Source organism: Pradoshia sp. Z5_111, from assembly GCF_058267535.1.
In genome coordinates, this window is the sequence record NZ_JBZCPQ010000004.1 from 1 (window position 1) to 57,671 (window position 57,671).

At 35.6% G+C, this 57,671-nt stretch carries 57 protein-coding genes (1 of these 57 running past the window's edge); 17 read left to right on the top strand and 40 right to left on the bottom strand.

Annotated elements, in window-relative coordinates:
- Positions 1 to 181 (bottom strand): multidrug resistance efflux transporter family protein (locus tag AC4D4A_RS09525; RefSeq protein ID WP_490995686.1); only part of this gene is annotated, 181 nt, incomplete at its 3' end.
- Between the two features lie 313 nt (positions 182 to 494).
- Entirely contained in the window at positions 495 to 917 is a 423-nt protein-coding gene (fosB, locus tag AC4D4A_RS09530) for a metallothiol transferase FosB (RefSeq protein ID WP_490995687.1), read from the bottom strand.
- Positions 918 to 1,095: 178 nt separating this feature from the next.
- Between fosB and AC4D4A_RS09535 the strand changes: the two genes are divergently transcribed.
- The gene (locus tag AC4D4A_RS09535; protein ID WP_490995688.1) at positions 1,096 to 2,469 is read left to right on the top strand and encodes an MATE family efflux transporter; all 1,374 of its coding nucleotides are present in this window, start codon (positions 1,096 to 1,098) and stop codon (positions 2,467 to 2,469) included.
- A gap of 62 nt (positions 2,470 to 2,531) precedes the next feature.
- Here the strand turns inward: AC4D4A_RS09535 and AC4D4A_RS09540 are convergent, their stop codons facing one another.
- The 10 genes from AC4D4A_RS09540 to coaA all read right to left on the bottom strand — a co-directional run bounded on the left by AC4D4A_RS09540 (position 2,532) and on the right by coaA (position 13,187).
- The gene (locus tag AC4D4A_RS09540) at positions 2,532 to 4,601 is read right to left on the bottom strand and encodes a catalase (RefSeq protein ID WP_490996016.1); all 2,070 of its coding nucleotides are present in this window, start codon (positions 4,599 to 4,601) and stop codon (positions 2,532 to 2,534) included.
- A 329-nt stretch (positions 4,602 to 4,930) separates the two neighbouring features.
- Complete coding sequence (locus AC4D4A_RS09545) at positions 4,931 to 5,536, bottom strand: hypothetical protein (RefSeq protein WP_490995689.1); 606 nt, start codon at positions 5,534 to 5,536, stop codon at positions 4,931 to 4,933.
- A gap of 190 nt (positions 5,537 to 5,726) precedes the next feature.
- Positions 5,727 to 5,876, bottom strand: a complete 150-nt coding sequence (locus tag AC4D4A_RS09550) for a YvrJ family protein (RefSeq protein ID WP_066099896.1) — start codon at positions 5,874 to 5,876, stop codon at positions 5,727 to 5,729.
- A gap of 75 nt (positions 5,877 to 5,951) precedes the next feature.
- Positions 5,952 to 6,170 carry a DUF2922 domain-containing protein gene (locus AC4D4A_RS09555; RefSeq protein ID WP_490995690.1) on the bottom strand — a complete coding sequence of 73 codons (219 nt, stop codon included), beginning with the start codon at positions 6,168 to 6,170 and terminating at the stop codon, positions 5,952 to 5,954.
- A gap of 42 nt (positions 6,171 to 6,212) precedes the next feature.
- Complete coding sequence (locus tag AC4D4A_RS09560; protein ID WP_490995691.1) at positions 6,213 to 6,425, bottom strand: DUF1659 domain-containing protein; 213 nt, start codon at positions 6,423 to 6,425, stop codon at positions 6,213 to 6,215.
- A 335-nt stretch (positions 6,426 to 6,760) separates the two neighbouring features.
- Entirely contained in the window at positions 6,761 to 8,536 is a 1,776-nt protein-coding gene (locus tag AC4D4A_RS09565; protein ID WP_490996017.1) for an ABC transporter ATP-binding protein, read from the bottom strand.
- Positions 8,537 to 8,571: 35 nt separating this feature from the next.
- On the bottom strand, positions 8,572 to 10,308 hold the full coding sequence (locus tag AC4D4A_RS09570; protein WP_490995692.1) for an ABC transporter ATP-binding protein: 1,737 nt from the start codon (positions 10,306 to 10,308) through the stop codon (positions 8,572 to 8,574).
- Positions 10,309 to 10,722: 414 nt separating this feature from the next.
- Positions 10,723 to 11,472, bottom strand: coding sequence for a CDP-diacylglycerol--serine O-phosphatidyltransferase (gene pssA, locus AC4D4A_RS09575; protein WP_490995693.1), 750 nt, complete (start codon positions 11,470 to 11,472; stop codon positions 10,723 to 10,725).
- A 185-nt stretch (positions 11,473 to 11,657) separates the two neighbouring features.
- Positions 11,658 to 12,221 (bottom strand): maltose O-acetyltransferase, encoded by a 564-nt coding sequence (maa, locus tag AC4D4A_RS09580; RefSeq protein ID WP_490995694.1) that lies wholly within the window; start codon positions 12,219 to 12,221, stop codon positions 11,658 to 11,660.
- 30 nt (positions 12,222 to 12,251) lie between these two features.
- Positions 12,252 to 13,187, bottom strand: a complete 936-nt coding sequence (gene coaA, locus AC4D4A_RS09585; RefSeq protein ID WP_490995695.1) for a type I pantothenate kinase — start codon at positions 13,185 to 13,187, stop codon at positions 12,252 to 12,254.
- A gap of 161 nt (positions 13,188 to 13,348) precedes the next feature.
- Here coaA and AC4D4A_RS09590 point away from each other — a divergent pair, with 161 nt between their 5' ends.
- Together AC4D4A_RS09590 and AC4D4A_RS09595 are read left to right on the top strand one after the other, a co-directional pair.
- Positions 13,349 to 14,293 (top strand): ATP-grasp domain-containing protein, encoded by a 945-nt coding sequence (locus tag AC4D4A_RS09590; protein ID WP_490995696.1) that lies wholly within the window; start codon positions 13,349 to 13,351, stop codon positions 14,291 to 14,293.
- 361 nt (positions 14,294 to 14,654) lie between these two features.
- Positions 14,655 to 14,912: a hypothetical protein gene (locus tag AC4D4A_RS09595; RefSeq protein ID WP_490995697.1), complete on the top strand. Its 258-nt coding sequence runs from the start codon at positions 14,655 to 14,657 to the stop codon at positions 14,910 to 14,912.
- Positions 14,913 to 15,025: 113 nt separating this feature from the next.
- On the opposite strand, the gene AC4D4A_RS09600 is transcribed toward AC4D4A_RS09595, so the two are convergent.
- The 14 genes from AC4D4A_RS09600 to AC4D4A_RS09665 all read right to left on the bottom strand — a co-directional run bounded on the left by AC4D4A_RS09600 (position 15,026) and on the right by AC4D4A_RS09665 (position 29,565).
- Complete coding sequence (locus AC4D4A_RS09600) at positions 15,026 to 16,300, bottom strand: ADP-ribosylglycohydrolase family protein (RefSeq protein ID WP_490995698.1); 1,275 nt, start codon at positions 16,298 to 16,300, stop codon at positions 15,026 to 15,028.
- A 530-nt stretch (positions 16,301 to 16,830) separates the two neighbouring features.
- Positions 16,831 to 17,685 carry a malate synthase gene (locus AC4D4A_RS09605; protein ID WP_490995699.1) on the bottom strand — a complete coding sequence of 285 codons (855 nt, stop codon included), beginning with the start codon at positions 17,683 to 17,685 and terminating at the stop codon, positions 16,831 to 16,833.
- A 758-nt stretch (positions 17,686 to 18,443) separates the two neighbouring features.
- Complete coding sequence (locus AC4D4A_RS09610) at positions 18,444 to 19,634, bottom strand: NRAMP family divalent metal transporter (protein ID WP_490995700.1); 1,191 nt, start codon at positions 19,632 to 19,634, stop codon at positions 18,444 to 18,446.
- Positions 19,635 to 19,707: 73 nt separating this feature from the next.
- Positions 19,708 to 20,490: a LamB/YcsF family protein gene (locus AC4D4A_RS09615; RefSeq protein WP_490995701.1), complete on the bottom strand. Its 783-nt coding sequence runs from the start codon at positions 20,488 to 20,490 to the stop codon at positions 19,708 to 19,710.
- Entirely contained in the window at positions 20,483 to 21,460 is a 978-nt protein-coding gene (locus AC4D4A_RS09620; protein WP_490995702.1) for a 5-oxoprolinase subunit C family protein, read from the bottom strand. Before AC4D4A_RS09620 ends, AC4D4A_RS09615 begins: the two co-directional genes overlap by 8 nt.
- Positions 21,447 to 22,169: a 5-oxoprolinase subunit PxpB gene (gene pxpB / locus AC4D4A_RS09625; RefSeq protein WP_490995703.1), complete on the bottom strand. Its 723-nt coding sequence runs from the start codon at positions 22,167 to 22,169 to the stop codon at positions 21,447 to 21,449. Before pxpB ends, AC4D4A_RS09620 begins: the two co-directional genes overlap by 14 nt.
- 429 nt (positions 22,170 to 22,598) lie before the next feature.
- Positions 22,599 to 22,901, bottom strand: coding sequence for a DUF2087 domain-containing protein (locus AC4D4A_RS09630; RefSeq protein ID WP_490995704.1), 303 nt, complete (start codon positions 22,899 to 22,901; stop codon positions 22,599 to 22,601).
- A gap of 129 nt (positions 22,902 to 23,030) precedes the next feature.
- Entirely contained in the window at positions 23,031 to 23,591 is a 561-nt protein-coding gene (locus tag AC4D4A_RS09635) for a thioredoxin family protein (RefSeq protein ID WP_490995705.1), read from the bottom strand.
- 132 nt (positions 23,592 to 23,723) lie between these two features.
- Entirely contained in the window at positions 23,724 to 25,109 is a 1,386-nt protein-coding gene (locus tag AC4D4A_RS09640; protein WP_490995706.1) for an FAD-binding oxidoreductase, read from the bottom strand.
- A gap of 380 nt (positions 25,110 to 25,489) precedes the next feature.
- Complete coding sequence (locus AC4D4A_RS09645; protein ID WP_490995707.1) at positions 25,490 to 26,344, bottom strand: ABC transporter permease; 855 nt, start codon at positions 26,342 to 26,344, stop codon at positions 25,490 to 25,492.
- The gene (locus AC4D4A_RS09650; protein WP_490995708.1) at positions 26,337 to 27,257 is read right to left on the bottom strand and encodes an ABC transporter ATP-binding protein; all 921 of its coding nucleotides are present in this window, start codon (positions 27,255 to 27,257) and stop codon (positions 26,337 to 26,339) included. Before AC4D4A_RS09650 ends, AC4D4A_RS09645 begins: the two co-directional genes overlap by 8 nt.
- 497 nt (positions 27,258 to 27,754) lie before the next feature.
- On the bottom strand, positions 27,755 to 28,378 hold the full coding sequence (locus AC4D4A_RS09655) for a pyridoxamine 5'-phosphate oxidase family protein (RefSeq protein WP_490995709.1): 624 nt from the start codon (positions 28,376 to 28,378) through the stop codon (positions 27,755 to 27,757).
- A gap of 282 nt (positions 28,379 to 28,660) precedes the next feature.
- Positions 28,661 to 28,822: a hypothetical protein gene (locus AC4D4A_RS09660; protein WP_490995710.1), complete on the bottom strand. Its 162-nt coding sequence runs from the start codon at positions 28,820 to 28,822 to the stop codon at positions 28,661 to 28,663.
- Between the two features lie 83 nt (positions 28,823 to 28,905).
- The gene (locus tag AC4D4A_RS09665) at positions 28,906 to 29,565 is read right to left on the bottom strand and encodes an NUDIX hydrolase (RefSeq protein WP_490995711.1); all 660 of its coding nucleotides are present in this window, start codon (positions 29,563 to 29,565) and stop codon (positions 28,906 to 28,908) included.
- A gap of 177 nt (positions 29,566 to 29,742) precedes the next feature.
- Here AC4D4A_RS09665 and AC4D4A_RS09670 point away from each other — a divergent pair, with 177 nt between their 5' ends.
- Positions 29,743 to 30,159, top strand: a complete 417-nt coding sequence (locus AC4D4A_RS09670) for an organic hydroperoxide resistance protein (protein ID WP_140461321.1) — start codon at positions 29,743 to 29,745, stop codon at positions 30,157 to 30,159.
- A 98-nt stretch (positions 30,160 to 30,257) separates the two neighbouring features.
- On the opposite strand, the gene AC4D4A_RS09675 is transcribed toward AC4D4A_RS09670, so the two are convergent.
- On the bottom strand, positions 30,258 to 30,578 hold the full coding sequence (locus AC4D4A_RS09675; protein ID WP_490995712.1) for a DNA-binding protein: 321 nt from the start codon (positions 30,576 to 30,578) through the stop codon (positions 30,258 to 30,260).
- A 355-nt stretch (positions 30,579 to 30,933) separates the two neighbouring features.
- Here AC4D4A_RS09675 and AC4D4A_RS09680 point away from each other — a divergent pair, with 355 nt between their 5' ends.
- Together AC4D4A_RS09680 and yidC are read left to right on the top strand one after the other, a co-directional pair.
- On the top strand, positions 30,934 to 31,224 hold the full coding sequence (locus AC4D4A_RS09680; RefSeq protein WP_490995713.1) for a hypothetical protein: 291 nt from the start codon (positions 30,934 to 30,936) through the stop codon (positions 31,222 to 31,224).
- Between the two features lie 22 nt (positions 31,225 to 31,246).
- Positions 31,247 to 32,029, top strand: coding sequence for a membrane protein insertase YidC (yidC, locus tag AC4D4A_RS09685; RefSeq protein ID WP_490995714.1), 783 nt, complete (start codon positions 31,247 to 31,249; stop codon positions 32,027 to 32,029).
- Positions 32,030 to 32,188: 159 nt separating this feature from the next.
- Here the strand turns inward: yidC and AC4D4A_RS09690 are convergent, their stop codons facing one another.
- Positions 32,189 to 33,676 carry an aldehyde dehydrogenase family protein gene (locus tag AC4D4A_RS09690; RefSeq protein WP_490995715.1) on the bottom strand — a complete coding sequence of 496 codons (1,488 nt, stop codon included), beginning with the start codon at positions 33,674 to 33,676 and terminating at the stop codon, positions 32,189 to 32,191.
- A gap of 357 nt (positions 33,677 to 34,033) precedes the next feature.
- Between AC4D4A_RS09690 and AC4D4A_RS09695 the strand changes: the two genes are divergently transcribed.
- Complete coding sequence (locus tag AC4D4A_RS09695) at positions 34,034 to 34,450, top strand: hypothetical protein (RefSeq protein WP_490995716.1); 417 nt, start codon at positions 34,034 to 34,036, stop codon at positions 34,448 to 34,450.
- 63 nt (positions 34,451 to 34,513) lie between these two features.
- Here the strand turns inward: AC4D4A_RS09695 and AC4D4A_RS09700 are convergent, their stop codons facing one another.
- Positions 34,514 to 35,437, bottom strand: coding sequence for an aromatic acid exporter family protein (locus tag AC4D4A_RS09700; RefSeq protein ID WP_490995717.1), 924 nt, complete (start codon positions 35,435 to 35,437; stop codon positions 34,514 to 34,516).
- A gap of 163 nt (positions 35,438 to 35,600) precedes the next feature.
- Between AC4D4A_RS09700 and pepT the strand changes: the two genes are divergently transcribed.
- Complete coding sequence (gene pepT, locus AC4D4A_RS09705; RefSeq protein ID WP_490995718.1) at positions 35,601 to 36,833, top strand: peptidase T; 1,233 nt, start codon at positions 35,601 to 35,603, stop codon at positions 36,831 to 36,833.
- 428 nt (positions 36,834 to 37,261) lie between these two features.
- Here the strand turns inward: pepT and AC4D4A_RS09710 are convergent, their stop codons facing one another.
- Entirely contained in the window at positions 37,262 to 37,636 is a 375-nt protein-coding gene (locus tag AC4D4A_RS09710) for a DUF2750 domain-containing protein (protein WP_490995719.1), read from the bottom strand.
- A gap of 157 nt (positions 37,637 to 37,793) precedes the next feature.
- Positions 37,794 to 38,261, bottom strand: a complete 468-nt coding sequence (locus tag AC4D4A_RS09715) for a hypothetical protein (RefSeq protein ID WP_490995720.1) — start codon at positions 38,259 to 38,261, stop codon at positions 37,794 to 37,796.
- A 507-nt stretch (positions 38,262 to 38,768) separates the two neighbouring features.
- Here AC4D4A_RS09715 and AC4D4A_RS09720 point away from each other — a divergent pair.
- Positions 38,769 to 39,299, top strand: a complete 531-nt coding sequence (locus AC4D4A_RS09720; RefSeq protein ID WP_490995721.1) for a hypothetical protein — start codon at positions 38,769 to 38,771, stop codon at positions 39,297 to 39,299.
- A complete protein-coding gene (locus AC4D4A_RS09725; RefSeq protein WP_490995722.1) occupies positions 39,292 to 40,266 on the top strand; it encodes an ABC transporter permease in 975 nt (324 codons plus the stop codon). Before AC4D4A_RS09720 ends, AC4D4A_RS09725 begins: the two co-directional genes overlap by 8 nt.
- A 176-nt stretch (positions 40,267 to 40,442) precedes the next feature.
- On the opposite strand, the gene AC4D4A_RS09730 is transcribed toward AC4D4A_RS09725, so the two are convergent.
- The 4 genes from AC4D4A_RS09730 to AC4D4A_RS09745 all read right to left on the bottom strand — a co-directional run bounded on the left by AC4D4A_RS09730 (position 40,443) and on the right by AC4D4A_RS09745 (position 44,411).
- Entirely contained in the window at positions 40,443 to 40,919 is a 477-nt protein-coding gene (locus tag AC4D4A_RS09730; RefSeq protein ID WP_490995723.1) for a BsuPI-related putative proteinase inhibitor, read from the bottom strand.
- A gap of 62 nt (positions 40,920 to 40,981) precedes the next feature.
- A complete protein-coding gene (locus AC4D4A_RS09735) occupies positions 40,982 to 42,403 on the bottom strand; it encodes a hypothetical protein (RefSeq protein ID WP_490995724.1) in 1,422 nt (473 codons plus the stop codon).
- A 334-nt stretch (positions 42,404 to 42,737) separates the two neighbouring features.
- On the bottom strand, positions 42,738 to 43,505 hold the full coding sequence (locus AC4D4A_RS09740) for an alpha/beta fold hydrolase (RefSeq protein ID WP_490995725.1): 768 nt from the start codon (positions 43,503 to 43,505) through the stop codon (positions 42,738 to 42,740).
- Positions 43,506 to 44,015: 510 nt separating this feature from the next.
- Complete coding sequence (locus AC4D4A_RS09745; protein WP_066099998.1) at positions 44,016 to 44,411, bottom strand: hypothetical protein; 396 nt, start codon at positions 44,409 to 44,411, stop codon at positions 44,016 to 44,018.
- A 417-nt stretch (positions 44,412 to 44,828) separates the two neighbouring features.
- On the opposite strand from AC4D4A_RS09745, the gene AC4D4A_RS09750 reads away from it, so the two are divergent.
- The 3 genes from AC4D4A_RS09750 to AC4D4A_RS09760 all read left to right on the top strand — a co-directional run bounded on the left by AC4D4A_RS09750 (position 44,829) and on the right by AC4D4A_RS09760 (position 47,506).
- Entirely contained in the window at positions 44,829 to 45,866 is a 1,038-nt protein-coding gene (locus tag AC4D4A_RS09750; protein ID WP_490995726.1) for an endonuclease I family protein, read from the top strand.
- A 98-nt stretch (positions 45,867 to 45,964) separates the two neighbouring features.
- Positions 45,965 to 46,450 carry a DUF4306 domain-containing protein gene (locus AC4D4A_RS09755; protein WP_490995727.1) on the top strand — a complete coding sequence of 162 codons (486 nt, stop codon included), beginning with the start codon at positions 45,965 to 45,967 and terminating at the stop codon, positions 46,448 to 46,450.
- An 828-nt stretch (positions 46,451 to 47,278) separates the two neighbouring features.
- Entirely contained in the window at positions 47,279 to 47,506 is a 228-nt protein-coding gene (locus tag AC4D4A_RS09760) for a hypothetical protein (RefSeq protein WP_490995728.1), read from the top strand.
- Between the two features lie 113 nt (positions 47,507 to 47,619).
- On the opposite strand, the gene dacB is transcribed toward AC4D4A_RS09760, so the two are convergent.
- Together dacB and AC4D4A_RS09770 are read right to left on the bottom strand one after the other, a co-directional pair.
- Positions 47,620 to 49,101, bottom strand: coding sequence for a D-alanyl-D-alanine carboxypeptidase/D-alanyl-D-alanine endopeptidase (dacB, locus tag AC4D4A_RS09765; RefSeq protein WP_490995729.1), 1,482 nt, complete (start codon positions 49,099 to 49,101; stop codon positions 47,620 to 47,622).
- Between the two features lie 838 nt (positions 49,102 to 49,939).
- Positions 49,940 to 50,104: a hypothetical protein gene (locus AC4D4A_RS09770; RefSeq protein ID WP_490995730.1), complete on the bottom strand. Its 165-nt coding sequence runs from the start codon at positions 50,102 to 50,104 to the stop codon at positions 49,940 to 49,942.
- A 274-nt stretch (positions 50,105 to 50,378) separates the two neighbouring features.
- Between AC4D4A_RS09770 and AC4D4A_RS09775 the strand changes: the two genes are divergently transcribed.
- From AC4D4A_RS09775 to AC4D4A_RS09790, 4 genes are all read left to right on the top strand, one after another.
- Complete coding sequence (locus tag AC4D4A_RS09775; protein ID WP_490995731.1) at positions 50,379 to 50,822, top strand: hypothetical protein; 444 nt, start codon at positions 50,379 to 50,381, stop codon at positions 50,820 to 50,822.
- 312 nt (positions 50,823 to 51,134) lie between these two features.
- Positions 51,135 to 51,596 (top strand): hypothetical protein, encoded by a 462-nt coding sequence (locus AC4D4A_RS09780; RefSeq protein ID WP_490995732.1) that lies wholly within the window; start codon positions 51,135 to 51,137, stop codon positions 51,594 to 51,596.
- A gap of 200 nt (positions 51,597 to 51,796) precedes the next feature.
- Positions 51,797 to 52,867, top strand: coding sequence for a DUF3900 domain-containing protein (locus AC4D4A_RS09785; protein ID WP_490995733.1), 1,071 nt, complete (start codon positions 51,797 to 51,799; stop codon positions 52,865 to 52,867).
- A 706-nt stretch (positions 52,868 to 53,573) separates the two neighbouring features.
- Positions 53,574 to 54,464, top strand: a complete 891-nt coding sequence (locus tag AC4D4A_RS09790) for a DUF6612 family protein (protein WP_490995734.1) — start codon at positions 53,574 to 53,576, stop codon at positions 54,462 to 54,464.
- 56 nt (positions 54,465 to 54,520) lie between these two features.
- Here AC4D4A_RS09790 and AC4D4A_RS09795 read toward each other — a convergent pair whose 3' ends face one another.
- From AC4D4A_RS09795 to AC4D4A_RS09805, 3 genes are all read right to left on the bottom strand, one after another.
- On the bottom strand, positions 54,521 to 55,375 hold the full coding sequence (locus tag AC4D4A_RS09795; protein WP_490995735.1) for a DegV family protein: 855 nt from the start codon (positions 55,373 to 55,375) through the stop codon (positions 54,521 to 54,523).
- Between the two features lie 167 nt (positions 55,376 to 55,542).
- Positions 55,543 to 56,985 carry a UDP-N-acetylmuramoyl-L-alanyl-D-glutamate--2,6-diaminopimelate ligase gene (locus AC4D4A_RS09800; protein ID WP_490995736.1) on the bottom strand — a complete coding sequence of 481 codons (1,443 nt, stop codon included), beginning with the start codon at positions 56,983 to 56,985 and terminating at the stop codon, positions 55,543 to 55,545.
- A 291-nt stretch (positions 56,986 to 57,276) separates the two neighbouring features.
- Positions 57,277 to 57,671: the 3' portion of a DHA2 family efflux MFS transporter permease subunit gene (locus AC4D4A_RS09805; protein WP_490996018.1), read on the bottom strand. Its footprint extends 988 nt past the window's final position; 395 of the gene's 1,383 nt are visible here — the last part of the coding sequence; its start codon lies beyond the right edge, outside the window — the gene reads right to left on this strand; its stop codon occupies positions 57,277 to 57,279.

Below are 57,671 nucleotides of genomic sequence, written 5' to 3' on the forward strand. Positions count from 1 at the left end.
CAAACAATTGCCATAAATTCTTTCGGAAATAAACAATTGCCATTAAAAATGGAATCATATAAATATAGCGCAATGACGCACTCCAAAGCCAGCTACCTCCCGAAAGCTCCATTGACCTGTTTAGTATAAATGTCACCGCAAAGAAAAAAGATGCCAATATGCCTAACAATATAAATTGCACCCACATCAACTCCCTATATTGGAATTCTTTTCAAAATTACTATCTCTTCCTCTTAATTCATCTATTATAAAAGGTATATCAAAGGGAAAGATGTGTTTGTTAAATGTTTGTGGAGTTATTAACCACTTTATAATAAATAGCAAATTATTCCTTTCCTAAAATGTTTATTTATTCAATGTGTAATATACAGAACGAAAAATAAGTTGGAACTTCACATTAATCAGTCAGCTTTTATCGAATACAGCCTGTATCTTTATCACCGGTATCCAAACTGTATACATAATGAATAATGATTACTTTAAGCCCTTTTCCCTCAACTAAAAAACTCCATATGCGTTTTCAATTCTTTATAATAAGAAAGCCGATCTTCTAAATTCCCGGTATGAAACTCAAATTTATGTCCATCAGGATCAGTAAAATAAACAGATTGCTTATCTTTTAGATCTCTTCTTCTTCCCGGAAGAATATTTACGTTTAACTTTTTTAATTGATTTATACATTCATCGAAATCTGCTTTTTCTACGGAAAAAGCTATGTGGGTATATGAATGTTCTATGTCCCTCCGAGGTATGGTTGTTTCTTCATTCAACGCTAACCATAAACCATTTAAATTAAAATATGCGGTTGTTTTTCCTTTAACAAGTAATTTTGCTTCAAACACTTGTTCATAAAATAAAATGGATTGGTCCAGATTGGATACAGAAAATAACAAATGATTAATTCCTTTTATATTCATCCTTTATTCACCCTTTGTTTTTGCTTCATTATACTTGAAAACAGATCAAATTCCCCGGATAAAAGATACTTCCAAAATATTAAACTCATGTTTTCATACTCTCTTCTATACATATAATGGTAAAGTATTATAGAATGATTTATTAGGTGTTTAATTTAAACTAAAGGAGTCAGATGGATTGGTAAATACAGAAGATTTAAAAAATCAATCGCTATTTTCTATATCATGGCCATTATTTATAGAGCTTAGCTTACATATAGCAATGGGGTTACTGGCTACATTGATGCTTGGACATTATTCTGACCTAGCTGCCGCAGGTGTAGGTGTCGCCAACCAATTAATGAGTATTTTTATCTTAGTTTTTAATGTTTCTTCTATTGGTGCAATGATCTTAATTGGACAGAGAATCGGAGCACAGCGTCTTGATAAAGCAAGACAATTATCAAGATCTGCGTTTAGTATAAATGTATGGTTCGGTATTCTTATATCTCTTATTGTCGTTATTTTCGGACCGAGTTTATTAGGTTTATTTGACATTAGCGGAGAGGTTTATGACTATGCCCTTCTATTCATAAGAATTGTAGGATTTTCTTTATTCCTGGAGTCAATTTCACTTGTTCTTAGCGCTATTCTCAGGAGCCACGGGAGAACAAAGGAACCTATGTATGTTTCACTCTTCATGAATATTATCAGTACAATAGGTTATGTCATTAGTATTTATGGAGTATTCAATCTTCCGATAACCGGTGTAACTGGTGTTTCATGGACAATGGTTATTGCTCGAATTTTTGCAGTGGTCGCTTTATTAATGATCGTCGCCAAAGAGCTTGCATTACGATTCCGATTAATTGATTTATTTCATATTAACATTGAAGACATGAAAAATCTGTTTCAAATAGGTATTCCCTCTGCCGGTGAAAATTTATCCTATCATTTTTCACAGCTGTTGGTAACTGCCTTCGTAGCCACCCTTGGTGATGCCTCGTTAGTTGCACGCGTTTATTTAACGAATATTACAATGCTCTGTTATTTATTCAGCGTTGCGATTGGCGAGGGAACACAGCTGTTGGTTGCAAGATATATAGGGGGCGGTCACTTTGATCAGGCTTTAAAAAGAGGATTGAAAACCGTTAAAATTGCTGTATTTGCCTCTACAGCTGTGTCACTGACACTTGCATTAATGGGAAATACATTGATTGAGTTATTTACCTCTGATGCGGCCATCTTAGCGATTGCTTTGCCTGTCCTCTGGGGAATTGCCTTTGTTGAACCTGGCAGAGCTGTCAACATTGTTTTAATGAGCTCATTGAAATCAGCGGGTGATGTTCGTTTCCCGGTCATAATTGGTATATTATCCATGTGGATATTCAATGTAGGCTTCGGCTATTTGTTTGGCATTACATTCGGGCTTGGTTTACTCGGAATTTGGATTGCTCAGGGAATCGACGAATGGTTCCGTGCAATCTTTGCAGTCAAACGCTGGCTCAGCCGTCCATGGGAGAAAAAATTTGCTCATCAAACAAAAAAACAAAATCCTATTCATATATCTTAACTGACAAAAAGCCTCTAAATCCATTGTTGTGGATTAGAGGCTTTTTCAATATTTGAGTCTTCTTATTGAATTCGATCCCAGTGGCGATGCTTAGCTACCGCTTCAATAAACTGCTCAACCGACTTATTAATTGATTCGTCAGAAGCCGAGGTAATAATACCGGCAGCTCCATTAGATGTCCGGATAAAAGGAGCAACCAAATCTGCAGCTTCTTTTGGGGCACCTATTGCTTTAAAGTGATTAAATGCATCCATTATAAACTCATTCACTTTGTTGATCGTTTTTAGAGCATCTACACTATGTTGGCCTGAAGCAAGATAGATAGCATCATATAAAACTGAATCTGCTGTCAAAAACGTCTGATCTACCTTTAACTCAGCTCCATTAGCACTGGTTATTTTTCCTTGGTTCTCAGAAACAATTTCCGCTGTTAAACCGGCTTCCTCAAAGGCTACCAACGCCTGTTTTAAATCAATCCCATCAAATCCATTATGGACAAGTACAGCAACCTTTCTTGTCGCGGCACCCATGGTTGTATTCAGTTGACTGAGTGCAGGTGATGAATCAGTTACTTTTGATTCTTTAACTTCTGTATTTGATGGTACCTCAAGACCTAACCCAATCGCAATTTGTTCAGCCAAATAATGATCCACATTCGCGTACATATTAACAACTTGTTGTTGGATATCCTTACTTAGACATTTACCAAGCTCAAAGCGGAATGCATCGATGATATGTTGTTTTTCTACTGAAGACATACTGTTCCAAAATAACTTAGCTTGGCTGTAATGATCCTTAAAACTTTCACTTCTCTTACGAACTTTAGATCCATCTACCTTTTCCTGATAATGCTCGAAACCGCCTTCTTCAGGAGATGCCGGTGATGGAGAATTATGGGCTAACCCATTTTTATTGTAGCTAACCTGTCCTTTATCGATACGCATTTGATGATATCCGTCACGTTGGTGATTGTGCACGGGTGAAATCGGGCGGTTAATCGGAATTTGTTGAAAGTTAGGTCCCCCCAGTCTTAGCAGCTGTGTATCCGTATAAGAGAACAGACGCCCCTGTAATAATGGATCATTGGTAAAATCAATTCCCGGTACGATATGACCAATATGGAAAGCTGCCTGTTCCGTTTCCGCAAATACATTATCTACATTTTTATTAAGCGTCATTTTACCTATTTTTTGTACAGGTATCAGTTCTTCAGGCCAAACTTTAGTTGGATCCAATATATCGAAATCAAACTTAAATTCATCTTCTTCCTTAATTACCTGAATACCAAACTCATATTCTGGATAATTCCCCATTTCAATCGCTTCATATAAATCTCGGCGGTGAAAATCGGGATCTTTACCTGCGATTTTTTGCGCTTCATCCCAAACAAGAGAATGGACCCCAAGGACTGGTTTCCAATGGAATTTAACAAAATGGGCTTCTCCTTGTTCATTTACAAGTCTAAATGTATGAACACCAAACCCTTCCATCATCCGATAGCTTCGAGGTATACCCCTGTCAGAGTTTGTCCAAAGAACCATATGTGCAGATTCGGTATTATTTACAACAAAATCATAAAAAGTATCGTGGGCTGTTGCTGCTTGAGGCATCTCGTTGTGTGGCTCAGGCTTAAAGGAATGAACTAAATCTGGAAACTTAATTGCATCCTGAATGAAAAATACAGGAATATTATTTCCTACGAGATCAAAATTACCTTCATCCGTATAAAATTTGGTTGCAAACCCACGGGCATCCCTTACAGAATCAGCAGATCCCCTGGAGCCTGCCACAGTGGAAAATCGTACAAATACTGGTGTTTTTTTAGATGGATCCTGCAAAAAACTTGCTTTGGTCAGCTTCGTCATTGGTTCATACACCTGAAAATATCCATGTGCACCAAAACCACGAGCATGGACGATTCGCTCTGGAATTCTCTCATGGTCAAAATGGGTCATTTTTTCCCGAAAATGAAAATCCTCCATGAGAGTCGGTCCACGGTCACCCGCTTTTAAAGAATGTTCATCCTCAGAAACTCGTACACCATGATTGGTTGTTAATTTTTTTTCGCTATTATCTACTCTGAAATCATCCAATTGCTTGTCTTTTTCGTTTTGAATATGGTTATCAGCCATTATCTCTACCCCATCTCTTTGTTCTAATGGTTTCATATATATGTATACCTATGTAAAAATACACATTTTCCATTCTTTCTCAAAAGGTACCACCGATTCATTGTTCTTAAACCTTGATAGAGACAATTAATATAGAAAAGTTAATTAAAGGATAATAGAATGAATTTGCTGGTATAGGCTAACTGGGAAAGCCAAAGCCAGAGAGCATTTCTATTGTAGTTGTTATGGAGTAATAGATTATAAATCACCAACCTACGGATTAATTAACCAAAACAAATAAGAGGAATGTATGCTTCTTCCTCATGCATTCCTCTTATTTTCACTATATATTATCCTATTCTCGTAACCGATAAAGCCGGAAATTCATACGTATCACTTGCACTTACTACACTGGCACTTCGTATTCGCAATATGATAACATCATTTGCCGATAAAGTTCTTTGTATCGTTTTTGATATATTAAATCGCATTGTCAGACCTATAGTTAGTGTCCCAGACATCCCGCTGGTCCCTATACTTAGGTTTTCCTCAGGCCCATTAATAAAGACCGAAATAGATGCTAGCTCGTTAGAAATTAATGCGCCCAATGCTAAATTGACACTAATGCTATAAGTAATTATATATACTCCGGCAACCGTTACTGTGATAGTATCATTAGCCGTGTTGAGAATAGTTAATAAACTGGGACCGCTTTGGTTAAAATCCACTATTGCCCCTGGTGTGAGGGTAATTGTCCCGTTGGGTCGATATAAAGATCCATAGCCTAATGCTGTCCCAGCGGTACCAGTAGCTCCGGTCGCACCCGTCGGACCGGTTGGTCCAATCTCTCCTTGAATCCCTGTTGCTCCGGTTGGTCCCGTTGGTCCCTCTATTTTCATCGGTCCAATCGGACCATTGTAAAATGGCGATGAGACCGCCTGAATAAAGGATTGCATATTTATTAATTCTCTTTGAAACCCTATCGGTGAGATATATTGGTTTCCTCGTTTGCTCTCATCGAACGAGTCATTAGTTATCTTTACCAACCCTTTCGAAAAAAAGAGTTTTAATGTAAATTATGCATAAATTTCCGTTTACATTCCATTTAAAAAAGCTTGCCATTCTTACTGATGGCAAGCCTTAGAATTATTTTTTAATCAGTTCACTAAGCATTAAAGGCAATGATTGTATGGAATTATTCAGCATCTCCAGCTTTCCTTCAATACGGTATAAAAGATAAACGGTTACCACAATAGGAAAACCCACATCTTTAATTAACGGAATTAAATCGTTCATGGAATGCCACCTCCTCGCTCAATCCTTTTAAAAATGGCTAATCCAGCTTATTTGGATTAGCCATCTGTTCATCAATTATACAAATGAATATTCAGTTTTTGCTGTTTCAACTAACTGTGCTTCTTCTTTACTAGCGTAAAAGCCTGTTTTTGTTAAGAATACTTTTGATTCAATAATGGTATCCATTGCCTGTCTAACTGCTTCTTGATCAACTGGCATTTTCGGATTATCAATTGATAGTTTCGCAGTTTTACCTTCTTCTGTCAGAAAATATAGTTCAAGAACATTTTCCATCTGTAGCCCCTCCTTTCTATCCAATATTCCCTTCTACCGATACTAGATTTGCCAAGTATCCAAGCGCCTTACTCCTGCTACATCATGGACTTGAAGTGAGATAATAGCATTCGCACATTTTTTTAATGCTTCACCATCCGCCCCATTATTAATATTGGATAGTGTTCTTTTTTGGGTGATTGGTTCACCTTGTGCATCGACCCCAACAACAAATTCAATTTGCAGCTTTGTTAACTCTAAAAATTGATTTTCCATGTTCTCACCTCCTTTTCATCTCTTATATATAAATAAAGAAGCTAAAAAGGAGCATCTATAAAAATATTATTTCTCATTTCTTCAATAGATAGTCTTTTTGTCTAATGTAGTGTAAGACCGAAGGCAAGATAGCATACATAAAGTGATGCTTTTCTAGGTAGGGTTATTTAGAATCAGTTGTAACAACCGGGATCTTCCTGGCACTTAACTCCCCACTAACCGTTATCACTTCTCATCCGTTTTAGGTGAGAATCTTTGGCTCCAATTTGAACAAAAAAGAGCAAAGGAAAATAATCCATTGCTCTTCTTCTAAAAAGGGATACGATATAGTGAACTTAAGTCGTAAATTGACTTTCATAAAGTCTGTAATAATACCCTTTATTTTGAATAAGCTCTTCGTGGGTTCCATGTTCCACAATCACCCCTTCATCGATCACATATATACAATCAGCATTCTCGATTGTCTTTAAGCGGTGAGCAATTACAAAGGTTGTACGCCCCTTAGTCAAGTTCTTCATTCCATTTTGAATGGCTATTTCTGTGCGTGTATCAATACTTGAAGTGGCTTCATCTAATATTAAAATATCTGAATCTGCTAAAACAGCTCGGGCAATCGAGATTAATTGCCTTTGACCCTGGCTTAAGTTGATGCCACCCGATGTGATGACTGTATTATATTGATTTGGCAAATGTTTAATAAACTGGTGTGCAGCAGCAATCTTGGCAGCTCGAACAACCTCCTCATCAGAGGCATCCAGTTTGCCATAACGGATATTCTCCATTATTGTTCCAGAAAATAAATACGTTTCCTGAAGAACAGTCCCTATCCTTTTTCTTAAATCTTCAACTAAATAATCCTCTATCAATCTGTCATCTATCCATATTTCACCGCTCAATCGATCATAGAATCTTGATAGCAGATTAATAATTGTCGTTTTTCCTGATCCAGTTTTACCTACCAATGCTATGGTTTGTCCGCTTTTAGCTTCTAAGGAAATACCTTTTATAATTTCCTTCTCTTTCTCATAGCCAAATCGAACACCTTTAAATCGGACATTCCCTTTTAAAGAAGTCGCTGGTATAGCTCCCCTTTTATTCTTTAAATCAGGTACTTCATCCATTATCTCAAACACACGCTCAGCTCCTGCTATAGCGGATTGAATCGTATTCATCAAATTGGATAACTGATTGATCGGTCTGAAAAATAATCTTGAGTACGTAACAAAAGCAGCAATTACACCTATTGTTGTCAGCCCATGCACCGACATGATGGCCCCAGTGCCAATAATCAAGCTAAGGCCGAGATTATTGATAAAGTTATTGACAGGGCCGAGAAAACCACCATATGTATCAGCCAGTATAGCCGATTCACGCAAGTCCTCATTGATCTTTTTAAACTCCTTGATGGTCTCCTGCTCTCGTCCAAAAAGAGTGATGACCTCTTTGCCGCTTATTGCTTCTTCTACATACCCATTCAGGTTACCTAAATTTTGCTGCCTCTTGGCATAATTACGGCTGCTCACTTGGATAATCTTTTTAGATGTAAAAATCATAAGGGGTATCACCAGAAATGAGACAATTGCCAACACCCAATTTAATGCAAACATGGCGATTGAGACACCAATGATTGTCAGTAAGGAAGAAAAAATCTGAACTACACTTTGGCTTAATGCATTATTTAAATTATCAATATCGTTGGTTACCCGGCTCATTAAATCACCGGATGAGCGTTTATCAAAAAATCGGAGGCTTAATGTATGCAGAGTTGAAAATAATTCTTCTCTAATTGTCCGAATCGTTTTTAATGAAATATGTATCATCAAGTTTTGCTGGAGCCAGGTAAGAATCGCACCTGCTATATAGATAACGGCTAATAAGAACGTCATTCGAATAGAACCATCTACATCTTTAACAAGTACATATTCATCAATTGTGATTCCAATATAATAAGGACCAAGTAAACTGAATACAGTCGAAAATAGCACGCATATGATGGACGCTAGCAGAGTTAATTTTCGCCTTTTAAGATACGACCATATTCTTAGAACCGTTTCCTTTTGATGTTTTGCCTTGCTTTTAGGCCCAAATGAATGTCTGTGACCCGGTCTCATATTCACTTGTTTTTGCGCTTGTGTTTGCTGGCTCATTAATGGCTCACCCCCTGCCCACTCTGTATAGAGCATAATTCACGATAGAGTTCATTTTTTTGGTAAAGGTCATTATGACTGCCAATTCCAGTTACTTTACCATCCTCAAGAACCAAAATTTGATCCGCATGTTTTAATGATGAAAGCTTTGATGAAATAATAATTTTAGTTGAATCCGGATATTTATTCATCAATACTTTTCGGATACGGCTTTCCGATATCGCATCCACCGCTGAGGTAGAATCATCCAATATAATAATGGATGGCTTCCGGATAAAAGCCCGAGCAATGGATATTCTTTGTCTTTGGCCACCTGACAGGTTAGTTGCCCCCTGAGTGAGTTCATAAGCATAATCCGGGTCTAACTGTTCTACAAATTGTAGGGCTTCAGCATTTTGAAGAGCTTCTGTCATGTCGTCCTTTGTTGCATTTTCATTACCCTGAGTTAAATTCTGACTAATTGAACCAGAGAACAACAATGCTTTCTGCGGTACAAATCCGATGGACTGTCGTAATTCCTGTATATCCATCTCTTTGATATCTATTCCGTTTAATAGGATTTGTCCTTCATCCACGTCATAAAGTCTCGGCAATAATTTGACCAGTGTTGTCTTTCCGCTACCTGTTGCTCCAATGATTCCAAGTGTTTGTCTACTCGGTACACTAAAAGAAACATTAGAAAGAACTCTCTCCCCATTTTTGCTGTAACTAAAGCTCACATTTTTGAATTCCAAAGTACCTTTATCCGGTACAGGAACAAGAGGTTGTTCAGATTGTTTAATGTCTTGCTCTGTATTCAATACATCAACAATTCGCCCAGCAGATGGAAAGGCTCTAGTGATTTGCATGAGAACATTACTGCTTGTCATAAGGGAGTTCAAAATGATAGTTAAATAGTTAATAAATGCGACAATAACTCCCACATTCAAGCTTCCGTTATCAACCTTAATCGCACCCATCCAAATAGCCGCAACTATTCCCATGTTAACGATAAACAATAGTATAGGCATTAAACCCATAATGACTTGGTCCGCACGGATATTGACCGCTGTTAATTTCTTATTAACAATCTGAAATTGTTTCATTTCATGGTTCTGTGTGCCGAACGCTTTAATTACCCGGATTCCGGCAAGGTTTTCCTGTAATTTCGTATTGACACGATCAATTGACTTCTGTACCAATTGAAAAAGATGACCAGCCTTCCATGTAAATAAAACGATTAATATTGTTAACAAAGGTACAACTGCCAGAAGAATTGGAAAAAGTTCTCTGGCAGTGAAAAATACAATAATAATACTGCCAATGAACATAATGGGGCCACGGACAAATATACGTAAGGTCATCATGACAGCCTGCTGTACGGCTGTTATATCATTCGTCATAATGGTAATCAGTTTTCCAGCACCGAATTTATCCGCATTTTCTCCAGAAAAGTAACCAATTTTTTCGAAAACATCTCTGCGGAGGTCAGTTGAAAAATGAATCGCTGAGCGCGTACTGAATATCGTACTGCCCATCCCACCAAACAGCCCTACAATTGCAGAGAACAGCATAAGTACACTCATTGTTACTACATAACGACTATCACTCGAAGCAATCCCTTTATCAATAATATTTTGCATGATTGTCGGCTGAATCAAGTCCATAGTTACTTCCACAATCATACATAAGGGTCCAAGCAATACAATTAACTTGTATGACTTTAAATATTTGATCAATGCTAAAAATGAATTCATAAAAATACCCACCTTCGCTTATGCTGTCAAACAATCGATTTCATTTATTTAAGCTAATAGATAGAAATAGTTACAGGATTTTTTCCAGACCTATTCATTTTCAGGCTTTTATATCTCACCATTACACGCTCTACTCAACCTAAAGTTTAAATTTTTCTTTCAGATTGTTGAATAGGATTTTCTTTTGGCTAGCTATTTCTTTTAAAATTAACCATAAATAAACACCCCAAAAGTCAGATCGAAATCCAACATTTGGGGTGTGAAAAAACTCAGAGAACCATAAAACGTTTGAATCAATCCACATGTACTCTTAAACATATGAGTTCTCTTAGTTGTGGAATACCTGAATGCCTTTTCACTTTCCCTGTCATAGAAACCAAAAAGGAATAAAGGCGCAGTAGACTCAATAGGTCATTATTTCTTTTTCATTCCTTTATTAATTTTCTTTTTTCTGACCCGGATCGTTCTCATTTTTTTAAGGCGGAACTTAGGTGTCTTACCTTTAATGTATCGGGCAACGATAAAGATAATATAAATAGCAATGGCAACATAGAAAAATTCAGGAACACTTTTAAATCCTGACTTTGCAATAAGATAAAACATATATAATAGGAATAAAGTTATAATGACCGTATAATAATTTAATTTTACCTTTTTGAAGCTTGGGATTTTAATGGTACTGACCATCAAGATTGCCAAACTAAAGAATATAATGACAAATATGCTGACATGGATCCAGTTTTCAAATAGTACTAAAAAGGCAACAAGTCCCCCTGCAAATGTAATTGGGATTCCTTTAAAATGCTTTAATGATTCCTCAGTAGGTGTAATATTAAATCTTGCTAGTCGATAACATCCAAAAAGCGGGAACAAACCGGCAATCAAAAGACCATATTGTTCAAAATCGTATAAATATGTATAAGATGCCAAAAAGGCAGGTGCGACCCCAAATGATACAATATCAGCCAACGAATCAAGCTGTTTTCCCATATCATCGGCTACCCTTAAAATTCTTGCCATTCTCCCATCCAGCGCATCAAGCATCAATGCAATAAAAATGAGAATAGTCGCATTTCGCACATCCCCGCTGATAATATAAGAAATGGATAGATAACCACAGTAAAGGTTTCCTAAGGTCAATAGATTTGGTATATGTTTCTTCATTCTTCACATCCTCAATTTTGTTCGTACTTCATTTGAAGTTAATTGTTATTATAAGGGCTATTATATCTTAAACTATTAATTAAATTTTATCAAAAGTATCCATATAATGTAATCAAAATAATCTCATTTTAACAATAAGTTCATTTATCAATGGAATAACATCACTATGTATATGGAATAAAATCTTATTCTTTATCGATTCGTTTTATAATGCGGGCTGGATTACCGCCAACAACTACATTATCAGGAATACCTTTCGTTACAATAGCTCCTGAGGCTACTACTACATTGTTTCCAATTGTCACCCCTGGATTAATAACCGCTCGGCCGCCAATCCAGACATTGTCACCGATTGTGACCGGCTTTCCATATTCTTTTCCTGAATTTCGTTCATCTGGGTTGAGCGGGTGTGTGGCAGTATAAATATGAACACCAGGTGCAAGCATACAATTTTGACCAATTCGAACTTCGCATGTATCTAAGATAACACAATCAAAATTAGCATAAAAGTTTTCACCAACATGAATATTGTACCCATAATCGCACCGAAAAGTCGGTTCAATATAGTAATTTTTTGCGGTTGAACCAAGTAACTTTTTTAATAAAGCGGTCCGTTCTGCATAATCAGTTTCCATCGTCTGATTATATAGTCTCATAAGCTTCCTGGCACGGAGACGGTCATTGACAAGTTCATCATCTAGTGGCCTATATAATTCTCCATTAATCATTTTCTGTTTCTCAGTTGCCATCGTTCAACCGCCCCCTATGAAAACTTCCTTTTAAATCTTCCTCAATTTCACCGAAGAAATAGAATGATCTGAGTCCTTCTTAAGAATAATGTTCGCTCTCGTTTTAGTTGGAGCAATATTTAAATCCAAGTTGATTTTATTAATGGTATTCCAAATATTTGTTGCAATTTCGTCTGCTTCTTCATCCGTCAAATCGGCATAACGATGGAAATAAGACTCCGGATTGGCGAAAGCGGTTTTACGAAGCGTTTTAAAACGTTCAACATACCAATTATAAATATTATTTTCAGTGGCATCGACATAGATGGAGATGTCGAAGAAGTCTGATACGTAAACACTTGGAAAATGATCATCCTGTTTAGGAGTTTGCAGAACATTAATTCCTTCCACGATGACGATATCCGGTTGTTGGATGACGGTATATTGGTTAGGCATTATATCATAATATAGATGCGAATATATAGGTGCCTTCACTTTTGGATGGCCAGCTTTAATTCTAGATAAAACCTTGATTAATTCCTTCGTATTATAACTCTCAGGAAAGCCCTTTTTGTCCATTATTCCTCGTTCCTCCAGCACAGCATTAGGATAGAGGAATCCATCGGTTGTGATAATTTCTACCTGTGGAGTATTTGGCCATCGGGATAAAAGAGCCTGAATAATACGGGCTGTTGTACTTTTCCCTACAGCTACACTTCCTGCTACACCGATTACATATGGCACTTTTCTTGTGGTATTCCCAAAGAAAGTGTCCGTGACCGTGTGCAGCATTTGTGATGAGTTCACATATAAATTTAATAAACGGGTTAACGGCAAATAAATCGTCGTAATTTCCTCAACAGAAAGTTTTTCATTAACACCCTGTAGTTCTTCTATTTCCGTTTGAGTCAATGTCATTGGCGTATTAAATCGCAAGTTAGCCCAGTCTTTTTTTGAAAAATATCTGTATGGCGAAAAATTTGGCATGGTATCTCCCTTTTATCTCTTTCTCAATCAACAGTATAAACTTTGCCAAACGGTTTTTCCACTGCAACAATTATTTTTCCTAAATTTCAACATTTGACCCAATTCCAAGTTAAATGGTATGATTTACATAAATTGACGAAAACTAGAGGGAGATTTTCCTAATGACAAACATACATATCATTCATGAAAATGATGACTGGACCAATCATTTAATTAATAGATTGGAAGAATTAAACCTTCCATATAAAAACTGGCATTTAGCTGAAGGCTTAGTCGATTTGACAGATACTCCGCCAGAAGGTATTTTTTACAACCGTATGAGTGCGTCTTCCCATACACGCGGCCACCGTTATGCACCTGAACTTGCTAGTGGAGTAATCAACTGGCTCGAACGTCATAACCGAAAAGTATTTAATGGCTCAAAAGCTTTAGGAATGGAAATCAGCAAAATTAATCAATACACTGCTCTTCAGGCTGCGGGTATCAAAACTCCTGCCACGATTGCTGCTGTCGGTCGGGAGAATATCATAACTGCCGCTAAAAGGCTTGGAATGACTCCTTTTATCACTAAACATAACAGGGCTGGAAAAGGTCTTGGCGTGCAGCTGTTTCAATCTATAGAGGCCCTGGAGGAGTACGTAAACAGCCCTCTTTTTGAAGAGCCGGTAGATGGGATCACACTTATACAGCAATATATCCTCTCCCCTGATTCTTCAATAACACGCTGTGAATTTATTGGAGGAAAATTTCTCTATGCTGTTCGTGTTGATACATCAAAAGGTTTTGAATTATGTCCTGCCGATGCCTGCCAAATAGATGATTTATTCTGCCCAGTTGGAGAACAAGAGGAAATATCGCCACAATTTAAAATTATTAAGGATTTTAATGATCCTATTATTTCAAAATACGAAGAATTCCTTACCTCATCAAGTATTGACATTGCCGGAATTGAGTTTATCCGTGATCAGGATGGAACGATTTACACATATGATATCAATACAAATACAAACTATAATTCCGATGCCGAAGCTGAGGCCGGCCTATACGGAATGCTGGAGCTCGCAAAATTTTTGGGATCTGAATTAAATAAAGTAAATAGGTCTTAACCTATCACAAATATAGGTAAATCCTTTATACACTATAAAGAAACTGCCCCTCCTAATTCTTGCATTTAAAGGGGCAGTTTCTTTATGGCTGCTTGACTATATCCTTATCAATACCCATCACTAATTTCTTAGTTATGCAGCTATAGAGACCAGATGCGCTATGATTTTATAACGAGTAGGTTTTAAGTAACACGGAGGTTTAAAGCTGAAAATTGAAGATTTATTTTTATTTCATTTACTGGATCTTTAGAGAAAGGCTAATCATTCCATAGAGATTACCTAGTACAGGTCCATGGAATTTGTTAATTCCCAGAACACCCCTTATAATAATTTGATAATGCGCTGAGAAGGAGACTAAATCATGATTGAATTTTACAGCTGGCCCCTATTAAAAAATTATTTAATAACAGAATACGATTTTCAGGAGCACGGACTTGAAGAAGCATTCAGTACATTCGAAAGAAAGGTAATTTTAAAGCATGGATTAACAACCAGTGCTCAGCCCGCGACTTTTCCCTTTAATTGGTTAACAGAGGATGGAGTAGATGTGACACTTAACTTTGCCTTTATCTTTGATGATGAAGAAGAAGAAAAAAAGTATGCGATTGTTATGTATTGATACATATACGTGAGGATTACGCCCAGATAATTATTTAAAATACTCTGGATGTAATCCTTCATTAATTACAGAATATTGATACTTAACATTCTTCTTTCCGAACACTCACCAGATTAACAAATTCCCTTACTGCCAGTAGAATTATTCTCATCAATCTTTTTCAACCTTTTTAGCCACTTCACAATGGATCCATCCTCAAAGAAGCTTAGCAGAGCTCCCTCGCTGAATCGCTCTGCTCTAATGGCACCCATAATGAGCGCAAGGATACATTGGGCATCTAGAGAAGCTTCATCCGCATCACGCATTGCTTCCTGTCTCCATTTAAGACCATTCTTCTCCAAAATATCACTGTAACTGGTCAAATCGTATTCCGGATGGGATTCAGAAAAGTGATAGAATTCCTTAACAAATAAATTTATAAGCTTTTTATACCTGACAAATGGCATTTGAATTGTTGTTTCACCATTCTCACAATCTTTAAACCATTCACCAAAGGAGTCCGCATCACAAATTTTAGGTATATATTTTGTTAGTACTTTGAACTTACCAGGGAGATTTTCATTCTTATTAAAATGACACCAGTTATCGTAAATAGACAGCAGTTCATCATCCAAATAGGTTAATGCCTTTTCCTTCAGGGTTTCAGGTACTCCGTAATACGCTTCTGCTATAGCGCCGGTGATGGCTGCCAAAGTATCACTGTCTCCACCAATCGAAATGGCATTACGAATCGCATCTTCAAAGGAGGTTGATTCTAAAAAAGCAACAATTGCCTGCGGAACAGTCTCCTGGCATATCACATTAAACACGTATGTTTCTCTGATTTCATCAATCGAGAAATCTAACTGATAGTAATTACTACTAATCCTATTTTTAATTTCACTTTTGGTAAATCCCCGTCTTGCCATAAATATGGCTACAGCGGTAGCCTCAGCGCCCTTTATTCCCTCTTCATGATTATGGGTTGTCCTAGTAACAATATTAGATAAATCCTTTGCTTCATTCTCGGTTCTTGCTAAAAAACCTACAGGACTTATTCGCATCGCTGCCCCGTTTCCAAAACTGTTATAAGGTTCGGGATTATCACTGAAGACCCATTTCGCAAACATCCCACCAAACCCACAATTCGGATATTTACGCCCCAATTCTTGCATATATATAATCGACATACTCTCAAGCAGTGTCTCGTACTCACCGTCATAATCCCTTGCAGTGATAGAAGAGTGAATAGACCCTTCTGTCTCCATAAAAGCTTTAGCAATCGCAAGAGTCATAATGCTGTCGTCCGTTACTCGGCACTCTTCGGTAAACAACTCAAATTCCTTGCTACGATGATTATTAAATTCAAAACGAGATCCAACAACATCACCTGTAATCGCACCAATCATAAATAATCCCTCTCTCTCATTACTCAACTCACTATTTCAAGGCTTAAAAAACGAAAGGAAATTTAGACAGACAACTGTAACAACCTTTAAGTCATTAGCATTACCTTAGTAATAAAAAATCAAATTTCTAATGTTCCAGCTTCTCTTTTTGAGGTTTCATTGTTCACGAAAACAAATATAGTTCGCAAAAGAGCTATTCAAATTTTTAAATATATCTACACTTCAGTAACCACTCACAGTATAAAATTAATTATATATACGTCTCCACCATTATTTTAATATAACATCAAGTGGTTCATATACCTATAAATCAAAAATCAGATTTTTAATTTTACTTTTTCACACGGCATATAAAAAACCCTAATCTCCGCTCAGAGATTAGGGTACTTTCATTCGAATTAAAACTGTTTCAATCTGTGTCATTCACTCAACCTAGAGTATACTATATGTGTGTACACATGATCCTGTTGGTTTTAATGACATATGCTCGCTATTTTTTATTCGTCTTCAACTAATCTTTAGACTAGCGTCTAAGTACGCATTATAGCGCCATTAGGCTTTGGTATATCTTGTTCCATGATCTGATTCATTTTACAAAAATGATTAAAGAATTGCTGCGCAAGTTCTCGTTCATTCGGGTCACTTTTCAACGAAATGATAGCAAGTAAAATTTGAGCCATCCATAAATTATCGAAATAACGGTATTTACCTGTATTCCATGTCATTTTTTCTGGATTTTTCTCATTCACATAATATTCCCAGAAAGCCAACTGATCTGATTCCTCTTCTGTAAGTTGGATTCTGTATTTTGAATGAGCAGGAATAATTCCATCTTCACACATCTTTCCGACAAAATTTTCATGCACCATATAGACACCTAAGATACGTCTGTCTTTTTCAGACATATTGGGATCGACTGCAGTTAACAGGACAGCGCTATTTTGATGTAAACGGACTGGCTTGTTCGGATTTCCTTTGTTTTTACCGCTTTTTATTACACCCGAAAAAACCTTCCACTCTGAAAGAGAACTATTCTGTTCTTCTGTGTCACACCAAAAAACCATTTGTGATTCAGGATGTAGCTTATGATGCTTCATAAGTTTTTCGTGTTCTACGCGAAGTTCCTGTTTTTTTCGTTGTAGTTTTTTTTCTTCTTCCTTTTTCCATTCTTCCTCTTTTAGTTCGTCTTCCTTTTTTTGTATAATTTCTTCGAGTGACTTAGCATCACTTTTATCATGTAGTTTTAGATGCTCTCCAAAAACATCAGGGTAAACAAACATTTTATTTTCCGATTCGAAATTTATTTCAATTTTAGACTCATTATGCCCAACTATACTACCCGTTCCAAAACGTTTGTGTGTAACTTTCTTATTGATTAGATTCATTATTAAAGTCCTCCTTGTATATAAAAACTCGTTTACTAATAAAGTGAAACTTTGCTCGGTGAAGGTTTTCTTTCATCCCCTCCCGAGCATTCGTTGAACCAATCGGGTTCTTACCGACGCTTATCTCCGCCTCCGCCTTAACCGTGATTGCTTCTGCTTACGTTTGAAGGCGGAGTCTTAGCACCAGTTTGAACAGGATAAATAGTTTATTGAAAATTTTATTCAACTAACTTACTTTAAAGCTTAAAAACATCTGAATTTTCCTTCGTTTTATAAAAGTATATAAAAAAAACGTATGCAAATTCTATCTGTAAAGAAAAGTCCAGCGGAATTTGAAATACGATAAAAAATAACTGTAAAACTATTATACCATTTTTTTGATATTTTTACAAATTAATTATTGACAAAACATTTTGTGTTGATGTAAAATGAAATTTTATTCCACGCACTTACGTATAATGACCATAAATTTAAGGTGTATAAAAAGGCGCAAAACTCTAAGGAAATCCGCTTAAATCACCACGGATTACCTGTGATAAACATGGGTGAATATGATATACAACAAGTTGATTCCTTTCCTGGAAAATTAACCGATGAATGAATCCGTGCCACGAACCATATATGTGAACATTACATAAAAAAGACCCTGATTTTCACAAAGATTATATGAACGAAATTAGGGTTTTGATTAAAATCTAGATGTTATAACTTCTCAATGGATTAAATGATATTGAGACTCATTAATCAAAGATTATTTACTAAAACAATTGTGACAAACCATTAATGAGTGAATAACCTCCCATTATCGCCATACCAATAACGATAACTACACCAAAAACAGTAAGCCATAAAGGCTGTTTATAGTCTCCTACTATTTTCTCCTTATAGGCTGCTATTAGCATAACACCAAGAGCCACAGGAAGAATCAAACCATTTAGTGCCCCCACCAGCACGAGAATCTGTACAGGCTGGCCAATTGTCGCGAACACTGCCGTTGAAATAACGATAAAAGCTATGACAAACCATTTTTGATAACGATCAACAAAACTACTAAAGGTTTTGATAAAGGAAACAGATGTATATGCTGCACCAATAACAGAAGTAATGGCAGCAGCCCACATTATGACCCCAAACATTTTATATCCCACATTCCCTGCTGCTTGCTTAAAGACAGAGGCTGCCGGATTACCGGCATCCAAAACAAAACCCTGTGAAACCACTCCCAATACTGCTAAAAACAAAAATATTCGCATGATGGATGCAATGCCAATGGCACTAACCGCACTCTTAGTAACTTGAGGTAAATTATGTTTTCCCGTAAGCCCGGCATCAATTAATCTGTGCCCGCCCGCAAAAGTTATATAACCACCGACCGTTCCTCCAACCAATGTGACAATCGCCAGCAGATTAATCTCATCAGGCCACACTGTATGTACAAGAGCTTTAGCATAGGGAGGGTTAGCTGTGAACATTACATAAACAGTAAGAAAAATCATAATAAAGCCCATAATTTGTACAAACCGATCCATTACTTTACCAGCTTCACGAACTAAGAATATTCCTACAGCAACTAATCCACTTAAAAGCGCACCCCATTTTGCATCGACCCCAGTGATTACATTGATACCGAGTCCTGCCCCCGCAATATTCCCAATATTAAATGCTAATCCTCCTAATACAATTAAAGCAGCTAAAAAATAACCTAATCCCGGTAGTAATTCATTCGCTATATCCTGCGCCCTCTTTTCTGATACAGCTATAATTCTCCAAATATTTACCTGTGCCCCAATATCTATAATAATGGATATCAAAATAACAAAGCCCATACTCGCCAATAGCTGTTCAGTAAATACAGACGTTTGTGTTAAAAATCCTGGGCCGATCGCTGATGTGGCCATTAAAAAGGCAGCCCCTACTAAAATACTCAAATGCGATTCTTTCTTTTTCATACAACTCCCCCATCCTGCTTTAGATCATTAGTTAGAATATCAACCAGCTGTATTCAAATGTCTTCCAAAGAGATTAATATATCAATTCATTTATGAAACAATCTATTTTTTGAATTTCGATACCTTCTCTTTTTAATGTTTCTGAGATTTGCTTTGCAAATTCCAGCGCGTTTTCTCCATCTCCGTGAATACAGACTGTATCTGCTTTTATCTCTATCTCCTCACCCTTAACGGAAGTAACCCTCTGCTCTTTCACCATACGAACAACTTGATGGATGGCATTTGCTGAATCCTTAATTAATGCATTTGCATCCGTTCTTGAGGTTAATGTTCCATCCGCCTGATATGTGCGGTCTGAAAAAACCTCACTGGCAGCACGTAAACCAATACGTTTGGCTGCCTTCACCAATTCTCCACCGGATAATCCAAATAAAATCAATTCAGGATCCACATCATATACTGCTTCTGAAATCGCTTCGGACAGAGCAATATCCTTTGCCGCCATATTAAATAAAGCTCCATGCGGTTTTACATGCTGCAGCTTTCCTCCCTCTGCCTTTGTAAACGCATATAATGCACCGATTTGATAGATTACCAGATCATAGGCTTCTTCAGGACTAACCCTCATTTCCCTGCGTCCAAAACCTATTAAATCCTGGAACCCCGGATGTGCTCCTATTCCAACTCCTTTCAAAAGCGCTAACCGTACTGTTTTCTTCATTGTTGATGGATCGCCTGCATGAAAACCACAGGCGATATTAGCTGAAGATACATAATTTAGTATCTCTTCATCTCGCCCCAATCGATAATGTCCAAAGCTTTCTCCCATATCGCAATTAATGTCAATCTTATACATATTGTTTCCCCTTATTAAATTTCATCCCAATTCCCCTTTTTAAAATTTTTAGTTGTTTTTCTTGATTAAGATAAAGCTGCTGTGCCTCATCCAATGTGACAAATTCAAATTGCAAAGAATCACCTGGTTTGGCCTGGGCAACAACTGGCAAATCAACCGAAATAACTTCTGCTATTTTTGGATAACCGCCGATCGTCTGACTATCAGCCATCAATATAATTGGTTTCCCATTTGCAGGAACCTGTATCGTTCCGAAAGTGACCGCTTCTGAAACAATCTCTTTCCGCTTAAAAAGTTCAAGCGAGACTCCATCAAGACGATAACCCATTCTATCTGACTGAGAAGAAATTTTATACGATTGCTTAGTAAAGGCATCTATACTCCTTTTTGTAAATTCTTCAAAATGTCTGCCCTTTAAAACCCTTACCTTTTTAAGGCCTTCTGGCTCTATATGCAACAGGTCCGAAGCAAACCAATTCGTGCTCATTACATCCCTCTCTTGTTTAAAAGGAACAACCTCTAAGTGATCGCCTTTTTGCAGAGGTCTCCCTTTGAATCCTCCTATTTGTGCACGTAGATAGGTGGAATAGCTCCCCATCACCTTTGGAATCTTTATACCGCCGCGTATTGCTAAATAAGCACGGCAACCTGTCTTAGGCTGGCCGAATGTCAGAACATCCCCTTTTTGAATATGAATAGGACTTGCCATTTGCATTGGCCTGCCATTTAAAGAAGGGGATAAGTTTCCTCCACACAAAGAAATGATCGTGTTCTCTAAAAATCGTATAGTTGGACCAGAGAGGGTCATTTCAATTGTCGGTTCATTTTCATGATTCTGGACCAATAGATTTGCCATTCTATGAGATAATGGATCCATTGCTCCGCCTGTGATAATCCCATATTTTTTAAACCCGTACCTTCCTAAATCCTGAATGGAGGTTAACAAACCCGATTTTTCAATGATCAACATTTCCATTCCCCTCCAGACTGAGATACTCCTCATAGCTAATTGGTTTAAATTGAACCCGGTCCCCAGCTTTCAATAGAGTGGGTGATGAATCAGTTGGATTAAATAATTTTAGTGGAGTTCTGCCTATCAACTGCCAACCTCCAGGTGTTTCAATTGGATAAATTCCTGTTTGCTCACCAGCAATCCCTACCGTTCCCGGGGGAATATTTTGTCTTGGAGATTTTCTTCTTGGTGCTGAGATTTCCTTAGACATCCCTCCTATATAAGGGAATCCAGGTGCAAATCCAAGCATGTATATAAGATAATCACCATTTGAATGAATCTCAATAACTTCCTGTTCAGTTAAATGATTATATTCAGCCACATATACTAGATCCGGACCCAAATCTCCGCCATAGCAAATTGGAATTTCCACTCTTCTTTGTTCACCTTTAATTGATGGTCGAGAACGGTCTAGCAATCTTTTTATCTCACGAGTGATTATTTCATAGGGAAGCTGACTTTCCTGAAATTCTCGATTAACATATTCAGGAGAATAAAATAAGGTAAGTGTTGTATATGCGGGAACCAACTCAATCAGCCACTCAGGTTTCTCACTTTCTAATAGATTGCTTATCTGTCGCACCGAATTATAGGTTACTTCATCTATCTCTTTGCCAAATTCAATTAAAATTGCTCGATCTCCAAGTGGATGTAACGAATAATTCATCTAGCATCCCTCCTTCTATATCATTCAAGAGAAATATGTAATGTTTTGTAGAAATAAGACCAATCTCCAGATATTCCATTATTATACTTTAATTATTTAAATTATTGAAATATTTTAAATAATAAATGTCCGTAGGAGGAGATTCTATCTCTTATTACAATGACTGATTTGTTAATTCTTATGGAGAATACTAATGCTCCCTGAAATAAAGGAAAAAGCAAAAAAAACAGAGTACTATTCTCTCTGTCTTCAGTCTTAAAATTAATAAGATTATGATATTGTTAATTGTCCTTTAATCGAAAGAACTACTGCCATTGATTTATTTTGTGTTTAAGTCTTCTATGTACTAATCAATTAGTTTTAAATTAAATCATTCGTCCCTTTCTTATATCCCGCATTATTTTCCTATTGTCTGCATAATCAATCGTTTTATCTCAATTCATCTTCTATCCAGTATTCAGCGCAATTCTTGCTGCGATTCATAAATCCATACACGATAAGCTCTCTTCGAATTGTTGCAAAATCACCGTAAATTGTTTTCAACACTTCGTTAATTTCTATTTCTGAATATATTCTCCCCTGTTCAAAACGTTCACTTATATTTTGTAAAATGATCAGCTTTCTTTTCTCCTTACTCGGAAACGTTTCTAATTGACCCTCCAACCCTTCTTTAAAATAGGCTGACAAGACCTTTTTCTTTTCCTCTTCTGTTGTTACATAGCGTATATTCACCATGTTCCCCCTTTAAATACTCCCCATCCTTTTTTCTATATATTAATAAGGACAAATAGCTGATTATATTTTGCGGGTTTCAAGTACTTGTGGTGTATCCTTCTTCTAACTTTTAGATGAATCACTCACCTACTTAATTTCTTTTAATTTACTAATAATGCTATCTGCAATAACTTGCCATGTATCATGATCTGCCGTAAATTTATTTACAAATTCTTTGAACATCTCAAGTTGCTTTTCTTTAAAATCAGGGGCATCTGCACTTGGTAACTGTGCTTTCAACTCATCAAAGCTTTGTTGAATTTTAGCAGCGCGTGGTCCCCAAACGGCTAATTCATTTCCTTTTTCATCGATGAAAATAAAAATCGGAATCGATCGGGCTGTTCCATTGGTTAAATACTGATCCATTAACTCTAAATTGCTGTCACGCAGGATAAAACGAACGTCGATATTTGTTGCTTCTGCAATACGCAGTAAGATCGGGATATTTACCATTGCATCCCCGCACCAATCTTCCGTCAACACAATAACCTTAATCCCAGTGGTCGGTATAGTTAAAAGCGCCTCTTTATTTTCCTCAGAAAGATGGAAGGATTCATACACCTTTTGAAGATTTTCTTTATGCGTTTTCATACCATCGATATACTGTTCCGTTGTTAAACCTTTTTCAAACCATTGTTGTAATTCCACCCTAAAACCCTCCAGTTATCATTATAAAAACTAATCAACCAATACATTTCTCTATCTTAAGAAAGTTGCCAAGGATAAAAAATTCTACCAATCTTTTATTTCATCATAAAATGAATTCCAATAATATTTTTTCTATTTCTTAATTTTAAATATTTTATTTGGGTTCATAAGATTGTCTGGATCTAGTACCCGTTTAATCTTTTCCATCACCAGCAGTGCTTCTCCATGTTCTTTCTCTTGGTATTTCTGTTTCCCTATGCCGACCCCATGTTCTCCTGTGCAAGTTCCTCCTCGTTCAAGTGCATACATTACAATCAATTCATTATATTGATCTGCTCTTTTTAATTCATCAGGATCATTCATATCTATCATTAAAAGAACATGAAAATTGCCATCACCGACGTGCCCAACAACACCGCCTGTAAGCATTAACAAATCAAGTGATTCTCTTGCATGAGCAATAGCACCAGCTAACTCGGAAAGCGGTAAACACACATCGGTTATCATGAGTTTTTTTCCTGGATGTCCATGAATATAGGAGTAAGCTAGATTATGGCGAGCTTCCCATAGCTGATTTCGAGCTGCATTATCGGTCTCAAATACAATATCTTCACAATTGTGAACCTCTACTATCTCTTTCATAAATTCAACATCTTGCTTTAAGCCAGCCTCATTACCCTCAAACTCTAAAAATAAAGTAGGTTGTTCCTTATAGACTGTTTTATTATGCAAGTTTACTTGTTTCATAGAAGGTTCATCTACAAGCTCAACTCTCGCAATTGGAATACCCGCTTGTAAAATACTCAAGACTGCTTCGACAGCATCATTAACAGTCTTGAATGAAGCCCGTGCTGCCATAATATTTTCAGGAATACCGTAGACTCTTAATGTCAATTCAGTAAAACATCCAAGTGTACCTTCCGATCCTACAAATAAACCATTTAAATGATAGCCAGAAGAAGACTTTTCTGCTAAATTACCTGTATGAATCAGCGTGCCATCCGCAAGAACAACCTCTAAATCCCGAACTTGGTCACGCATAATTCCATATTTAACAGATGTTGTTCCACTGGCATTTGTAGCCGCCATCCCACCAAGTGTTGCATCTGCCCCCGGATCTACGGAAAAAAATAATCCGTATTTTTTCAACTCTTTATTCAATTGAGAACGCGTCACCCCTGGATGAACTTTCACAAGAAAGTCCTTCTCCCTGACTTCCAATATTTTATCCATAAGAGAAAAATCAATCATGATTCCATGGTCATAAGGAATAACATGCCCTTCCAAGCTTGTTCCCCTTCCAAATGGCACAATCGGTACTTTATATTGATTCGCTATAGTCATTATCTTTCTCACTTCTTCTGTGTTTGTCGGAAACACTACTATATCAGGCAGACTGGCACGATGATACGATTCATCTATGCTGTGTTGTTCTAAAATAGTTAGATTGGTTGTTACTCGGCTTTCTTGAATAATATTTCGTAGAGCAATCAACAATTCTTCAGTGGTATTAATCAATTTATTCGCCCCTTATTCTTATTTTTCCGTGATATTTGTTAATGGTATATTGGTCTTTTCAATTATTAAAATATTTTCTACCAACTCCAACCTCTACCATTATATCAAATATTTAGAAAATATCAGCGATTCACATTCACTTATATTGGTTCTAAATTAAGCTTTAGGGGGTAAAAAAGCAGATCATACAGCTCCGATATAACAGTCCAATAAAAAGTCATTATAATAAGAATTCAGTTTTTCACTTAACTTATAGGGGATAAATAACAAAGTGCTAGATGTAGATTGTGGTGAAGGTAATTTAGTTAGATTAGCATTATCTTAATTCTGGGAGACGAAATATCTCAGTTTCATAAAAAAGCAGGGAACTATGTCCCCTGCTAGGCTTTTTTGCGTGATACATTCCATACGGCGAGAGCGAAAAATAATATGGTGACTCCTACGAGAACAAAAATATGCGTGCTGGCTTGGGCAGTATAGTCGCCATATGTAAGCATAACACCCAGCTCTTCTTTAAACCCATCTACTGCAGTACTTGGTGCACCGTCGAATGATATTTTTAAGGGCTCTTCCATAAATACCTGACGAAATAAGACACCTGCATGGGTTACCGGAAAAATTTTCACAATCATTTGAACAGCATCAGGAAGATTGCCAATTGGAATGTAAATGCCGGTAAGAAACCCGATTAATGTCCCGATGACAGTACTGCCGGTTGCAAATGCATTAACACTTGAAAAGAAGCTAACTAAGAAAAACACCATTGCGCTTGAGGCTAGAACCGATAAGAAAATCAACACAATGATTTTTAACATACTTATGAGGGGCAAAAGCTCCCCACCGTTTGCGACAATATATATCTCCGCTAAGACAAAAGTGACCATACACATGATGAGGCCGACCATAAATGAACTGATTATATAACCACCAGCTATTTGATACCTTTTTAATGGCGAGGCATAGAAATCTTTCATATTGCCATTTGCCCGATCCTCTACCATTGTGCCAAAAGCGCCCATGGTCGTCGTGACTGAGGTAACGGCAAGTAGACCGCCCATAATCCAGCTATCCATTAAATATCGAGCTTCCTTAATTTCGGTCATGTCCCCTGCAATGGTATCTCCAAGAAAGAGAACATATAATCCAATGATAATGAAGACGGCCAATAAGGAGAAGAAGACCGCGCTTTTATCTCGAAAAAATAGTTTTAGATTACGCTTTGCTAAATTAAACATCAGCACGTATTTCCTTTCCTGTGATTTCGATGAACACATCATCCATTGTCCCATGTAACACTTCAAAATTTGCAATCAAGGGCTCTGCCAATTTGAGAATCGAGAGGGCCTCTTTTGTATTCGCTATTTTAATGATCATCAGTTGATGCTCGTTTTTGTACTTGATTCCATTGGCTTGAAAAAGCTCATCGAGAGCGGCATGGTCAGTCGGTTCAATTTTCAGCATATCTGAGCTATATGTATTTCGCAGTTCATAAGGAGTTCCCTTTGCCACAATCTCACCATCATCAATGATCATGATATAGTCGGCAGAGGCGGCTTCCTCCATATAATGTGTCGTCAGGAATACAGTCAGTCCCTGATCTACTTGCAGGTTCGTAATTGTCTCCCAAACGCTTCTTCTTGTTTGGGGGTCAAGACCGGTAGTCGGCTCATCCAGGAAAAGAACCTTCGGTGTGTTCACAAGAGCTCTTGCTATATCAGCACGGCGCCTTTGCCCTCCTGATAATTTTCCATAAGGGCGATCAATAAAGTCCATGACATCAGCTGCAAGCGCTGCTCGTTCCACTCTGGATTTAAGCTCTGATTTTGGAATCTGATAGAATTTAGCTCTTGTTAGGAGATTTTCCCGTACAGTCAGGAGAGGATCGAGCAGGCTTTCCTGGAAGACTACCCCGATTGATTCACGGATTTTAGAATCATTTTTAGCAATCTGATAGCCATTAATGATGATTTCTCCTTCATCTGGCTTTAAGAGCGTACATAACATATCAATTGTCGTGCTTTTGCCTGCGCCATTAGGACCGAGGAAGGCAAACAGCTTTCCTTTCTCTACATAAAAATCAATATCATTTACCGCCGTAATGTCACCATAGGTTTTGGTAAGGTGGCTTACCTCAATGATTTTTTCCATATAAACACCTCAATTCATATAAATAGTCAGATTAGAATGTTTTTTTGTTGGAGAGTTTTAAAAATGCAGTCAATTTTACTATTTTAATTATATTATAGCTTGGATTGAAGCAATTTGGCGATGGAATATATACGATGAAATGAACATTCTAACCTGAATAAAACATATATAGACTGAATTTACAGACTGAGGCAAAATGAATCGGGATATTAACACGATAATAAGAATGCTCCGCATTTTTCATATGTATTAAAAAGCCCGCACTGCTGTATTAAATAAACCGATTAATTTTGTAAAACCACTCTATAATTATGTAAAAAGGTACATGAAATAACGCGTAATTTCTTTAAATAACGAGAACAGCCACTTCCTTCCTGGAGGTGGTGGTTTATCACTCAGAATAAATTATGCAATAGCAACATCCTTACAAAGGCAGTCTTATTTTTTTACTGTGGTGATAGATTAAGACTAATATCAGAAAGCAACAAAAAAATTGTTTAATATAATCTGGATGTGTAACCCTCCTTTAATTGGATTTCAATGTCTTCAGCTCTTTTTTTCAGTTGGCTGGCATGTGCTGCAAGAATCTTTGCAGCTGAAGGTAGAGAGCCTTTATCTGGCCAAGTTGTCGGATTCCATAATTCTGATCTAATAAATGCCTTTGCACAATGAATAAAGCATTCCTCTACCTTAACCCCAATACCGATGTTTGGTGTCTTTCCATTAACACCTAAACACTCAAGCAAGTCTGGATCTTTTACTACGTACCCTTTTCCATTTACTCGGAGGGTTTCACCCAAGCCTGGAATAATAAACAACAAGCCTACTCCAGGGTTCATTAAAAGATTGTATAAGGTGTCCATTCTTTTATTGCCTCTCCGTTCCGGAATTATCAAATGATTTTCATCCAATATTCGAACAAATCCAGCTCGGTCTCCCCTAGGTGAAACATCTAAATGCCCGTTCCCGTCTGTTGTACCAATAAACACAAACGGGGATTTGCTTATGAAATGCACACAATGATCATCCAATCGTTTAATCACTTTATTTTGTACTAGTTTACTTGGTTCTCCTATAAGGGCACGCAGTTCATTTGCCTCCGTTATAATCCGGTCGAACATTCAATCCCCCCTTTTTATTTAACCAAATATGTTTCAGCCAACTCCTGATTCAAATAGCGAGCCATACCAATTTTCAATGGGTAAAATCCGCATTTTTTATAAAGTTTTTCGTTACCGACTGTAGAAATTAAGTGGATAGCAAGATACGGATTTCAATTGTGTTAATAGAGAGTTAATAATTTCCCTAGCTACTCCATTACCCTGTTCATCGGTATGGACTACGAGATCATAAAATAATTGCACCATTCCATACACCATCTGATAGCGCTCTTCCAAAACCAATTAGAGGCTATCTTCTTTAAAAGCAATGGCAACATGCGTACTTACTGCGAAAACTTGTTCAATCACATCAATAGTATGCTTATTCCAGCCGACAGATTGATAGACTTGTTGCATAGACTCTGCATATATTGAGTTATAATTTACTTTAATTTCTATATCCATGCCTATCACTCCGCATCTGTTCCTATAATAATCACTATGATTCTATATCCATTCCAAGATACAGTTAATTATGCCACTGATTGTTATCTTTTTTCAGCAATTCCTCTATTTAAAGCTTTCCGGTTCGAGCAAATAGCTTCTGCCACCGTAACAAAATACTGCTCAGAATGCGGTACAAACTGGTCTTTACTGATTATTTCGTTAAACCAAGTTTTACCTCCGCTAGAATCCTGCTTATAGCCTTCGATCTCCAAATAATCTGAATCTCCCTTATAAAAAGTAATAAAATCATATAATCGAGCTTTTGCCATTCCAGATACTTCTTCTGGCTGCAGGATAAAAGTCTCCATAGGTCCTGTCATTTCATAAAGAAAAACATGGCTTAATTCATGGTCTTTAATTTTCTCTGTTTCTATTACATTAGAAACCATACCAAGGCTGTTTAGTTGATTATAGGTAACATTTAATCCAAGTTCCTCATTAACTTCTCTTACACCATCAGCCACCGTTTCATTTGAAAGAATATGTCCCGCTGCAGTTATATCGTAAACATTTGCAAAATCTTTTTTTAAATGACTTCTGAGTTGAAGATACACATATTCTTCATGATTTTCTTTCCCAATCACATAACATTGAAAGGTTTGATGCCAATACCCTTTGTTATGAACTTCTTCGCGTGTTGCTACCCCAATCGCGGATCCTGATTCATCAAAAATAGTTAGCATTTCTGTTTCCATACACATACACACTACTTCCCATAAATTTACTTTCGCCTTTATTATATACCTAGCGTTTCTATGTAGTCTAGATGGAAAAGGAAGTATTTTCATAATAATCAATTAGCTATTCCTTTGATTATCTGTTTAATAAAACCAAAATAGGGAAAAGTGCTATATATCATTAATTAAGGAGTTGGTTTGATGGAACCATTATATACAGCAACTGTCACATCCACTGGCGGCCGAGAAGGACATGTAAAATCTGAAGACGGGATTATAGATTTAGATGTGAGGCAACCAAAAGCATTGGGAGGCAGCGGAGAACAAGCTGCAAACCCTGAATTACTGTTTGCAGCAGGATATGCTGCCTGTTATGACAGTGCATTAAACCTCGTATTACGTAAGGATCGAAAAAAAGTTGATACAACAGTTACGTCTAATGTTACGATCGGTAAGGATGAAGAAGATGGCGGATTTAAACTCGCTGTCCGTTTAGATGTCTCTATCCCTGGATTGGATAAAGAAGAAGTTAAAAAATATGCTGATATGGCCCACCAGGTTTGCCCTTACTCTAAAGCAACACGAGGAAATATTGAGGTAACCATCATAACGGTGTGATGCTTACTTTCTATATAAGTATTTTTATAGGATAGAGTCTATTCGCTTATAAATAACAGAAAAAACGACTGGAAAACCAGCCGTTTTTTCTTTTTTACTTAAACCGTCCGTTTATCATTGCTAAAATTCTTGGATGAAATCCATTCGATTAATTGATTTTTAGGATAATAGGTAGTCCCGTTTAACACCAGCTTAGGGACATCCTGATATTCAGTCAATAAAGCCTTTATTTCATTCCTATTTAAGTTAAAAACATAGGCTAGGTCACCCTCTTTTAAAAACACATTATAATCAATTACCTTTTTAGACTGACCAAAATTTGTCAGTCCTTTACCTATGTAATGCCCCATTAAAGCTAATCCAGCTCCAATACAAAATAGCCCAAAACTTAGTCCTGCACCTGATATGTCTATTTCCAAATCTATCTCCCCCTCCTTTAATTCTAATCAACATAAAGAAATTTCCCTTCGAATACTGACTCTTTTTATAGCACCTATATTTATTCGATAAAAATACTGTTTAAACCTTTTATGAAGTTTTTTTGATTTTGCAATTTAATCATAAAAAAGTTTATATAAGGTTGCTAACACCTTTGTTTATATAGGAAAAAATATTCACTGTTTCACTTCTCAGCTAAAACTCTATTTCCATCTTCTTAATCTTCTCTCCTAACTTAATAAGAATACTTCTTCTATCCTTGGCATTCATTTAATGGTATAGTATCCATAACAAATCACTTCTAATTTAAAAAACTTAAACGGAGAGCTGCCAGCCATGATTGGATTATTAATTGAATATGATTATGATGTCATACAACAGACATTAATAATTGCCTTTTTATTCTCGGTTGTCTTTCCGTTAGCTGCCTTATTCATTGTGCATAAGCAAAATAAAGTTCTTTTCAATAATCACTATGAAGAAGGAACGAATCAACCGATTTTAAAAAGTAATAAGAAACAGCCAATTATAGATAAACGCCATATTCAACGCTTTTTCACTTTATTTCGTATTAAGGTAAATCCCGGAGATAAAGAATCAGCCATTTCCATCCCATCGTATAAATAAATACATGATCGGAGGAAATGGATTGAAAAAATTAATAGGTATTTTATTCGCAGGAATGTTGTTGAGTGGATGTTCAGCCAATTCTAACGGAGACGTTTTTTTCCAACACTTTATTGTCTCCCCCTTATTAGCCTTATTGGAATTCAATGCAGAATTATTTCAGGGGAATTATGGGCTCGCGATTATTTTGGCTACTTTGCTAATTAAATTATTGCTCATGCCGTTGACTGTTAAACAGTATAAAACTCAAGCTGATATGAAACGGAAAATGGAAGTTTTAAAGCCTGAGATGGAAGCTATTCAGGAAAAATTAAAACAAACAACTGATGCAGCGAAGAAAGCAGAAATCCAACAGGAAATGATGCAGCTTTATCAGAAGCATGGCGTAAATCCTCTCAATGTCGGGTGCTTACCAATGCTGATTCAAATGCCGATATTAATGGGTTTCTATTATGCCATTAGGGACTCACATACAATTGCAACTCATGACTTCCTTTGGTTTAGTCTTGGTGAGGCGAACATCATTATGGCGTTAATAGCCGGGTTGATTTACTATCTCCAATTCAAAGTCAGCTCAAGCCAAATGCAGTCTGAACAGCAGAACCAAATGAAGCTTATGGGACTCTTGTCACCTATGATGATTATGTTCATATCTTTTTCAGCACCGGCTGCTCTTCCGCTCTATTGGATAACAAGCGGAATCTTCTTGATCATCCAGACATTCGTTTTACAAAGTATCTTTAAACAGGAAGAACCAAAAGACCTTCCAAAAATTCAAGCTGAGCCTTCTTTAAAGAAAAGCTAAGCCCTTAGTAAATAAAATTACCCCATAAAAGACAGACATTTCTCTGACTTTTATGGGGTCTATTTATGTTCTTATCTTACTGAATAAACATAATAAAAAAACAGTGTGATTACCATCCATAACCACACTGCATTCTATAAAAATCACTCTTTATAATTCTTAGTCCATATTAATCCAAACACTCTTCACTTCTGTGTAGTTATCGAGTGCATAGCTTCCCATTTCACGACCAATACCGGATTGTTTATACCCTCCAAAAGGAGAAGCCGCATCAAATGTATTATAGGTATTTACCCATACTGTGCCCACTTGTAATTTATGAGCGATATGATGAGCCTTTTTCAAGTCCTGCGTCCATACACCTGCTGCTAACCCATAGTTGCTGTCATTGGCTTTTTGTATAAGATCATCAATATCATCAAATGGCATGGCCGCTACAACAGGTCCAAATATTTCTTCTTTTGCTATTGTCATGCTATGGTTTACATCTGCAAACACGGTCGGCGATACAAAATAGCCTTTGTCAAATGGAATATCGCCCCCAATTAACACTTCGGCTCCTTCTTCAACACCTTGGTCAATATATCCTTTAACCCTGGACTGCTGCTGAGCGGAAATAAGCGGACCCATCGTTGTATCTTCTTCTAACCCATTACCCTGTTTAATATCCTTGGCACAAGTTATTAAATCAGAGACGACATTATCATACATTTTCTTTTGAACATATAAGCGGCTGCCTGCACAGCAAACTTGCCCTTGATTGAACATAATACCCATTAGTGCACCTGGAACAGCCTTTGATAAATCTGCATCCGGAAGAATGATATTCGGCGATTTTCCTCCAAGTTCCAATGTTACGCGTTTCAGCGTATCAGCAGCTGATTTCATGATTTGTTTACCAACTTTAGTCGAACCCGTAAATGCAATCTTATCGACCATTGGATGATCGACCAATGGTTGTCCTGCAGACGGACCATATCCTGGGACAATATTGACTACTCCATCCGGGAATCCAGCTTCACTAATCAGTTGTGCCAGGTATAATGCAGAAAGAGGTGTATTTTCTGCTGGTTTTAATACGATTGTACATCCGGTAGCAAGTGCCGCTCCCAGTTTCCAGGCAGCCATTAATAATGGGAAATTCCATGGGATAATTTGCCCAACCACTCCAACTGGTTCATGTTTTGTATAATTAAAAAAATTACCGGCTACAGGGATGGTTTGTCCCATGATTTTAGTCGACCAACCAGCAAAATAGCGGAAGTGTTCAATGGCTAATGGAATATCTGCATTAGATGTTTCACGGAAAGGCTTTCCGTTATCCAACGTTTCCAGCTGAGCCAACTCAAGCTTGTTTTCTTCCATTAAATCTGCCAATTTGTATATTAAACGACTGCGTTCTGCAGCGTTCATCGTTCTCCACGGTCCTTGATCAAATGCTTTACGTGCCGCTTTGACAGCTAAATCAATATCTTCAGATTGCGCTTCTGAAATCACAGCCAAAACTTCACCAGTAGCAGGATTCATTGTTTCGAACGTTCTACCAGATACTGAGTCTACGAATTCACCATTCATATACAACTGTTTTGTACCTTTTAGAAACTCTGCTAATTTCGGGCTAATATTGGGGCTTATAGTAGTGGTCATTTAATTCCCTCCATTTATATCCATCATTTTGTGAACGCTTTCAGTATATTCCATCTATTTTCCATTTTCAATTAATTACCATCTATAGAGCGAATGAATCGTTCGCTCCTTTTTGACACGAATTAGTTCAGTACACCATATATTTGTTGAAAAAGAGCAAAGCATGATCTATATTGTACTTTTGTGTTCTTTTAGCAGAATGGATGCGCTTTTGCATTGTTAAACACATGCTTTCAAAATGGATAATAAATTGTTCTCATACAAGATAGTTTCTCCACTTGCCAAAAGGGAAATATATCCATTGTGTAGAATAGTATTAAAGAAGATCCATCTTTACTTTAACGAGGAGGTTCCAATTTGAATCAGTCATTACTTATTGAAGATTTTAAGTCCTTCTTTCTTGAATTTCAGTCTATATGGAATAGCTGTAATACTGAATTGATGATTTCCAAGCTTTCTCCCGATTTATCCGTTCGTTGGGCTAATGCGGATGGTATCGTTTCAGATTGGGGATATAAGGAGGCTTGCCTAGGATGGGCAGAAGCTTTTGAGCAATATTGCGGGCATAACCCAAAATGGAATTTTACTACTCTACATACTACTCCCGCTTCTGAGGATGAAGTGATTGTTTTATTTTGGGTAACATTTGAAATGGACGGTGAAAAGAAAGAGGTTGTTAAGCTGTTTGTACAGCGATTTAAAAGATATATAGATGGATGGAAAGTGCTGCATGAATACTGTGAAAGCTTACGGCCAGAAGCAGCAATATTATAGACTCCATACCTTTCTTCCATACAAAAAAAACGAACTGTTTTGAAAACAGCACGTTTCTCTTTACTACGATTGGATTTCGATAAATTGCTCAATTTTATTAATCAAGATTAACAGGGCAGCACGGGTTTCAAACTCTTCCCTTGTTTTTGGTAAATCCATATTCTCAAACTTACCTCTCAGATCCTGTAATTTTAATAATAGACGATTCCGGTCTTCTATATTTGCACCTAAATCATCTACAAAGTCAGCTACCATTTCATTCTGCTCAAATGTTGTTGGCAGATTGATGATTAAGGGAACCATTCGTTCAACGATTTGGAATTGCTGATGCACTTTTGTGAAGTATTGCAAATAATAGGAGTCTCTTTTAAAAAAGGAATTTTCCTCACTTCTCTTAGCTAATTCCATACCCATTTCGATTAACTTCTTTGTTTTAATAATATACTCATCATTCCATACACGTTCTTTTTTTCGAATAAACTGACCAAATTGTAGGAAAATCACTTTGAAATTTCCTTCTAGCTCCTTTAAAATCTTCTTAATCTCACCTTCAACACTTGGCATATATAAGTTGAACAAAAGAGCTACCAGAATCCCAATTGATACGATGCAGATTTGGTTTAAAATAAGCTCATACGTAATATTTTGTGATATGTATAATTGCATGACAATAACAAAACCAGGTACAATACCATCCTGAAGACCCAGCCTAGCCATGACTGGTATATAAATAAATAATAATAAGCCTACCGCAACAGCTGTATAAGCACATCCTTCAAATATCAATACAGCCAATAATATTCCAAGGATACAAGCTGCAAACCGTTGCCAGGCAATCTGGATACTTCTGCGTTGTGTACTCTGAACACTTAATAAGGTGATGACTGCAGCGGTTGCTGTATTTTCCAATGATAAAACTTGAGCAATAACTAAGGCAATCATCGCTCCAATCGCTGTCTTAACTGTGCGGCTTCCAATAGTAAACATGGTTGTATCGATCCCTTCTTTCTTCCATCCCCATTATATAAGAATACCCGAAATAAATAAAATTACCTCAGTACGGAAATATTAACCTAAAGAAAATTCGAATAACTTTTTGTTGATCAATAAAACTTTCGTTATAATAGGAATACAGAAGGAGATGAATCTGATGAATCAAAAATTAGTTGAACGCTTTCTTACATATGTAAAAATTGATACCCAATCCGATGAAAACAGTCAAACATGCCCTTCTACAGAGAAGCAATTTGACCTCTTAAATCTTCTGAAAGATGAATTGCAGACAATTGGATTGGAAGAAATAACACTTGATGAAAATGGCTATTTATTTGCCACCCTTCCCGCGAATACAGATAAAGAAGTACCAACAATCGGCTTCCTTGCTCATGTCGATACGGCTACCGATTTTACAGGTAAGAATGTAAAGCCACAAATCGTAGAGAATTATGATGGCGGTGATATCACGCTTAATAAAAATCTTAATGTCATCCTATCACCGAAAGACTTCCCTGAGCTAAAAGAGTATATAGGTAAAACACTTATCACCACTGATGGCACTACTCTGCTTGGTGCTGATGATAAAGCGGGCATCGCTGAAATCGTAACGGCAATGGATTACCTAATTAAACATCCGGAAATTAAGCACGGTAAACTTCGTGTCGCTTTTACACCGGATGAAGAAATTGGCAGAGGTCCTCATAAGTTTGATGTGGAGCGTTTTAATGCTGACTTTGCTTACACACTTGATGGAGGTCGCCTTGGTGAACTTGAATTTGAAAGCTTTAATGCCGCTGGGGCAAAATTGACTTTTAAAGGAACAAATGTCCACCCTGGATCTGCTAAAAATAAAATGGTCAACTCCTTAAAGATTGCCATGAGTTTCAACGATGAGCTTCCAAAAGAAGAATCACCCGAATATACAGAAGGCTACGAAGGCTTCTATCATCTCCTATCGTTAACCGGTGATGTGGAACGTACTCATGCTTCTTATATTATCCGTGACCATGACCGTGAAAAATTTGAAGCCAAAAAAGCGACAATGAAAGACCTTGTCGCAAAATACCAGGCTAAATATGGAGAAGAGAATATTCTATTAGATATGAATGATCAATATTATAATATGGGAGAAAAAATTGAACCTGTAAAAGATATAGTGGATGTCGCATATCAAGCCATGGAAAACTTGGGGATTAAACCAATCGTTAAACCGATTCGCGGCGGTACAGATGGTTCCCAACTATCCTATATGGGCCTACCTACTCCCAACATCTTTGCCGGAGGAGAAAATTTCCACGGAAAATATGAATATGTAGCTGTAGAAAGTATGGAAAAAGCCACCGAAGTCATTATAGAACTTGTACAATTATTTGAGAAACGGGCATAACTTCTCTTATATGTATATGAGTGTGCAGAAATAGAGGATACCTAATCTTTTATAGAGGCTAGGTATCCTCTTTTATTTGAATGTTAGTTAAACACCTTCATTTTAGTAAATAGATCAGATTGTTGCATTCTTTAATTGTAATATTTTGCAGGAAGTGCAATTATTCATTATTGACCTATAAAACCCCAATTATATCCCTCCGTAAGCCGTAAAATATATGCTACTTATTTTCAATTTACTCCAATAAGGCAATAACTTTTTCATTTTGTGCAATTATTATTTCATTTTGCTTTCTCAGTTTTACAAAGTCAAAGAGAAAGAATAAAATCACTATAATAAAAATCACAATCCTATTTCCCTTTCACTGTACAAATTAAATCCATTTATTATTCAACTAACCTACTACATGCCAGTAGGAAAATCCTATTCTATAGATTACGAATCATTTCCCTAATTTCGTCACGTGTTTGAATGGTCGAATCTTTCCCGTTAGGAAAAATCACTGCAATACCACGGTCATTTTCAATATCAACAAGTATATCATCTAAAAATTCAGTTAATGGAACGTTAAAAGCTTCGTATGAATGATGATCTATTTTAGCAGCCTCTATTTCAGCAAAACTTCGGCTTGGCCAAACTGGAAGCAAAAAATGATATTCTCCTTCATCTTCTAATAGTAATAAGTCGCCATTATTTTTATCACGAAGCAGCCACACCTGTTCATCCGTAACAACCATAGCATAAAAATAAGTAAGTCTTTTTTCAGCAGGACGTTTTAATATAAATTGTTTAATTAACTTCATATAGACCATTCCTTTTCTCGACATATAAATTAAATTTATTCGACAGATACAATAGAAGTCCTGCTTTCTTATGCCGACCTGCCCTTACCTTTATAAGAAATTCACCGAAATAAGGCATAGATTTTTTTGAATCAATACCAATGTCAGCTCTATAACATTATTTATCCTTAATTGAAAAAACAACGTCTGCATAAAAATTATTGTCTAATATAACTTCATAACGCCATAACCCACTTTGAGGAACTTCAAAATTAACTGTAAAACGTTCTAAAGTAGAATAACCTGGCGATGGCTCTTTTATCTTTATTGGATTTAGAGCCGTTATCTTCTCTTCTGTTTCTTTATGATAGGCATATATAACTAATTCTTTACCCTCAAAGGTTTTAAAAGGGGCAGTGAACTGGAATACATATCCAAATGGTTTACCTGCTATTAGATTGGGTTCTGGATTTACCGTTAATATAATCCTGCCATCTTTTTTATATTCATTACGAACTTGCCATTCTTGATTCATTACGGTTTCTTTTGGTTTATTATTTTCGGTTTCTTTTTCTGGTGAACAGCTGACTAAAGTTACAAGAAATATAACCAAAAATATGGACAGAAACCTTTTAATATTAATCACTTCCTCTCCGTTATTTCAACAAACTTCCTTTTATTAAATATCCATATATTCGTGTAAATAGACTTAAAGCTTTGTATTCTGGAAACGAACAAATAAATGATAGACAAAAAAGATAGATATAATTATGATGAAATTATATCCAAAAATTAGGAGAAGTAAAGGAGATGGTTTTATTATAATTTTTAAAAAACCGCAGTAATGATAACAGAAGTGCTTATAGCCATTTTTGTTATTATCTGCGTTAGCGCATTGCCAACACTCTTAAGAAATATATCTGTTAATTTTTTTGCTTTCATAGTAGAAATCAGAAACACTTTTCTATCTTTATTACACCCTCTGGATATCACTTACGGGATGGGCCTCCAAAGGCCAGTTTTTCCACAAATATTCTACCATTATAAAGAATCAGTCCTACTGATTGTTGCATCACTTTTAATATCAACCGTACTTGCATTCTTATTAACTTACCTAATCCTATTAGCTTTTCAAACAGTAAAAAGTAAGATTATGTGGTTTCTAACTATTATTGAGTCCCTGCCAGATATATTTTATATAATCGTACTTCAATTTCTTGCTATTGTGATTTACAAAAATACAGGTACACTCATATATAATGTTGCTTCCGCTGGTGATGATCGGGCATTCTTTCTACCAGTCGTATGTCTTTGTTTACCTTTAACTTTGCTATTGACCAAATTTTTAATACAACAATTCGAGAAAGAAGAAGGAAAGTTATATGTAGAATATGCTGTTTCTAAGGGAATGACATCACTTTACATATTCAATATTCATATATTTAAAAATGTATTATTCAGTTTATACCATTATTCTAAAACAGCGATTTGGTTTGTCATATCCAATTTAATCATATTAGAATATATGTTTAATATGACGGGGATTATGTATTTTATATATAGCCATAAATCAGCAGAAATATTTGTGGTAGGTATATTGATGATATATTTACCGGTATATCTTATTTATCGCATATGCGATTGGTTAATCCCTCCGATTGTAAGAGGAGAAGCCAATGATTAAACTCTTACTAAAAAACAAAACTTTTATGATTGGATTCTCTTTTGTAGCTATTTTATTAGTTTCGAGTTTGACTAATACCATATTTAACGACAGTCAAATTAGAACAGTGCCTATGTATATGGACAATCAAGCGAATATAGTAGATACTCCCCCATACCAGCCGTTTACACATTGGTTTATAGCTGGTTCTGATTCAGGAGGTAGAGATTTATTACATATGCTTATACACGGAGCAAAGTTTACGATAGGAATCGCTCTTCTCATTGCATTCCTGCGTGTATTATTTTCGATAATATTCGGTGCGATAGTAGGAGTTTATTTCAGAAAATATATCCGTTGGTTTGAAAAGATATTTAATCCTATCACAGTAATTCCTTTAACATTAGTGGCCAATTTTGTTTTATTTAGCGTATTGGTCTTTGGTTCATTAGGTTCTGAATATCCATTTTGGCAAAGAGCAATGTTCGAAATTGGTATTTTAACTTTTTATGCGGTACCCACACTGGCCATCTATCAAGCTAATGAAATCAAAAAACTTTTTAATGAAGAATTTATGGAAGCAGCTATGGTATTAGGTGGAAGCAATCTACATAAATTAAGAAAACATATTATTCCTCATTTAAAAGAAAACCTCTTTATTATTTTGATTCAGCAATACATACAAGTATTAGTGGTATTAGCTCATCTAGGAGTGCTGAAAATTTTCTTTGGCGGTACTTATATGGACTCCGAAGGGAATACTTATTCTATTTCATATGAATGGTCAGGCTTGATTGGTAAATATTATGCGAATATGATAACAGATCCTTGGTTAACGCTTGTGCCAATTCTTTTTCTAGGTTTGACAATCTTATCCGCTCAAATGATGTTAAATGGGTTTAAAGATGTGATAAATAATAAGGCTATATATATACCTAAAGTATCTAAGCCAAGAAAACGTTTTGCTAAGAAGAAGATAGAAACATGACAAAAAAATAAATGTGACTGCCCCGTTAGTTTAATAAGATAGGTTAAATCTATTAACCTTAGGAACAAATCATTTAAAATAGCCCAGCCATATCATATAATACGGTTGGGCTATTTATTTACATAGATTTGTAGGTTGGGGATTCCAAGATAACATAAATTGGTACCCTCTCTTCATTAATCTACTTTGAACTTAATTATTTTCCTGGAGTCATCCTTCATCCCTTTGGCTGTTAACCATGCTTCTAGAGTGTATTCTCCAGGTTCAAGGTCTTTCAAATGGATATCATGCGTTAATTGTGCTCCTTTAACCAGTTCTTTTTCAGTAATAACCTGTATGAAGGATTTTCCTTCTGAATACTGGATGATCGTTTTTCCCGCTTGATCCTTTAAAATATAATCAAAGGTTTGGCCGCTATTAAACGTTAATTTAATCGGTTTCTCTGTCTCGTTTTCAACTGTATATACGAACAAGTAATCATTTTCAGCTTTGTTCTTTTGGACTAAGCTTGACGTTAAACTTGCATCATTGACACGATTTGTATTCTTATCTACATTCACTGGTTTATCATCACTTCCTTTGTTTGGACTGGATTCTTGCCCGCATGCTGCCAACAGGAGGATACATAAAATGAAGCTTAGACTTTTTTTCAAACTAACACATCCTTATAATTGCTTTGTTTGTTAGGTTCTACAATCATCTGCCATTCCCCTGCTCAATCATTCTTTGATTTTATTTTTTCCTTTATCCATTTATAGACTGTTACGATTCCTAACACTCCACCCAACGCAATTCCGGATAATGCTACAAATAAAGCAATATATTCAAAGAAGGAATAGGAAGCAGCCTGGGACCAGTTAATATTCCCCTTCCAATCCTGTTCAATGACCAGATTCATGCCGTAAATTCCCGAAATAACCGTATATGTAGTTAAAAACGTAAGTAAATATTCATGTCGTTTCCCTGTTAGCTTTTCGTGGTTTTTATAGAGATTGCCAAGTGTTCCATTCACATGATTATACAGCTCATCCATATGAAAAATTTCTTTCATTTTTGTATAGATTTCTTTCCCAAAAATCCGGCTATGTACTTCAGGCTGATAAAATTGTGCAGAAAAATTCGTAATTCGGATAATAAGCTTTTCAATAGAACCTTTTTTATCGTCCACTCTCAGCTGGGAATTCTCATAGGATAATGCTAATAAGAGCAGTCGATTGAAAAAAAATAAAATATTTGTATAAAAATTTTCTCCATACATACGCTCAGCAATAAATCTACTATTCTCTTCACATTCATTCGATAGACAAACAAACGCATAATTGCTGATTATATAATAGGATGAATCACCCCATCGATCATATACATGCTGATCACAAAAGCGATGAATGTATGCCTCCGATTTAGCACCGGCATATGGATGTCCTTCCTTATCATAACCTTTAATTAAAGCCGCTCTGTATAAAGAAATTTCATCAAGGATGGTATTCTTTTCAAAAGCTAAATAGTAGTATACTTGCATCCGTTCTTCTATAAAAAATGGTAAACTGCCAAAATAGGTTGAATGCTCTTTCTTGGATAAATGATCCTCCAGCCATGGACAAAATTTATTGAAAATAATTCCTTTTGTTTCAGAATATTCTTTTCCATCTAACCTAATAACTATATCATGAGGTTTGTCTAGTTGTCTGAATAGGTCTATAAAATGAAGGACATCATTATAGCTCATATGATCAGGCAAATTAACGCGCATATTCATAATGCCAATATTATATGGACAAACAAAGATATCAAAAGATATTAAATGAAAGTCAGTTTCTAAATACTTGGATTGTAAAGAGCCCTTTTGATTGATAATTTTACTAAAGCGACGAAATGCATTTTTATTCTTTATAGTTGGAGGAAATAAAATGGGCTCCATATTAGGCAGAAAAAATTTCTCCATGCGTTCATGAGATACTCGTATATCTCCATAAAATTTGCATTCCTGACTTGTATCTCTTAAATCAAAAAACTCCCACTGCTCTTTTATTAACTGCTGAACCAAATCTTCACTCCGTGAGTCCTTTATTTGAAATGGAAAGATGAACTGTAGGTAGGATTGTTCCACTTGAAGCTCTGGGATTTCTATCTTAGACATTCTATATACCCCCATCTCTATCTATCTCTCTTTTCCCTCAATACTGGAATAAAAAACTTATTGATTGGTTTATATAATAAGCTATGCTAAATAATATGGTTGATACTTAATATACACAAAACAAGTACTAGCATTAAAATGAATTTAGAGTGGACTATATTCTTTTATCACACCAATTCACAGTCCAAAATAAAAAACCTTCCAGAGAGATTACGACATCACTCTAAAAGGTTTACTAACCGATTTAAAAGGATTAAGATTCTTTTAGTAAATGAATTTGTTAATCGATCAAATATACCAATCGCTAACCTATCATCAACTATCCCTATTTGTTTCAATGTGTCAATAAAAATTGTAAGGATATCTCATTGAATTGGGCAGCTTGATCTATATTACATACATGACCGCTATCCTTTAATATGACTAACTGACTTGATGATTGTTTTTTTACTAATCGCTTCACTGGTTCTAAAAACACATAATCCTCATCTCCCATAATATATAATGTTGGAATATGTGTATCTTTTTCATTGATTTTCAATAAATAGCTTGCGATATCACCAGTTAGTGATAACCAGCGCAAAAATTCTCTATGCTTTATTTTTCTCGCCTCTTGAACAAATAAATGACGTGAAGTTTCATGGGTTTTTCTCGGCATTAAAATCCAGGCGAATAGTTTATATAACCACATAAACGGGATTATTTTTTTAAACATATTAGCGATACCAAGTAAAAAGTGCAGCCTTGGCGTTATACGTATAACAGCGCCTGCTAGTACCATCGAATGGAACCTTCCAGGGTTTGTTTCAGCTAATTGACGAATCAGCATTGTCCCCAGTGAAATTCCTACAAAATGAGCCTTATCAATCTTTACTGCATCTAGCACCTTTAAAATATCTTCACTAACCAACTCAAGTGTATATTTAGTTGGACTGTTCTCAATCTCACAATCCCCATGGCCTCGAAGATCGACGACCAATACGTTAAAATGCTTACGGTATACACGGATTTGCTTGTACCAAATGGTTGAGCTACCACCTGCACCGTGTACTAAAACAACCCATTCTTTATGTTGTTGACTATAAATTTTATAATGTAACAAGTTTTTCATCCTTTAGTTATTTAACATATGCTATCAATACGAACAGAACCACATTATGATTTCAAATTTTAGAGTATTTCACATTATTTGTATGCCCAGAACTAATATCCGTAAACATTTATTTATATATTAAACCCAAACGCATCTTTTCTTTATACTGATATCTATTATTAGATACCAAACATATAGACAATTTCATCGTATCCTGCTAGCATTTGTTTAAGCATTTATCACTTCTTACATTTATTTCCTGTTAGTTGCTGGATATACAAATATTTTTATAATGAATGAAGGAGTAGTGCAAAAGGCGAATGATAGCTAATCATACAGAATTTTTCAGTAAATGACTTTGTGGAACAAACGATATTGAGAGTATTTTATGAAGCCCAAAAGAGAAAAAGGACTTTCTATTCAATGGAAAATTATCATCGGCTGCTATAATAAAAGTCCCATAGACAAGTCTATGAGACTATAAAGTATTATTTCGTTATAATAGCATTATTCAAATATTTATTTTTTCGGACTGCGCCATTTTTCAAGTGCAGTCTGTAGTACAGATGCTAAAAAAAGCGTTTCTCCAATACTGATTAAAATTCGATTCATTGGATTGTGCATATTAATCGATTCTCTATCAAGTTTACCAATTTGTTCTTTTTTTAATTGAATAATAGCTTCTTCAGCTTGCCCTTTTGAGAACCTCAAAAGCTTATTTCCCCAGTCCTGATCATCCTTCGTAAATAATACAGAGTCTTCTTCAATGATTGCAGCAAATTTTACACCGTAATTATTTTTGTAGTGATACGGAGCTTTTTCAAAGAAATCCTCAGGCGTGTCTTCTAACATTTCATGTTCAGCTTGTATAGCCTTAATCTCTTCTTCTACTTCTAAACTAGTGCTTGTAACCATAAATACCAACTCCTTCTGCTAAGTACTTAAAAGTATAAACGGTTTACCAAAAGTTGTCTTCTTATATATGGAAGGATATAAAAAGTAATTATATTTAGAATTTTCTTTTAAATATAACTATCATATCGAAATAATAATTACATTATGTAAGGAATAGTTCTACCCTTTTATATAATAGTTAATTCTAATTTTCGCCTGATCGTTTATACTCTGATTTATCACTTTAGTACCAACTATAATTAATTATTTTGTTATTTTGGAGACCTTTATGATCCCAATTGTGAATACCTATTCTATGATTATCGTACAATTATTTTATTAAAACTATTTACTCCTTATCCTCTAGACATTTTGTAACCTTAATTTATTTACATTTGTTTCCATACTTGATATTATCAAAATAAAGAGGTAAAGCTGATGAAAAAAAGAATCCATCCACCTTTTTCTCATTCCTATGAAGTAATATTGCAGGATGCCGTCCAATTGTTACTAGCTATATTCTATAAAAATCCCTCACACCGTTTAATAAAAGAAACTCTTAATGTATCCTATGATTCTATTAGTCATGTAACACAACCCATTACCCACCAACTTCAGAATCGACCTACAGAAAAATTTGAATTCCAGCTTGTTACAGGCATGATTAACGAAATTTATTACGATGAAATAGAGGACCAAAGCATTATCGATATGTATTATAAAAATCTTTCACTTAATGACTATTCCAATGACAATTTAGTTTCTAAGCTGAACGAATTGCTGACAAGAACTCATAATCCTCAGCTCTCCTATTCATCCAGCAGAAAAGCTCTCCATTCATGGGTTGATCTGCGTGAAGATGGTCAAATAAAGAGTATATATTCCGGCCAAAGCTTAAATCAAAGTGATTTGATTGAACAGGATAAACTGCTGGAAGATGCGGCAATTCAGCAAATGAAACAAGTATTGAGTGAAAATTTTGGAGTACTTCATGAACATAAGGAAATACTGATTGAGTCCGTATTACGGTCTCTCCAATTCAATATTGAACATGTCATTCCACAATCGTGGTTTGAGAAAAGACATCCCATGGTTGGTGATCTTCATCATTTATTTACATGTGAAAAAGAATGTAATTCATTCAGAAGTAATATTCCTTATTATGATTTTGAAGACTACAAACCCGGGGCTTATAAAGAAGTCATAAAATCCTTTTGCGGAAAGAGAGATGGCACTCAAAGGTTTGAACCTGAAAATGGCAAAGGTGAAATAGCACGAGCTTGCTTGTATTTTTTATTAAGGTATCCTGATGAAATTGTAGAAGAAAAAACGTCATTGCTTGATGTCAACCTTTACAAAAAATGGCACAATGACCACCCAGTCACTCTTCATGAAAAACATCGAAACTGGGCAATTTTTAAACTCCAGGGGAATCGAAATCCCTATATTGATTTTCCTGAGCTGGATTTCACATGATTATTAGTATATTCTTTCAGAGTTTGCTAACACTTGAAAACTACAGTCATATTTTTGGGGTAACTACATGATCCATACTATAAAAATGAGGGATACGAATGAAACTTAAAAACATTATTCCGCTTTCTGCTTCATTGTTATTACTATGTTTATCAACAATGGCCGCTTTCTATGAGGGAAGTGCTCTCAGAGATGACATATTCGAATGGCGGTGGTCCACTCCATTTACTATGCTGACGACAGAAAGTATTTCACATGCTGATCAAGTATCAAAATTAGATTACCTGGTTTATGCTGCAAAATTTCAACCTTTTTTTCCTGCTATTATGCTGATATGTCTCATTAGTATCCTCATCTTAGCCAGTTATATTGGTATTAAAAACCCGTGGACGCATGCTTATTATTTTTCTATCTTGACTTGTGTAATGGCGATTGCAGGTTTAATGATACTCTCTGATCATGTGGCGTCAAAATTTATTTATGCAAGCATCCTACTATCAGGTGTTATTATATCTACTCTCTTAGCCAATCAGCACTTTACTCAAACGAACACACAATCTACATTAAAGCAAAATGAAACATAAAATTATACCAATAATGAATAGAAGGAGTTGAAATTCCACTCCTTTTTTTCATTATTTTTTGTTTTAACTCCGTATCTAACATGAGTTTATCGGAATTGCAAAAGGAATCCCATGGTCGATATGTCTAATGGACTAAGTCGATGTTTTTGTCATGAATATTTAAAAGGGGAGTATTCCAAGAGGCATAGCTTCTTATGAATTCCTAGCTTCGATTTGATCTAAACACATAAAAATAAAAACAATGACCAAATTAATAATTGCCAGTATTGCAAAATGGTATCCTTCAAGGATCTTTATAAAATAAAAAAATATGGGGAAAGTAACTGTTTCAAAACCAAATAAAATTAATAGCCACCCTATTCTTTCAGCCAATTTTTTCTCATTCCTCGGAATAAAGACTTCACAACAGAAGGCACAAGCATACGTTTTTCTCCTCGCAATTTCATTAGCAAACTCTTAAAACCTTTATTCTGATTATTCAATAATTAAATCAGAAACTTATTATCAGTTTCATCACCAAAACTTACATTCATGATTTTTAGATGTTGTTTTAAAGGAGAGGATTCCAAGTGATTAAAATTTTATATACAACTGGATTTCACAAAAATTGGAGGTATACCTTTGCCAATTACTTTATAGTATAAGGTAATACCTAATGTAGGTCTCCTCCCTTATGTTATAAAAACTTCAATTGACATAGTATAAATATAAGTAATGAATACGTGGCTGAATTAAGGTATCAGTTACATTTTTATTTGAATAATGATGTTTTAAAATGTTCCCATTCCTACATCGTGAATAGACTATAAAGGAAAGGAGCGGGTTTTTTTGAACAGAGATAAGTACGATGGTCTTCATTTCTTAGCGATTATTTGTATAACCTTCTTACAGTTGAACTTTGGCTTTAATGACTGGATTTTTGGATTACTGATAACCATATACGCCTTATTTGCTATTTTAGTTATTGAAGGATTATCGAAATACTCCGTGACCAAATTTATCATTTTATTACCGATGATTTTCCTGCTAAGAATCTTCATTACTTTATACTCATGATCTCAAACGATTTATGGCGTACTAATACAGATATCAATATGACCTGCACCAAAAATATATAGTCTTAAGCTCATAATAGTGCAGGTCATATTTAAATGGATTGTTTGTTCGTTCTAATTGCTAGCAAGAATGACAGCTAGCTGATCTTCGATTTTCTTCAGTTGTTTTTCTTTCTTGGCATTGTTAATAATGATGGAGAAAACGTATTTATTCCCCTTCTTTCCATTTACATATCCCGTCAAACTACTGACAGTTGAAATCGTACCTGTTTTGGCTATAACTTTACCTTGTGCGGCTGTGCCCTTCATTCTGTTTCTTAGTGTCCCGCCTATCCTTCGATCACTATTACCTGCTACTGGTAAAGCATTCTTATACGTTTTGTACCATGGTTTGGTTTGCGCTTTATAAAGTAAATTCGTTAATGCGTTGGCTGAGATCATACTTACATGAGACAACCCCGAACCGTCTCTCATAAGTATGGCATCATTTACAATCCCCAAATTGGTAAACTGGCCCTCAATAACTGATAATCCCTTATCCCAACTTCCCACCTTTCCTTTTACCCTACCCATTTCTTTTACAAGAACCTCAGATATTGTATTATTACTAAGCTTCATATATGGTACAAGAATCGTACCCAATTTAGGTGAATAATCGGTGACAAGCTTTGTATGCTTAGCTGGTAATTTTCCGGCTGTATAATTCCCAGTAATTTTAACGCCTTGCTTTTCTAAAGATCTTTTAAATAACTCAAGGGTATATCGAGTAGGCTCCCAAACAGAAATCCATGTTTTTGTAGTTCCGGAATTTTGAGGGACATTCCCGGTGACAGTAATTCCATTGCTGCCATGTTTCCTATGTATCTTAACGGTATTTTTACTGTTAACCTTACCAACTTTGGTTTTGTTCGATATCTTCACATAACCAGTTTTAGGTGTTACCGTTATAGAGGCTGCTTTACCCACTTTATTGCCCGATTTAACTTGTATAATCACTGTACCTGCATCATAATCGGCATTAGGGGAAAAGGTTAATCCTGAAATTTGAGCTCCATAATACTCTTGCTCGTCACTCCATGGCATATCCAATGATAAACGGATTTGATCATACCATGTGTCATCCGCCACAAGATTTCCTTTAATCTTCTTTATCCCCTTCTTTTTTAGAGCTAAGGAAATATTGTCTAGGTCCTTCTCTCCCAGAGTAGGATCCCCTTTCCCCCTGATATAAACATTTCCCTTTAGGGTGCTTCCTTTTTGTTTACCATCTGTATAGATTTCTGTTTTGAAACGATAGTTTTCTCCAAGTAATTGAAGAGCAGCAGCACTGGTAACTAACTTCATACTTGAGGCCGGCCTTAATCTGGTATCCCCATTATGCTTGTAAATTATTTTTCCGTTAGATGCATTTCTCACGCTGATTCCAATACTGGCACCTTTTAAATCAGGATGGCTTAACACCTTGGCGATTTTAGAGCTTAACTGGCTTCCCCCAGCCGCATTAGAAGCCTCATCCTTTTTCAAGGGACTGACAGAGCTAAAACTAATAACCATAACAACCATTAACAGACATAACCATTTCATCTGCTTGTACAATGGACTCTCCCCTTTTATATATTTTTTCGGTATTAAACACTTTTATTAAACAGCAAAGTATATATTAGCAAGAAAGGGCATCCACGATATCAATATGAAAATGTCCTATTAATTATACATAAAAGCACCTAAAAGAGAATCACTCATAAAAAATGAACTCACGCTTCTACTAATTATCCTCTCCCTAATCACATGTACTAGTACTGCTTCTATTGTTAATAAATCTGGAGAAGAACATCTTAATCAGAAGTAGTTCGCGGTTATATTGGTTAATTCCCCTTAAAACTATATACGGTAGGATGAATAGACAGCTCAAAAAGACTGTAAAAATAGAAAAAATATATACAAACACGTTCTCAGAAACAGGACTAGTTCCCCAGTGCTTGTCTTGATGTTTGAAGAAAATTTTTGGGGTGGTCAACACTTACGAAGTCTGTGTATGTACAAGTCTGAACAAGGAGTTTACATGGGTGGAATTATTAATACGGAAAAAAGAATATAATTCATAGCGTCGTCCTGGTGCCAGCATTCAAACAGCTTGAATTACCAATCATACTATAAAAGAATAACGCCAGGCGTTAGCATCCTTTTTTTTTATGATTGGAGCAGCCAAATCCTATTTTAAAATATCTAGAACAAAATTCATGTAGTTTTACAATTTCCGATTTAATATACTAAATCTTAATGACCAATGCAGAGACAAACTGTCATCTTTTCTATGTAGTTAATTCTTATTATACTTTTGGTGGTTTTTAGATACTCTATTCAAAACTTTGACTTATATGTAATCATTCATTTTTAATCCAACTTCTAACTATGTGTTTATAGCGTGCACAACCTAAATAATCGAGGAAATCAGTTCTTCTAATATCATAAATGTGTAAATCACTAAAGCTATACCAGCTACAGCAATGAATCCAACAAATAGTGCAGAGCAAATCATCTTTATAAAAGAAATAATAATAGTGAGCATATTTTTGTTAAATAATATAATATGAGCCATCTTCTTCAACCTTTCTGGTAGTCTTCTACTTTCACTATACCGCAATCCATTACCAAATGTTAACACCTATTTTTCTTTATTTTGTAATAACATTTCCGTAGTTCCTGAGGACATCAAACAAAACAAGCCATAAATCCTTGCAGTACGAATGATTTATGTTAGCTGTAATTATAAATATAAAGTTCATATTTATATCATATGAAATCAAAATATTTTGTTTTTTTCACCATTTGTTCTATCATAGATTATTAAAAAAGGAAAGTTAGGTCATAAGATGAAAAAAAACACATATCAGACAATTATTGCAGAACTAAATCAATCAGGCCAAGTTTCTCAAAAATTATTACATTCTTTATCAGCTCCGATTATTATAAAAATGTTTTATAATTTATTCGGACCTTCCGGGACACACCAGTTAAGTGAAAATGCTTATTATAAACTTCTTACTGAATTGAAAGGCCACAAGGAAGAGCTACCAAACACTTCTGTGCCATACGCCAGTTCAACACTGATTCATTTATTTTATGACATGATTGGCCGGCACGTAACTGCTGAGACTATTTTTGAGGACGATGAAGAGAACTCCACAGAAGAAACAAGTGACTTAACTGTAGATGACCTACTGGATTTACTTAATTTCGCAAACGAAGATCATGATGAACGTTATGCAGAACATATTAAAAATCGCCTTTCTCAAATTTGTTCTTTATTACGATAAACAATATAAATGTGGGGATGCTTTATTAGAGGCATCCTTTTTATTACGTACAATTGTCAATTACAATAAAGTGACCAAAATTGACCAGCAACTATTATAAATAGATTGTTTTGCCAAGCGATCACATAAAGAAGTATGTCCAACAAAGATGTCATCTAATTACAGGGTATTCCTTCTAATAAAGGTAAATTATTTACTATATTGTGACAATTGCAATTATTCAGTTCGCTACAGTGTAAATGATATAAAGGTATATGTTATTATGGTCCCAACAAAATATTGTGCGATTATTATTTTTTGAGGGGGATTTAAATGAAGTCAACAACAAAGGAAATCATAGTATCAGAAATAAGACAGACAAAAACTGTATATGAAAAGCTATTGATATCATTAACAACACCAATCCTACTTACTATTTTCAAGCAATTATTCGGTAGGGACGGAGAGTTTTCTTTATCAGATAAAGGGTTCGATTGTGTTGTAGAAGAACTTGAGTCTCAGAATCGACTACCCGAAACAAATGGAGAAAAAATCACGGATGCTTTATTAGTTGATATTTTCACCGATTTTTATATCAATCAGAATGATGATAACCGAAGTTTAAATCAAATGCCTTCTGATGACGAACAATCAACCTCTCATCTGACACTTGATGATTTATTAGATTTACTTAATATAGCAATGAAACATAATGATATCCTATATGCCAATGAATTAAAAAGACGTTTATTGGTCCTTAACAGGAATCATAAAAATGGAATAGAAGCTTTCTGAAAGTCTGCCTTCCAAGCGAATGAAGCATCCCTTCATTCGCTTTTATTATTCCTTCACTAAGGTGAGTTTAAAAATCAGACAGTTGGATTATTTTGAACTCTAAGCTCCCCAGTTACAACATTCGACCATGTCTTCATTGACGAAATACCCCTGTTTTGGGATACTGAAATGGCTGACTCTAATGAAAAAAGGTGTATAACATGGAATTTGAGATTAAGTTTTTATCTTTCTTTGTTGTGGAAACAGAAGATAAGGAACAGCCTATAGCTAAAAATTATCAAACACTTGATACAGATGAATATGAGGAAAGTGCCCTTAAAGATTTCCTTGATGGTGAATTCAAGAAAATCGTAAAGCGTAAAGTCGATCGTCATCCCAATTCAGAACAAGTACCAACAAAACTGGGCCATTTTATAATTGAACCAGGTCATACGTTGGATTCAAATCCAAACTACAATGCATTTAACCGTACTCGCTTCGCTGATAATAAAGAAGATTTTAAAGCATTCAGTGAGGAATTCGTTCATGCCTATCTTGATACAAGTGCAGTCCGAGGCGGTGTGTTTGTAATGGCTTCAGCCGTACCGCGGAAGTTTTTCGAGCATCGATTTTTATTTTTGATGAAATGTGATTTCGAACCAAAGGTCGCTTCCATTTCTGATGAAAAAACATTAATTCGTAATGTCGAGATGGCCATTACCACTAAAAATATGAAATCCATTCTATACCCTCATATGCCTGAAGAAGGCATGATTGAGGAAAGCGAATTAAAAATTCATCAATCTTCACATGCCCGCTATTTCGAAGATTTTTTAAAATTTGTAGAGTATGGTGAATCTAAACAAGAATTAGTAAAGAATCATGTCATTGACATGGTACAGGAACATATTGGTGAAGTATATGAGCCCGAAAGTGAAGAACGTCGACAGTTTGAAGAAGCTATTGAAATCTGGGCTGACAGTCCAAAGCGTGAGCTTCAGGAACGATTAACAACTGAACAAGTTGTTGAAGCAGCAGCTCAAATTGTTGAACAAGAACCGGATATTGAACTCAAAATGAAGCTGGATAATACGAATATTAAAGGATTACTGGCCGATTTTGGTGAAACCATTCATTTAGCCAAAATTAACAATCGTTACGTATTGGTGATTGAGGCAGAGCAAATCTTATTTGAGAAGGGATTCTCCCCTATTGAATTCCACAAACCTGATGACCTTCATAGGGTTATCGATAAAATAAATAAGAAGACGTATGAAAGTAATACTTTTTAAATCATAGTATGAATTTCATAATTTAAAGAGGGTTTTTGATTTTAAAGCTATAAATTCTGATGTATCATAACCACTAGATTAGATGGTTTTTAGGCTGTCGACAGAGTCGGCAGCTTATTTTTTTATTCTCATTTTTTATAAACACAATTTATTGGTTGGAAATTAAGATAATCCATTTTTCTGCAAATCTTTTCTGGTAAAGAAATTTTATCTTCATTCTGTCAAAACCAGCTATATATGATGAGTCTGAATCCTTTCCATTTATCCAATTACTCTTTGGGTACTTTTAGAATATCATTTATACTATTAAAATTTAGATCCAATGTAGATGTATCCTCCATTCAGAATTCTCAACAGCTTTTGCCCCCTTCTCTTGTATTTTGTTTAGATCGCTTATATAACTATGAATTCTGTTGCTAAAATTATATTCAAACAAAATATTAATTATTTTTATAAAGATGCATTTTTTACAAATTTTAGGGTATTGTGTTATTATTGATTTGATCATTACCCGTATGAATAACCTCCATATGCTCTCTTCATTATGTATCATCTCCGACATAAAAAATTCATTTCCTGATCATAAGTCCGATTGACCATTCAGATAAGCACTTGCAAACTTGCAATTAATTTATACATAAAATGCTTTGCTTAGTATGCTGAGAATGTACTTTGTTTTCAGTAATTCATTATCAAGGAGGAACATATGTTGAAGAAGTCAGTATCTATTTTGGGAAGTATTATTTTGATTTTATTTTTAACTGCTTGTAATCAGGAAGCTGCACCGGTATCTAAAGATGGCAATGAGGTAGCAAAGGCAGAGGAAACCAAAAATGGTGAATCTGAGCTAACAGCCAAGGAAGTATATAAAAAAATGGTTGTGGCTTCTTCTGAAGTTAAAAGTCTTGGTCTTAAATTAGATATAGAGCAAGAGATATCTACTGAAGCAGATGGAATTGTTATGACCACAGAAACAAGGACAGACTCTAAAATGATCCAGGAACCTCTATCCTTACACCAACAGATTGAAGTTTATTATAATAATCCGGCAACCGGAGAACATGAAGGTAAAATCGAACAATATTTAACTAATGAAGGATTTTTCATGTATGATGTCGAGGGAGATAAGTGGGGAAAATATAATGCAGACTATGAAGAAGTGGCAAAAGCACTTAATTTACAGCCGGGCACGAATCAATTAGATTCTCTGAAAGATCTAGAATCATTTGCAGATGATTTTACCTTTGAGCAGGAAGCTGATCAATATGTTTTAACTTTAGCAGGAAATGATGAAAAATTAAATGAATATGTAAAAGGATCATTACCTACTAATATACCTGAATTAGAAAAGGCCATGAAATCTATGACACTAGAAGAAGTCGAATATGAAATATTTATTGATAAAAAAACCTTTTTGCCATCGGCCATGAATGTTGATATGAATATAGGTGTGTCAGAAAACGGAAATTCCCTTGTTTTAGAACAAAGTATTGATTCTAGCTACTATGACTATAATAAAATTGATAAAATAGTACTTCCTAAGGAAGCATTGGATAATCCAAGCGAAATAAATTTAAATGATCCAACCAGTATGTAACTATTAAAAAAACTAAAGCTCCGTGATAAGGAGCTTTAGTTTTTTAAGTTTATTATTTATTCACATACCCATGAAACGCCGATTGTTCCTACTCCTGTATGGACTCCAGCAACAGGAACTAATAGCATTCGTTCAGTAGGGATGGAGTTAAATTCTTCATTTATTTGCTTTTCCAATTTACGCGCATTTTCTTCGTCATCAGCATGGATAACTACTATTTTACTAACTTTAGATACTTTTATATCTTCTCTTAATAAATCTAAAATATAATGAATGGCTCTCTTTTCAGTTCTAACTTTTTCTCTAATTTTAGCCCCTTCTGTTTCTATAGAAAGAATAGGCTTAATATTAAACAAGTTAGCAATGAGCCTTTGGCTTCCAGAAACTCGGCCGCTTTTATGGAGCTGATTAAGATTGGACGGGATAAGAAAAAGCCTTGCATTCATTTTGATTTCCTCAATTTGTCTGACAATTTCTTCAGCATCAAAGCCCTGTTCGAATAACTCTATACCTTTTTTCATCAAATAAGAAAGAGGGTAAGATCCAGTACGTGAATCAATTGCAAACAATTTAAAACCTACTTGCTCAGCAGCCATTACAGATGTAGAAAAAGTACCTGATAGTTTACCCGAGCAATGGAACGCTATTCCATAATCATACTCTTCTTTCAGTTTTTCATATAATTCAACAAATTCACCAATTGATGGTTGTGATGATTGGAAAGTGGTATTTTCACTTGCCATTCTTTCGTAAAATTCTTTTTCTGTAATATCAATGGTTTCTTTGTATGAAACTCCATCGATAACAATTTGTAAAGGAATAATATTTATTCGATACTTTTTAATAAAATCCTCGTTTAATGTGCATGTCGTGTCTGTAATCCAAGCAATTCTTGGTGGCTCTTGTTTCATTCCCTCTTCCCCTTTTAAACAAAATGGTATGACCAATTTTATATTAAAAATAGTATGTAGTAATCATTACTACATACTTAATATAATTTAACTACTTACTATAGTCAAACGTTTTCTTGGAAATTCGACTTTATTATTATTTATTCAACAAATTTTGCAGCCAAGGCTCAAATTACCTTAACTGTTTCTTCCTCTTTTGAAAGATAAGCTAATGTATCTATGTCGGAATTAGTCGGTAAAAGATACGTATTTTTATACACTTCATTACCTTTTCCCGTAATAAAAATCCAGTCGCCCTCTTTTGCGATTTTCCAGGCATATTCGATTGCCGACGTACGATCCGGTATGACCTTCCCTTTAGCAGCCGGCTTTAAATCATGGAGTGCTTCTATCATCCCCTCAAAAGATTCCGTCCCTAAATCATCCAACGTTAAAATACATAAATCACTGTGCTTTTCCGAGATTTCAACCATACCACGTCTCTTTGTCACATCGCGATTTCCCCTAAATCCAAATATATGAATGATGCGCTTTGCCCCCATTTCTCTTCCGGTTTTAAGACATTGTGCAAAAGCATCGCAAGTATGAGCATAATCTACAATTAACTGTGCACCTGTCGGATGATTCACTACTTCAAATCTTCCCGGCACGCCAGGAAATGATTGCAGTGCATCAATTATTACTTCACCTGGTACACCCATATTTCTTGCTGTTAGAAATGCAAGCGCCGCATTTTGGATATTATGTTTTCCCTTAATAGAAAGCCTTATAGGATAGATTTCTTTATTTTTATATACAAAATGTATATCACCCGTTTTATTTTGTTGGATATATAAATCAGTTCCTTTATTTCCTACACAAGAAATTTGGTTAGCACCGCACAACCGTCTTTCCAGTTTACTGCCCCATTTATTATTCGTATTAATTACAGCAGTACCATCTGGCTTTAATTGAGCGAAAAGCTGTGCTTTTACGGAAAAATAATCGTCCATATCCTTATGATAATCCAAATGATCATGGTCTAAGTTCGTAAAGAGGGCATAATCATAGCTAATCCCTTTCACCCTAAATTGAGACAGTGCGTGTGAAGACACTTCCATAATGACAATTTCATCTTTACTTCTTGATAATTCTTTTTGTAATTGCAATGCATCCATCGTTGTATTTACAGATGGTGTAGATTTTTCACCATTTATATAATTATAAACCGAACCAAATAAAGAACAGGATTTACCATAGGCTTCAAGGATATGTTTCAACATAAAAGAAGTAGTGGTTTTTCCATTTGTACCTGTTATTCCAATGATTGTTCGATTTGCTTGCATTGGATAAAAACGTTTAGCCAAATCAGCCAGGATAGCACGGCTGTTTTCAACCCTAATATATGGGACGGATAGACCAGTGATTTCTTTTTCGCCGATTATAACTCTTGCTCCTGCTTCAATTGCCTTCTCAATATATGTATGCCCATCCACCTGAAATCCTGTAATGGCTACAAATATGAACCCCTCTTTTACATCCAACGAATTATTAGCAATCCCTGTAATATCTATTTCTCTATCCTTATCTGACACGTTAGCGATATCACTCAACAAATATTTAAGCTTCAAGTCTTAGCAACCCCTTATGTTCTTCTGTTTCTTTTTATATTTTCTGTGGTATTATATGGTAATTCATTATCTTTTCCGAATGCTATCTGTATAAAAGATAGTTAGTTATATGTTTTGTATTAGCTTTCATATTATACAAACAGAACAATACCTATACCTAAATTCCTCTATTTACAAACTTATAAACCTTTTTACACTTTTTGATTATTTTTACTTAAATATATACAGTTATTTCAAAAAAACAGGCCTATTTACCCAAAAAGAAAACTCCTTAATCAACTAAGGAGTTTTTTATACTTTCACTCTTTTCAGAAATAAAGACAATAATAACCCGGTAAATGACGCAACCATTATCAGAATATACCCTTTTTTCACACCGTAAATGAGAGCTTCCATAAGAACCTCTGAATTAGGATTACTCCCTACTTCATTTAAATATGAATTTTGCCCCATTGTCATAAAGGTAATAGCCAATGCAGTTCCAATAGCTCCAGCAATTTGCTGAAGCGTGCTCATGACAGCGGTCCCATCAGGATAATATTTTTTGGGTAATTGATTTAAGCCATTTGTCTGTGAAGGCATCATGATAAAGGCAATGCCAATTGATAAGCAAACGTGCATTATAATAATTGTCGACAAAGGAGTATCAGCTGTGATTTGTAAAAATAAAATACTCGCTATACTAG

Excerpts from the sequence above, each read along its gene's own strand:
- AC4D4A_RS09555 (WP_490995690.1), bottom strand. The coding sequence starts at position 6,170 with ATGGAAAATGTTCTTGAACTATATTTTCTGACAGAAGAAGGTAAAACT.
- AC4D4A_RS09700 (WP_490995717.1), bottom strand. The coding sequence starts at position 35,437 with ATGTTTACTATTGGAAGCCGCACAGTTAAGACAGCGATTGGAGCGATG.
- AC4D4A_RS09795 (WP_490995735.1), bottom strand. The coding sequence starts at position 55,375 with ATGAAACAAGAGCCACCAAGAATTGCTTGGATTACAGACACGACATGC.
- AC4D4A_RS09790 (WP_490995734.1), top strand. The coding sequence starts at position 53,574 with ATGTTGAAGAAGTCAGTATCTATTTTGGGAAGTATTATTTTGATTTTA.
- AC4D4A_RS09745 (WP_066099998.1), bottom strand. The coding sequence starts at position 44,411 with ATGGTTACAAGCACTAGTTTAGAAGTAGAAGAAGAGATTAAGGCTATA.
- AC4D4A_RS09590 (WP_490995696.1), top strand. The coding sequence starts at position 13,349 with ATGACAAACATACATATCATTCATGAAAATGATGACTGGACCAATCAT.
- AC4D4A_RS09565 (WP_490996017.1), bottom strand. The coding sequence starts at position 8,536 with ATGAGACCGGGTCACAGACATTCATTTGGGCCTAAAAGCAAGGCAAAA.
- AC4D4A_RS09725 (WP_490995722.1), top strand. The coding sequence starts at position 39,292 with ATGATTAAACTCTTACTAAAAAACAAAACTTTTATGATTGGATTCTCT.
- AC4D4A_RS09545 (WP_490995689.1), bottom strand. The coding sequence starts at position 5,536 with ATGCAATCCTTTATTCAGGCGGTCTCATCGCCATTTTACAATGGTCCG.
- AC4D4A_RS09615 (WP_490995701.1), bottom strand. The coding sequence starts at position 20,490 with ATGTATAAGATTGACATTAATTGCGATATGGGAGAAAGCTTTGGACAT.
- AC4D4A_RS09605 (WP_490995699.1), bottom strand. The coding sequence starts at position 17,685 with ATGAATCTAATCAATAAGAAAGTTACACACAAACGTTTTGGAACGGGT.
- AC4D4A_RS09655 (WP_490995709.1), bottom strand. The coding sequence starts at position 28,378 with ATGTTCGACCGGATTATAACGGAGGCAAATGAACTGCGTGCCCTTATA.
- AC4D4A_RS09550 (WP_066099896.1), bottom strand. The coding sequence starts at position 5,876 with ATGAACGATTTAATTCCGTTAATTAAAGATGTGGGTTTTCCTATTGTG.
- AC4D4A_RS09750 (WP_490995726.1), top strand. The coding sequence starts at position 44,829 with ATGAAAAAAAGAATCCATCCACCTTTTTCTCATTCCTATGAAGTAATA.
- pxpB (WP_490995703.1), bottom strand. The coding sequence starts at position 22,169 with ATGAATTATTCGTTACATCCACTTGGAGATCGAGCAATTTTAATTGAA.
- AC4D4A_RS09560 (WP_490995691.1), bottom strand. The coding sequence starts at position 6,425 with ATGGAAAATCAATTTTTAGAGTTAACAAAGCTGCAAATTGAATTTGTT.
- pepT (WP_490995718.1), top strand. The coding sequence starts at position 35,601 with ATGAATCAAAAATTAGTTGAACGCTTTCTTACATATGTAAAAATTGAT.
- AC4D4A_RS09775 (WP_490995731.1), top strand. The coding sequence starts at position 50,379 with ATGAAAAAAAACACATATCAGACAATTATTGCAGAACTAAATCAATCA.
- AC4D4A_RS09650 (WP_490995708.1), bottom strand. The coding sequence starts at position 27,257 with ATGGAAAAAATCATTGAGGTAAGCCACCTTACCAAAACCTATGGTGAC.
- AC4D4A_RS09540 (WP_490996016.1), bottom strand. The coding sequence starts at position 4,601 with ATGGCTGATAACCATATTCAAAACGAAAAAGACAAGCAATTGGATGAT.
- AC4D4A_RS09570 (WP_490995692.1), bottom strand. The coding sequence starts at position 10,308 with ATGAATTCATTTTTAGCATTGATCAAATATTTAAAGTCATACAAGTTA.
- AC4D4A_RS09600 (WP_490995698.1), bottom strand. The coding sequence starts at position 16,300 with ATGATTGGTGCGATTACAGGTGATGTTGTTGGATCTCGTTTTGAATTT.
- AC4D4A_RS09645 (WP_490995707.1), bottom strand. The coding sequence starts at position 26,344 with ATGTTTAATTTAGCAAAGCGTAATCTAAAACTATTTTTTCGAGATAAA.
- maa (WP_490995694.1), bottom strand. The coding sequence starts at position 12,221 with ATGGCAACTGAGAAACAGAAAATGATTAATGGAGAATTATATAGGCCA.
- AC4D4A_RS09665 (WP_490995711.1), bottom strand. The coding sequence starts at position 29,565 with ATGTGTATGGAAACAGAAATGCTAACTATTTTTGATGAATCAGGATCC.
- AC4D4A_RS09720 (WP_490995721.1), top strand. The coding sequence starts at position 38,769 with ATGTGGTTTCTAACTATTATTGAGTCCCTGCCAGATATATTTTATATA.
- coaA (WP_490995695.1), bottom strand. The coding sequence starts at position 13,187 with ATGCCAAATTTTTCGCCATACAGATATTTTTCAAAAAAAGACTGGGCT.
- AC4D4A_RS09670 (WP_140461321.1), top strand. The coding sequence starts at position 29,743 with ATGGAACCATTATATACAGCAACTGTCACATCCACTGGCGGCCGAGAA.
- AC4D4A_RS09755 (WP_490995727.1), top strand. The coding sequence starts at position 45,965 with ATGAAACTTAAAAACATTATTCCGCTTTCTGCTTCATTGTTATTACTA.
- AC4D4A_RS09610 (WP_490995700.1), bottom strand. The coding sequence starts at position 19,634 with ATGAAAAAGAAAGAATCGCATTTGAGTATTTTAGTAGGGGCTGCCTTT.
- pssA (WP_490995693.1), bottom strand. The coding sequence starts at position 11,472 with ATGAAGAAACATATACCAAATCTATTGACCTTAGGAAACCTTTACTGT.
- AC4D4A_RS09710 (WP_490995719.1), bottom strand. The coding sequence starts at position 37,636 with ATGAAGTTAATTAAACAATTTATATTAAAACGTCCTGCTGAAAAAAGA.
- AC4D4A_RS09785 (WP_490995733.1), top strand. The coding sequence starts at position 51,797 with ATGGAATTTGAGATTAAGTTTTTATCTTTCTTTGTTGTGGAAACAGAA.
- AC4D4A_RS09770 (WP_490995730.1), bottom strand. The coding sequence starts at position 50,104 with ATGGCTCATATTATATTATTTAACAAAAATATGCTCACTATTATTATT.
- AC4D4A_RS09620 (WP_490995702.1), bottom strand. The coding sequence starts at position 21,460 with ATGTTGATCATTGAAAAATCGGGTTTGTTAACCTCCATTCAGGATTTA.
- fosB (WP_490995687.1), bottom strand. The coding sequence starts at position 917 with ATGAATATAAAAGGAATTAATCATTTGTTATTTTCTGTATCCAATCTG.
- AC4D4A_RS09780 (WP_490995732.1), top strand. The coding sequence starts at position 51,135 with ATGAAGTCAACAACAAAGGAAATCATAGTATCAGAAATAAGACAGACA.
- AC4D4A_RS09735 (WP_490995724.1), bottom strand. The coding sequence starts at position 42,403 with ATGTCTAAGATAGAAATCCCAGAGCTTCAAGTGGAACAATCCTACCTA.
- AC4D4A_RS09660 (WP_490995710.1), bottom strand. The coding sequence starts at position 28,822 with ATGGATATAGAAATTAAAGTAAATTATAACTCAATATATGCAGAGTCT.
- AC4D4A_RS09680 (WP_490995713.1), top strand. The coding sequence starts at position 30,934 with ATGATTGGATTATTAATTGAATATGATTATGATGTCATACAACAGACA.
- AC4D4A_RS09690 (WP_490995715.1), bottom strand. The coding sequence starts at position 33,676 with ATGACCACTACTATAAGCCCCAATATTAGCCCGAAATTAGCAGAGTTT.
- AC4D4A_RS09595 (WP_490995697.1), top strand. The coding sequence starts at position 14,655 with ATGATTGAATTTTACAGCTGGCCCCTATTAAAAAATTATTTAATAACA.